At 56.7% G+C, this 57,671-nt stretch carries 48 protein-coding genes, 2 tRNA genes, 1 rRNA gene and 1 pseudogene (1 of these 52 running past the window's edge); 24 read left to right on the plus strand and 28 right to left on the minus strand.

Annotated features, from left to right (window positions below; all coding sequences use genetic code 11):
- The 3 genes from rrf to SK62_RS00015 all read left to right on the plus strand — a co-directional run.
- Positions 1-105 (plus strand): 5S ribosomal RNA (gene rrf / locus SK62_RS00005); the annotation flags it as partial.
- 55 nt (positions 106-160) lie between these two features.
- Positions 161-237: transfer RNA gene (locus SK62_RS00010), tRNA-Asp, on the plus strand.
- A 52-nt stretch (positions 238-289) separates the two neighbouring features.
- Positions 290-365 (plus strand) — tRNA-Trp (locus SK62_RS00015).
- A 99-nt stretch (positions 366-464) separates the two neighbouring features.
- Here SK62_RS00015 and hdfR read toward each other — a convergent pair.
- Positions 465-1,286: an HTH-type transcriptional regulator HdfR gene (hdfR, locus tag SK62_RS00020; protein ID WP_045339136.1), complete on the minus strand. Its 822-nt coding sequence runs from the start codon at positions 1,284-1,286 to the stop codon at positions 465-467.
- Between the two features lie 118 nt (positions 1,287-1,404).
- On the opposite strand from hdfR, the gene SK62_RS00025 reads away from it, so the two are divergent.
- Entirely contained in the window at positions 1,405-1,743 is a 339-nt protein-coding gene (locus SK62_RS00025; RefSeq protein WP_006808641.1) for a MaoP family protein, read from the plus strand.
- Positions 1,744-1,770: 27 nt separating this feature from the next.
- On the opposite strand, the gene SK62_RS00030 is transcribed toward SK62_RS00025, so the two are convergent.
- The gene (locus SK62_RS00030; protein ID WP_015572776.1) at positions 1,771-3,291 is read right to left on the minus strand and encodes a YifB family Mg chelatase-like AAA ATPase; all 1,521 of its coding nucleotides are present in this window, start codon (positions 3,289-3,291) and stop codon (positions 1,771-1,773) included.
- Between the two features lie 340 nt (positions 3,292-3,631).
- On the opposite strand from SK62_RS00030, the gene ilvL reads away from it, so the two are divergent.
- The 7 genes from ilvL (at position 3,632) to ilvA (ending at position 10,182) form a co-directional block, all read left to right on the plus strand.
- A complete protein-coding gene (ilvL, locus tag SK62_RS21840) occupies positions 3,632-3,730 on the plus strand; it encodes an ilv operon leader peptide (protein ID WP_001311244.1) in 99 nt (32 codons plus the stop codon).
- Positions 3,731-3,816: 86 nt separating this feature from the next.
- A complete protein-coding gene (gene ilvX / locus SK62_RS23075) occupies positions 3,817-3,867 on the plus strand; it encodes a peptide IlvX (RefSeq protein ID WP_166792073.1) in 51 nt (16 codons plus the stop codon).
- Between the two features lie 2 nt (positions 3,868-3,869).
- Positions 3,870-5,516, plus strand: a complete 1,647-nt coding sequence (gene ilvG, locus SK62_RS00035; RefSeq protein WP_045339874.1) for an acetolactate synthase 2 catalytic subunit — start codon at positions 3,870-3,872, stop codon at positions 5,514-5,516.
- Positions 5,513-5,776 (plus strand): acetolactate synthase 2 small subunit, encoded by a 264-nt coding sequence (gene ilvM / locus SK62_RS00040; RefSeq protein ID WP_003860184.1) that lies wholly within the window; start codon positions 5,513-5,515, stop codon positions 5,774-5,776. Before ilvG ends, ilvM begins: the two co-directional genes overlap by 4 nt.
- A gap of 18 nt (positions 5,777-5,794) precedes the next feature.
- Complete coding sequence (ilvE, locus tag SK62_RS00045) at positions 5,795-6,724, plus strand: branched-chain-amino-acid transaminase (RefSeq protein ID WP_003860182.1); 930 nt, start codon at positions 5,795-5,797, stop codon at positions 6,722-6,724.
- A 60-nt stretch (positions 6,725-6,784) separates the two neighbouring features.
- Positions 6,785-8,635 carry a dihydroxy-acid dehydratase gene (gene ilvD / locus SK62_RS00050; protein WP_008501574.1) on the plus strand — a complete coding sequence of 617 codons (1,851 nt, stop codon included), beginning with the start codon at positions 6,785-6,787 and terminating at the stop codon, positions 8,633-8,635.
- Positions 8,636-8,637: 2 nt separating this feature from the next.
- Positions 8,638-10,182, plus strand: a complete 1,545-nt coding sequence (gene ilvA / locus SK62_RS00055; RefSeq protein WP_026094330.1) for a threonine ammonia-lyase, biosynthetic — start codon at positions 8,638-8,640, stop codon at positions 10,180-10,182.
- A 97-nt stretch (positions 10,183-10,279) separates the two neighbouring features.
- Here ilvA and ilvY read toward each other — a convergent pair whose 3' ends face one another.
- Positions 10,280-11,170, minus strand: coding sequence for an HTH-type transcriptional activator IlvY (ilvY, locus tag SK62_RS00060; RefSeq protein ID WP_017693777.1), 891 nt, complete (start codon positions 11,168-11,170; stop codon positions 10,280-10,282).
- Between the two features lie 152 nt (positions 11,171-11,322).
- On the opposite strand from ilvY, the gene ilvC reads away from it, so the two are divergent.
- Positions 11,323-12,798 (plus strand): ketol-acid reductoisomerase, encoded by a 1,476-nt coding sequence (ilvC, locus tag SK62_RS00065; protein WP_006808634.1) that lies wholly within the window; start codon positions 11,323-11,325, stop codon positions 12,796-12,798.
- A 38-nt stretch (positions 12,799-12,836) separates the two neighbouring features.
- On the opposite strand, the gene trmL is transcribed toward ilvC, so the two are convergent.
- The 5 genes from trmL to lldP all read right to left on the minus strand — a co-directional run bounded on the left by trmL (position 12,837) and on the right by lldP (position 18,486).
- Complete coding sequence (trmL, locus tag SK62_RS00070; protein ID WP_039269488.1) at positions 12,837-13,310, minus strand: tRNA (uridine(34)/cytosine(34)/5-carboxymethylaminomethyluridine(34)-2'-O)-methyltransferase TrmL; 474 nt, start codon at positions 13,308-13,310, stop codon at positions 12,837-12,839.
- Between the two features lie 45 nt (positions 13,311-13,355).
- Positions 13,356-14,696: an MFS transporter gene (locus SK62_RS00075; RefSeq protein WP_047718912.1), complete on the minus strand. Its 1,341-nt coding sequence runs from the start codon at positions 14,694-14,696 to the stop codon at positions 13,356-13,358.
- 180 nt (positions 14,697-14,876) lie between these two features.
- Positions 14,877-16,064 carry an FMN-dependent L-lactate dehydrogenase LldD gene (gene lldD / locus SK62_RS00080; protein WP_015572772.1) on the minus strand — a complete coding sequence of 396 codons (1,188 nt, stop codon included), beginning with the start codon at positions 16,062-16,064 and terminating at the stop codon, positions 14,877-14,879.
- Positions 16,061-16,834, minus strand: coding sequence for a transcriptional regulator LldR (lldR, locus tag SK62_RS00085; RefSeq protein ID WP_006808630.1), 774 nt, complete (start codon positions 16,832-16,834; stop codon positions 16,061-16,063). Before lldR ends, lldD begins: the two co-directional genes overlap by 4 nt.
- Complete coding sequence (gene lldP / locus SK62_RS00090; protein ID WP_003860175.1) at positions 16,831-18,486, minus strand: L-lactate permease; 1,656 nt, start codon at positions 18,484-18,486, stop codon at positions 16,831-16,833. Before lldP ends, lldR begins: the two co-directional genes overlap by 4 nt.
- Positions 18,487-19,585: 1,099 nt before the next feature.
- On the opposite strand from lldP, the gene SK62_RS00095 reads away from it, so the two are divergent.
- From SK62_RS00095 to SK62_RS00110, 4 genes are read left to right on the plus strand one after another with little or no spacing between them, the layout of a single operon-like run.
- Positions 19,586-20,167 (plus strand): fimbrial protein, encoded by a 582-nt coding sequence (locus SK62_RS00095; protein ID WP_015572771.1) that lies wholly within the window; start codon positions 19,586-19,588, stop codon positions 20,165-20,167.
- A 30-nt stretch (positions 20,168-20,197) separates the two neighbouring features.
- On the plus strand, positions 20,198-20,872 hold the full coding sequence (locus SK62_RS00100) for a fimbrial biogenesis chaperone (protein WP_017693782.1): 675 nt from the start codon (positions 20,198-20,200) through the stop codon (positions 20,870-20,872).
- 4 nt (positions 20,873-20,876) lie between these two features.
- Positions 20,877-23,357, plus strand: a complete 2,481-nt coding sequence (locus SK62_RS00105; RefSeq protein WP_052948401.1) for a fimbria/pilus outer membrane usher protein — start codon at positions 20,877-20,879, stop codon at positions 23,355-23,357.
- A 9-nt stretch (positions 23,358-23,366) separates the two neighbouring features.
- A complete protein-coding gene (locus SK62_RS00110; protein WP_023304619.1) occupies positions 23,367-24,461 on the plus strand; it encodes a fimbrial protein in 1,095 nt (364 codons plus the stop codon).
- Positions 24,462-24,493: 32 nt separating this feature from the next.
- On the opposite strand, the gene SK62_RS00115 is transcribed toward SK62_RS00110, so the two are convergent.
- From SK62_RS00115 to SK62_RS00130, 4 genes are all read right to left on the minus strand, one after another.
- Positions 24,494-24,856, minus strand: a complete 363-nt coding sequence (locus tag SK62_RS00115; protein WP_015572767.1) for a YibL family ribosome-associated protein — start codon at positions 24,854-24,856, stop codon at positions 24,494-24,496.
- 58 nt (positions 24,857-24,914) lie between these two features.
- Positions 24,915-25,505 (minus strand): mannitol operon repressor MtlR, encoded by a 591-nt coding sequence (mtlR, locus tag SK62_RS00120; RefSeq protein ID WP_015572766.1) that lies wholly within the window; start codon positions 25,503-25,505, stop codon positions 24,915-24,917.
- Positions 25,502-26,650 (minus strand): mannitol-1-phosphate 5-dehydrogenase, encoded by a 1,149-nt coding sequence (gene mtlD, locus SK62_RS00125; RefSeq protein ID WP_023304617.1) that lies wholly within the window; start codon positions 26,648-26,650, stop codon positions 25,502-25,504. Before mtlD ends, mtlR begins: the two co-directional genes overlap by 4 nt.
- 101 nt (positions 26,651-26,751) lie before the next feature.
- Positions 26,752-28,659, minus strand: coding sequence for a PTS mannitol transporter subunit IICBA (locus SK62_RS00130; protein WP_015572764.1), 1,908 nt, complete (start codon positions 28,657-28,659; stop codon positions 26,752-26,754).
- Between the two features lie 436 nt (positions 28,660-29,095).
- On the opposite strand from SK62_RS00130, the gene SK62_RS00135 reads away from it, so the two are divergent.
- The 3 genes from SK62_RS00135 to selB all read left to right on the plus strand — a co-directional run bounded on the left by SK62_RS00135 (position 29,096) and on the right by selB (position 33,028).
- Positions 29,096-29,704: a glutathione S-transferase gene (locus tag SK62_RS00135; RefSeq protein ID WP_015572763.1), complete on the plus strand. Its 609-nt coding sequence runs from the start codon at positions 29,096-29,098 to the stop codon at positions 29,702-29,704.
- Between the two features lie 103 nt (positions 29,705-29,807).
- Positions 29,808-31,193 (plus strand): L-seryl-tRNA(Sec) selenium transferase, encoded by a 1,386-nt coding sequence (gene selA / locus SK62_RS00140; RefSeq protein WP_045339143.1) that lies wholly within the window; start codon positions 29,808-29,810, stop codon positions 31,191-31,193.
- On the plus strand, positions 31,190-33,028 hold the full coding sequence (gene selB / locus SK62_RS00145) for a selenocysteine-specific translation elongation factor (RefSeq protein ID WP_047718913.1): 1,839 nt from the start codon (positions 31,190-31,192) through the stop codon (positions 33,026-33,028). The genes selA and selB overlap by 4 nt, the downstream gene beginning before the upstream one ends.
- A 3-nt stretch (positions 33,029-33,031) precedes the next feature.
- Here selB and SK62_RS00150 read toward each other — a convergent pair whose 3' ends face one another.
- A complete protein-coding gene (locus SK62_RS00150; protein ID WP_015572761.1) occupies positions 33,032-33,916 on the minus strand; it encodes an ROK family protein in 885 nt (294 codons plus the stop codon).
- A 166-nt stretch (positions 33,917-34,082) separates the two neighbouring features.
- On the opposite strand from SK62_RS00150, the gene aldB reads away from it, so the two are divergent.
- A complete protein-coding gene (aldB, locus tag SK62_RS00155; RefSeq protein WP_047718914.1) occupies positions 34,083-35,621 on the plus strand; it encodes an aldehyde dehydrogenase AldB in 1,539 nt (512 codons plus the stop codon).
- 137 nt (positions 35,622-35,758) lie between these two features.
- Here aldB and SK62_RS00160 read toward each other — a convergent pair whose 3' ends face one another.
- On the minus strand, positions 35,759-37,708 hold the full coding sequence (locus tag SK62_RS00160; protein WP_047718916.1) for a glycoside hydrolase family 127 protein: 1,950 nt from the start codon (positions 37,706-37,708) through the stop codon (positions 35,759-35,761).
- A 10-nt stretch (positions 37,709-37,718) separates the two neighbouring features.
- Positions 37,719-39,119, minus strand: coding sequence for an MFS transporter (locus SK62_RS00165; protein WP_047718917.1), 1,401 nt, complete (start codon positions 39,117-39,119; stop codon positions 37,719-37,721).
- 225 nt (positions 39,120-39,344) lie between these two features.
- Here SK62_RS00165 and SK62_RS00170 point away from each other — a divergent pair, with 225 nt between their 5' ends.
- Positions 39,345-40,163, plus strand: a complete 819-nt coding sequence (locus SK62_RS00170) for an AraC family transcriptional regulator (protein ID WP_047718918.1) — start codon at positions 39,345-39,347, stop codon at positions 40,161-40,163.
- On the opposite strand, the gene araD is transcribed toward SK62_RS00170, so the two are convergent.
- The 8 genes and pseudogenes from araD to yiaK form a co-directional block, all read right to left on the minus strand.
- On the minus strand, positions 40,164-40,859 hold the full coding sequence (gene araD / locus SK62_RS00175) for an L-ribulose-5-phosphate 4-epimerase (protein WP_023304611.1): 696 nt from the start codon (positions 40,857-40,859) through the stop codon (positions 40,164-40,166). It lies immediately after the preceding gene.
- The gene (locus tag SK62_RS00180) at positions 40,853-41,713 is read right to left on the minus strand and encodes an L-ribulose-5-phosphate 3-epimerase (RefSeq protein ID WP_017693794.1); all 861 of its coding nucleotides are present in this window, start codon (positions 41,711-41,713) and stop codon (positions 40,853-40,855) included. The genes araD and SK62_RS00180 overlap by 7 nt, the downstream gene beginning before the upstream one ends.
- 2 nt (positions 41,714-41,715) lie before the next feature.
- Complete coding sequence (gene ulaD / locus SK62_RS00185) at positions 41,716-42,369, minus strand: 3-keto-L-gulonate-6-phosphate decarboxylase UlaD (protein ID WP_017693795.1); 654 nt, start codon at positions 42,367-42,369, stop codon at positions 41,716-41,718.
- The gene (locus tag SK62_RS00190; protein ID WP_015572756.1) at positions 42,366-43,871 is read right to left on the minus strand and encodes an FGGY-family carbohydrate kinase; all 1,506 of its coding nucleotides are present in this window, start codon (positions 43,869-43,871) and stop codon (positions 42,366-42,368) included. The genes ulaD and SK62_RS00190 overlap by 4 nt, the downstream gene beginning before the upstream one ends.
- 76 nt (positions 43,872-43,947) lie before the next feature.
- Positions 43,948-45,268: pseudogene (locus tag SK62_RS00195) on the minus strand (MFS transporter).
- A 45-nt stretch (positions 45,269-45,313) separates the two neighbouring features.
- The gene (locus tag SK62_RS00200; RefSeq protein WP_048249247.1) at positions 45,314-46,240 is read right to left on the minus strand and encodes a DUF4862 family protein; all 927 of its coding nucleotides are present in this window, start codon (positions 46,238-46,240) and stop codon (positions 45,314-45,316) included.
- A gap of 26 nt (positions 46,241-46,266) precedes the next feature.
- Positions 46,267-46,734, minus strand: a complete 468-nt coding sequence (locus SK62_RS00205) for a YhcH/YjgK/YiaL family protein (RefSeq protein WP_023304610.1) — start codon at positions 46,732-46,734, stop codon at positions 46,267-46,269.
- 10 nt (positions 46,735-46,744) lie between these two features.
- Positions 46,745-47,743 carry a 3-dehydro-L-gulonate 2-dehydrogenase gene (gene yiaK, locus SK62_RS00210; RefSeq protein WP_048249249.1) on the minus strand — a complete coding sequence of 333 codons (999 nt, stop codon included), beginning with the start codon at positions 47,741-47,743 and terminating at the stop codon, positions 46,745-46,747.
- Between the two features lie 224 nt (positions 47,744-47,967).
- Between yiaK and yiaJ the strand changes: the two genes are divergently transcribed.
- Positions 47,968-48,786: an IclR family transcriptional regulator YiaJ gene (yiaJ, locus tag SK62_RS00215; RefSeq protein ID WP_015572751.1), complete on the plus strand. Its 819-nt coding sequence runs from the start codon at positions 47,968-47,970 to the stop codon at positions 48,784-48,786.
- A gap of 3 nt (positions 48,787-48,789) precedes the next feature.
- The gene (locus tag SK62_RS00220) at positions 48,790-49,245 is read left to right on the plus strand and encodes a 4Fe-4S dicluster domain-containing protein (protein WP_017693797.1); all 456 of its coding nucleotides are present in this window, start codon (positions 48,790-48,792) and stop codon (positions 49,243-49,245) included.
- Between the two features lie 7 nt (positions 49,246-49,252).
- Here SK62_RS00220 and avtA read toward each other — a convergent pair whose 3' ends face one another.
- Together avtA and SK62_RS00230 are read right to left on the minus strand one after the other, a co-directional pair.
- Positions 49,253-50,506 (minus strand): valine--pyruvate transaminase, encoded by a 1,254-nt coding sequence (gene avtA / locus SK62_RS00225; RefSeq protein WP_015572749.1) that lies wholly within the window; start codon positions 50,504-50,506, stop codon positions 49,253-49,255.
- Positions 50,507-51,130: 624 nt separating this feature from the next.
- Positions 51,131-53,161 (minus strand): alpha-amylase, encoded by a 2,031-nt coding sequence (locus SK62_RS00230; protein ID WP_047718921.1) that lies wholly within the window; start codon positions 53,159-53,161, stop codon positions 51,131-51,133.
- Positions 53,162-53,475: 314 nt separating this feature from the next.
- Between SK62_RS00230 and SK62_RS00235 the strand changes: the two genes are divergently transcribed.
- The gene (locus SK62_RS00235; protein WP_071888809.1) at positions 53,476-54,300 is read left to right on the plus strand and encodes a protein bax; all 825 of its coding nucleotides are present in this window, start codon (positions 53,476-53,478) and stop codon (positions 54,298-54,300) included.
- 35 nt (positions 54,301-54,335) lie between these two features.
- Here the strand turns inward: SK62_RS00235 and xylR are convergent, their stop codons facing one another.
- The 3 genes in view from xylR to SK62_RS00250 are tightly spaced (at most 33 nt apart) and all read right to left on the minus strand, a layout consistent with a single transcriptional unit that may run on beyond the window.
- A complete protein-coding gene (gene xylR, locus SK62_RS00240) occupies positions 54,336-55,514 on the minus strand; it encodes a D-xylose utilization transcriptional activator XylR (RefSeq protein WP_003860152.1) in 1,179 nt (392 codons plus the stop codon).
- Between the two features lie 33 nt (positions 55,515-55,547).
- Positions 55,548-56,729 carry a xylose ABC transporter permease XylH gene (gene xylH / locus SK62_RS00245; RefSeq protein ID WP_003860151.1) on the minus strand — a complete coding sequence of 394 codons (1,182 nt, stop codon included), beginning with the start codon at positions 56,727-56,729 and terminating at the stop codon, positions 55,548-55,550.
- Positions 56,707-57,671, minus strand: the 3' portion of a protein-coding gene (locus tag SK62_RS00250) for a xylose ABC transporter ATP-binding protein (protein WP_047718922.1). 577 nt of this gene lie beyond the right edge of the window; only the last 965 of its 1,542 coding nucleotides appear in the window; its start codon lies beyond the right edge, outside the window — the gene reads right to left on this strand; the stop codon is at positions 56,707-56,709. The genes xylH and SK62_RS00250 overlap by 23 nt, the downstream gene beginning before the upstream one ends.

Consider the following 57,671-nt stretch of genomic DNA (forward strand, 5'->3'; position numbering starts at 1 on the left):
TAGCGCGGTGGTCCCACCTGACCCCATGCCGAACTCAGAAGTGAAACGCCGTAGCGCCGATGGTAGTGTGGGGTCTCCCCATGTGAGAGTAGGGAACTGCCAGGCATCAAATTAAGTAGTAAGCCGGTGCATTAATCCGGTGGTTACAGAAGTATTCGGTGGAGCGGTAGTTCAGTCGGTTAGAATACCTGCCTGTCACGCAGGGGGTCGCGGGTTCGAGTCCCGTCCGTTCCGCCACTTATTAAGACATTAAGCCTGCCCTTCCGGCAGGCTTAATGGCAAAAACTTTAGGGGCGTAGCTCAGTTGGTAGAGCACCGGTCTCCAAAACCGGGTGTCGCGAGTTCGAGTCTCTCCGCCCCTGCCATATAGAATCCTTTGCTTCGGCAAAGGATTTTTTTTGCCTGCAAAACAGCTCAACACCTTCCTGAAGAATAAGCAGCCTGCGTTTCCGCAGGCTTTTGCGTTAATCCAGTATGCTGGTTTTTAACAGATCTTTTATCTGCGACTGCTTATCGCTGTTTTGCAGCCAAATGGCATACAGCGGCCTGGAGAGCGTTGTCGAATCGGTGACAACATGGAGTGTAGGTTTATTATCCGCCCAGCGAACAGGTAACCAGGTACAGCCTTTCAATGCGGGAAGATGCTGGCATGCGATCTCCGCTGAGCTTGTCGTGAGCTGCGGGATATCATCGCTGGCAATTAACCCCGTCTCGTGTTGCTGAAAATCAGGCCCCCATTCCAGGCGTAAATAATTCAGGTCGGCCTTCATCATTGCAGGCTCCGATGCATAGAGCGCCAGGCTAAACTGTCCAACAATCTGGCTGCTAAATTCGTCCATCTTGGGGGCTTCTGTGGTGATCAGCAGATCAAGCTGCCGCTCGTGGAGTTGCTTAACCAGCGACTGACGTTGCGCAATCCTCGCCTCAAATTGCAGATGGTTGTGTGTGCGATATAGCCGCATAAGCCACTGGCTGAGCATGCATTCCCATAGTGAAGCGCTGGCACCGATCGAGAATTCATTATGCCGGGAGGTGTGCGCAACCTCCTTTCGCGCTGCCTGCCAGGTATTCATCAGGGTTTCTGCATAAGGCAACAGCTTTTCACCAGCCGGAGTTAAACGAATATTGTTGCGATGGCGGGTAAAAAGGTTCACACCCAGTTGATTTTCCAGCTGTCGAATACGAAAACTGACTGCTGACTGCGTCAGGTAGAGGGCTTCAGCTGCTCGCCCAAAGTGTCGCGTTCTGCTCACTTCGAGGAAAGTTTTTAGCAATTCCGTATCCACATCTTTCTCCACAAAATTATTTGTCGTTATGATTTAAATGTTTTGTTTTACACTCTGTCAAGCGTAACTAATACTCCGCGCCATAAATAGCTCGGCCAAAGAATTAGGAGCGTGTAGGATGGCGGAAAGCTTTACGACGACTAATCGTTTTTTCGACAATAAACATTACCCGCGCGGGTTCTCTCGTCACGGCGATTTCACTATCAAAGAAGCTCAACTTCTTGAGCGCCATGGTTATGCCTTTAACGAGCTGGATCTGGGTAAACGTGAACCGGCAACCGAAGATGAAAAACAGTTTGTCTCTGTTTGCCGTGGTGAGCGTGAGCCGCAGTCTGATGCAGAACGTGTATGGATCAAGTATATGGCTCGCATTAAGCGTCCTAAGCGTTTCCATACGCTGTCTGGCGGCAAGCCGCAGATGGAAGGTGCAGAAGACTACACCGAGTCTGACGATTAAGAAGAGAAGGGGCTACGGCCCCTTTTTTTACGCCAGCATTTTTTGCAGATGCAACAGCAGCCGATCGATCGCACGGTAACTTAATGCCTCCTGCAAATGCCGCCTCTCTATTCCGGAGCAGCCCTCCACGTCGGCGACCGTGCGCGCTACTTTCAACAAACGCTGCCACGCGCGAATGGATAGCCCAAACCGCGTCAGTGTCTCTTCCAGCCAGCCTGCATCTTCAGCGTTAAGAGAACAAAACTGTCGGATCCCGCTGTTATCCAGCCGGGCATTCAGCCTGTTCTGACGAGCATACTGCCGCGCCTGCGCCGCAATAACCCGTTCACGCACAGTTGCTGAGCTTTCGCCCCTAATACCGGTTTGCCTCAGCAGACCGGGCGGGGGCAGGGGGATCTCGAGAGATAAATCAAAACGGTCGAGGAAGGGGCCAGACAGCTTACTCAGATAGCGCAGCGTCTGCTCCGGCGTACAGCGGTTATGATTGCCCTGATAATGACCCGTAGGGCTAGGGTTCATCGCCGCGACTAGCTGAAACTGCGCAGGGTAGCTTATTTTGGCCCGTGTACGAGACAAATGGATTTCGCCGGATTCAATCGGCTCCCGCAATGCATCCAGCACGCGGCGTTCAAACTCTGGCAATTCATCCAGAAACAAAATGCCGTTGTGCGCCAGTGAGATTTCACCCGGTCCGGGGATCGAACCCCCGCCCACCATCGCGGTAAGAGACGCACTGTGGTGTGGAGAGCGGAAAGGACGGCGGCGCCACTGTTTATGCAGCGACGTAGAACTGACCAGGCTAAATATCGCGGCGCTTTCCAGTGCTTCATGATTATTGAGGGGTGGCAACAGGCCGCTCAATCTGCTCGCCAGCATCGTTTTCCCCGTGCCTGGCGGACCTATCAGTAACAGGTTATGCCCACCCGCGGCCGTTATCTCTAACGCCCGTTTACCCTGTTCCTGACCCATAATATCGCTGAGATCCTCGGGCGAAGCTGGCGCCACCTCGTCATTCTCCTGCGGCTCGGCAAGCTCGTGTCGGCCTTCCAGCCAGGCGCAAACCTCTTGCAAATGTCCCGCGACAAGACACCCCTTTTCGGCGATAAGGCTTACTTCAGAGGCATTTTCATTGGCCACAATGATTTGTCTTCCCGCGCGTATGGCTTCAAGCGCACCCGAGATTGCTCCGGGAACGCCTCTTAACGCGCCTGTAAGCGCTAATTCACCCACGAACTCACACGAGCTTAGCCCTGGCGTATTGAGCTGTTCAGAAGCCGCGAGAAGCGCTATAGCAATAGGTAAATCATATCGCCCTCCCTCCTTTGGCAAATCGGCGGGCGCAAGGTTAATGGTGATCTTCTTCGCCGGAAAAGCATAACCGCTATTAATAATTGCGCTGCGCACGCGATCCCTCGCCTCTTTAACGGTCGTTTCTGGTAAGCCGACCAGAGTCAGTCCGGGCAGTCCATTACTTAAATGAACCTCTACAGAAATAAGCGGTGCCTTCACGCCGATGGCCGCGCGTGTATAAACAACTGACAGTGACATAAGCCCTCCTTGGCGGTGACTATGCCAGCATCATTTTTTCCTGTTTAGCACTAATTCACTGAATTACGGCGCTCGTTCCAGCCTTTTAGCGGCAAAATGTAATCCTTACATGTCGGTGGAATCGGCCTCGCAGAAAAGAAATCATGCGCGCCTTGCCGGATGAAGCAGGACAAAAAAATGAAAAATCTTCATTTCTATTTTTTCCCTATATAAAACAACGATTTTGAAAGAAATAGTTCGCATGCTACAGATATAGGTCATAAAAAAATCTTGTGTCAGATGAAATATCTGTGGTAACTCTTTAGGTATTCCTTCGAACAAGATGCAAAAAGAACTGAAAATGACAGCCCTTCTACGAGTGATTAGCCTGGTCGTGATTAGCGTGGTGGTGATTATTATCCCACCGTGCGGGGCTGCACTTGGACGAGGAAAGGCTTAGAAATCAAGCCTTAACGAACTAAGACCCCCGCACCGAAAGGTCCGGGGGTTTTTTTATGACTAAAAAACTTAAATGAGGAGCAGAGAATGACGACTAGCACAAAATTCTGTTTCTCCAGATTTATGACGGGGAACTAACTATGAATGGGGCACAATGGGTAGTACATGCGTTGCGCGCGCAGGGAGTCGAAACCGTATTCGGTTATCCGGGTGGCGCAATTATGCCGATTTACGATGCACTGTATGACGGCGGCGTGGAACACCTGTTGTGCCGACACGAGCAGGGCGCAGCGATGGCCGCCATCGGTTATGCCCGTGCGACCGGTAAAACCGGCGTCTGTATGGCCACCTCAGGTCCCGGCGCAACGAACCTGATCACCGGCCTGGCTGACGCGCTGCTCGACTCCGTACCCGTGGTGGCGATCACCGGCCAGGTGGCCTCTCCGTTCATCGGCACCGATGCCTTCCAGGAAGTGGATGTGCTCGGTTTATCGCTGGCCTGCACCAAACACAGCTTCCTCGTTCAGTCTCTCGAAGAGCTGCCGCGGGTGATGGCCGAAGCGTTCGAGGTTGCCAGCTCTGGCCGTCCTGGCCCGGTTCTGGTTGATATCCCGAAAGATATCCAGGTTGCACTCGGCGATCTGGAGCCGCATTTCTCTACCGTGGAAAGCGATAATGCGTTCCCGCATGCAGAGGTGGAAGAGGCGCGTCAGATGATGGCGCAGGCCAAACAACCGATGCTGTACGTAGGCGGCGGCGTGGGCATGGCGCAGGCTGTTCCGGCGCTTCGCGCGTTCATTGCGACCACGCAAATGCCCGCCACCTGCACGCTGAAAGGTCTCGGTGCGGTAGAGGCAGATTACCCGTACTACCTCGGCATGCTGGGGATGCATGGTACCAAAGCGGCAAACCTGGCGGTGCAGGAATGCGACTTGCTTATCGCCGTCGGCGCCCGTTTTGACGACCGCGTTACCGGCAAACTGAATACCTTCGCGCCGAACGCCAAAGTGATCCATATGGACATCGACCCGGCGGAGATGAACAAACTGCGTCAGGCGCATGTCGCGTTGCAGGGCGATCTTAACGAGCTGTTACCGGCGCTGGAGCAGCCGCTGGATATCAACCCATGGCGTCAGCACACCGCTGATATGCGTACTGAACACGCGTGGCGTTACGATCACCCAGGCGACGCCATCTATGCGCCGCTGCTGTTGAAACAGCTGTCAGACCGTAAACCCGCAGACAGCGTGGTAACGACGGATGTCGGCCAGCATCAGATGTGGTCAGCCCAGCACATGACCTACACCCGCCCGGAGAACTTTATCACCTCGAGCGGGTTAGGGACGATGGGCTTCGGTCTGCCAGCAGCCGTTGGCGCGCAGGTTGCCCGCCCGAACGATACCGTTATCTGTATCTCCGGTGACGGCTCCTTCATGATGAACGTCCAGGAGCTCGGCACCGTGAAGCGTAAGCAGTTACCGCTGAAGATCGTCTTGCTCGATAACCAGCGTTTAGGCATGGTTCGCCAGTGGCAGCAGCTGTTCTTCCAGGAGCGTTACAGCGAAACGACCCTGACCGATAACCCCGATTTCCTCACCCTGGCCAGCGCCTTCGGCATTCCTGGCCAGCACATCACCCGTAAAGACCAGGTTGAAGCGGCACTCGACACCATGCTGTCAAGCGAAGGGCCATACCTGCTTCATGTCTCAATCGACGAGCTTGAGAACGTCTGGCCGTTGGTACCGCCCGGTGCCAGTAACTCACAAATGCTGGAGAAATTATCATGATGCAACATCAGGTCGCCGTGCAGGCTCGCTTCAACCCGGAAACGTTAGAACGCGTATTGCGCGTGGTTCGCCACCGTGGCTTTCAGATTTGCTCTATGAATATGGAGACGGCCACCGACGCGCAGAACATCAGTATCGAATTAACCGTTGCCAGCCCGCGGCCGGTCGACTTACTGTTTAGTCAGTTATCAAAACTGGTAGACGTTGCCCATGTTGCCATCTGCCAGAGCACAACCACATCACAACAAATCCGCGCTTAAGCGTGACAGGACGAAAAAATGACGACAAAAAAAGCTGATTACATTTGGTTCAATGGTGAGATGGTTCGCTGGGAAGACGCGAAAGTTCACGTGATGTCCCACGCGCTGCACTACGGCACCTCCGTGTTTGAAGGGATCCGTTGCTACGATTCTCACAAAGGACCAGTGGTGTTCCGCCATCGTGAACACATGCAGCGTCTGCATGACTCAGCCAAAATTTATCGTTTCCCGGTCTCCCAAAGCGTTGATGAGCTGATGGAAGCCTGCCGCGAGGTGATTCGCCAGAACAAACTGACCAGCGCCTATATTCGTCCGCTGGTCTTCGTGGGTGATGTCGGCATGGGCGTCAACCCGCCCGCTGGTTATAACACCGATGTGATCATTGCTGCGTTCCCGTGGGGCGCCTACCTGGGCGCGGAAGCGCTGGATCAGGGGATCGACGCAATGGTTTCTTCCTGGAACCGCGTGGCGCCAAACACTATCCCGACTGCGGCTAAAGCGGGCGGTAACTACCTTTCCTCACTGCTGGTCGGCAGCGAAGCGCGCCGTCACGGCTATCAGGAAGGTATCGCGCTGGATGTGAATGGCTACATCTCCGAAGGCGCGGGTGAAAACCTGTTTGAAGTGAAAGACGGCATTCTGTTCACCCCGCCGTTCACTTCGTCCGCGCTGCCGGGCATCACCCGCGACGCCATCATCAAGCTGGCAAAAGATCTGGGTATCGAAGTGCGCGAGCAGGTACTGTCCCGCGAATCCCTGTACCTGGCTGACGAAGTGTTCATGTCCGGTACCGCGGCTGAAATTACGCCGGTGCGTAGCGTCGATGGCATTCAGGTGGGCGAAGGCCGCTGTGGCCCGGTCACCAAACGCATTCAGCAAGCCTTCTTCGGCCTCTTCACCGGCGAAACAGAAGACAAATACGGCTGGTTGGATCAGGTTAATCACTAAATATAAATTTGGGACGGCACGCACCGTCCCATTAAATAGTCAGACGGGAGTAAATAAAGCATGCCTAAGTATCGTTCAGCCACCACCACCCACGGCCGTAATATGGCGGGTGCCCGCGCACTGTGGCGCGCCACCGGAATGACCGACGCCGATTTCGGCAAGCCAATTATCGCCGTGGTGAACTCCTTCACCCAGTTTGTGCCGGGCCACGTGCACCTGCGCGATCTCGGTAAGCTGGTTGCCGAGCAAATCGAAGCCTCCGGCGGCGTGGCGAAAGAGTTCAACACCATTGCGGTGGATGACGGTATCGCAATGGGCCACGGGGGAATGCTCTATTCACTGCCGTCGCGCGAGCTGATCGCCGACTCGGTGGAGTACATGGTTAATGCCCACTGCGCCGATGCGATGGTCTGTATCTCCAACTGCGACAAAATCACCCCGGGGATGCTGATGGCTTCCCTGCGCCTGAACATTCCGGTGATCTTCGTCTCTGGTGGCCCAATGGAAGCGGGGAAAACCAAGCTCTCCGACAAAATCATCAAGCTCGACCTGGTCGATGCGATGATCCAGGGCGCGGACCCGAAAGTCTCTGACGAGCAGAGCGACCAGGTGGAACGCTCCGCGTGCCCGACCTGCGGCTCCTGTTCCGGGATGTTCACCGCCAACTCCATGAACTGCCTGACCGAAGCGCTGGGCCTGTCTCAGCCGGGCAACGGCTCGCTGCTGGCGACCCACGCCGACCGCAAGCAGCTGTTCCTTAACGCGGGCAAGCGCATCGTTGAGCTGACCAAACGCTACTACGAGCAGGACGACGCCAGCGCGCTGCCGCGTAACATCGCCAGCAAAGCGGCGTTCGAAAACGCCATGACGCTGGATATCGCCATGGGCGGTTCCACCAACACCGTTCTGCACCTGCTGGCCGCCGCGCAGGAAGCTGAAATCGACTTCACCATGAGCGACATCGACAAGCTCTCCCGCAAAGTGCCGCAGCTGTGTAAAGTCGCGCCGAGTACCCAGAAGTACCACATGGAAGATGTCCACCGTGCGGGTGGCGTGATTGGTATTCTCGGCGAGCTGGATCGCGCCGGGCTGCTGAACCGCGACGTGAAAAACGTGCTCGGCCTGACGCTGCCGGAGTCGCTGGAGCAGTACGACGTGATGCTGACCAAAGACGACGCGGTGAAAAACATGTATCGCGCCGGTCCGGCGGGCATCCGTACCACCCAGGCGTTCTCGCAGGATTGCCGCTGGGACACGCTGGATGACGATCGCGCCGAAGGCTGCATTCGCTCGCTGGAACATGCCTACAGCAAAGACGGCGGTCTGGCCGTGCTGTACGGTAACTTCGCGGAAAATGGCTGCATTGTGAAAACCGCAGGCGTGGACGACAGCATCCTGAAATTTACCGGCCCGGCAAAAGTGTATGAAAGCCAGGACGAAGCGGTAGATGCTATCCTCGGCGGCAAAGTGGTGGAAGGCGACGTGGTGGTCATTCGCTACGAAGGGCCGAAAGGCGGCCCCGGCATGCAGGAGATGCTCTACCCGACCACCTTCCTGAAATCGATGGGCCTCGGCAAAGCCTGCGCGCTGATCACCGATGGTCGATTCTCTGGCGGCACGTCAGGCCTCTCCATTGGTCACGTCTCGCCAGAAGCGGCAAGCGGCGGCAATATCGCGATCATCGAAGATGGCGACCTGATCGAAATCGACATTCCGAATCGTGGTATTCAGCTGAAGCTGAGCGACCAGGAGATTGCGGCCCGTCGTGAAGCGCAGGAAGCGCGCGGCGACAAAGCCTGGACGCCGAAAGATCGTCAGCGTGAAGTCTCCTTCGCCCTGCGCGCCTATGCGAGCCTTGCCACCAGTGCAGATAAAGGCGCGGTGCGCGATAAATCTAAACTTGGGGGCTAATGATGGCCGAGTCACAACCCTTATCCGCCGCCCCGGAGGGGGCGGAATACCTGAGAGCGGTACTACGCGCGCCGGTCTATGAAGCGGTGCAGGTCACGCCCCTGCAAAAAATGGACAAACTCTCTTCGCGTCTCGACAACGTCATTCTGGTGAAGCGTGAAGACAGGCAGCCGGTGCACAGCTTCAAGCTGCGCGGCGCCTACGCGATGATGGCCGGGCTGACGGACGAGCAGAAAGCGCGCGGGGTGATTACCGCCTCGGCGGGCAATCACGCGCAGGGCGTGGCGTTCTCCTCGGCGCGTCTGGGGCTGAAGGCGCTGATCGTGATGCCGGTTGCCACTGCGGATATCAAGGTTGACGCGGTGCGCGGGTTCGGCGGAGAAGTGCTGCTTCACGGCGCTAACTTTGACGAAGCCAAAGCCAAAGCGATTGAGCTGGCGCAGCAGCAGGGCTTCACCTGGGTGCCGCCGTTCGATCACCCGATGGTGATTGCCGGGCAGGGTACGCTGGCGCTGGAACTGTTGCAGCAGGACGCCCATCTCGACCGCGTTTTCGTCCCGGTGGGCGGCGGTGGCTTAGCCGCAGGTGTGGCGGTGCTGATCAAACAGCTGATGCCGCAGATCAAAGTGATTGCGGTTGAAGCGGAAGACTCTGCCTGCCTGAAGGCGGCGCTGGACGCCGGACATCCGGTAGATCTGCCGCGCGTCGGGCTGTTTGCCGAGGGCGTGGCGGTGAAGCGCATTGGCGACGAAACGTTCCGCCTGTGCCAGGAGTATCTCGACGATATCGTCACCGTCGACAGCGACGCTATCTGCGCGGCGATGAAAGATCTCTTCGAGGATGTGCGTGCGGTGGCGGAACCATCCGGCGCGCTGGCGCTGGCGGGAATGAAAAAATACATCGCCCAGCACAATATTCGCGGCGAGCGTCTGGCGCACGTGCTTTCCGGTGCCAACGTGAACTTCCACGGTCTGCGCTACGTTTCCGAGCGCTGTGAGCTGGGTGAGCAGCGTGAAGCGCTGCTGGCGGTGACCATTCCGGAAGAGAAGGGCAGCTTCCTGAAGTTCTGTCAGCTGCTGGGCGGTCGTTCGGTAACGGAGTTCAACTACCGCTTTGCCGATGCCAAAGATGCGTGCATTTTTGTCGGCGTGCGTCTGAGCCGTGGCGTGGAGGAGCGCAAAGAGATCCTCAGCCTGCTGCATGACGGCGGTTACAGCGTGGTCGATCTCTCCGACGACGAGATGGCGAAGCTCCATGTGCGTTACATGGTCGGCGGCCGTCCATCCAAGCCGCTGAAGGAACGCCTGTTCAGCTTCGAGTTCCCGGAATCGCCGGGCGCGCTGCTCAAGTTCCTGCACACGTTGGGCACGCACTGGAACATCTCTCTGTTTCACTACCGCAGCCACGGCACCGACTATGGCCGCGTGCTGGCGGCGTTCGAGCTGGGCGAGCACGAGCCGGATTTCGAAACGCGCCTGAACGAGCTGGGCTATGAGTGCCATGACGAAACCCACAACCCGGCGTTCCGTTTCTTCCTGGCGGGTTAGGTTGTTCGGGAAAATGCCTGATGGCGCTGCGCTTATCAGGCCTACGTTCTAAGGGGTGAACTGCGTGTAGGCCGTGTAAGCGCAGCGCCACCCGGCTTTAGTGGTTCGGCAATATCGTCCAGAACGCATCAATAAGCGGCTCATGCAGCCGCTTTTTTTGTGCGCACACGCCTAGCTCGAACGGCGTTTTCTCATCGCTGCGTTCTAAAATCATCACGCGATTGCGCACCGGCTCCGGGCTGTTTTCCAGCACCACTTCCGGTAGCAGCGCTACGCCGCAGCCGAGCGCCACCATCGATACCATCGCCTCATGGCCGCCGACCGTGGCGTAAATCGACGGGTTACTGATCTTCTGGCGGCGGAACCACAGCTCAATGCGGCGGCGCACCGGCCCCTGATCGGCCATGATAAACGGCACCGTGGACCAGTCCGGTTTCTCCACCGAAACCTGGTTGCGCACCGGGCAGGGCAGCGCCGGGGCAATCAGCACTACCGCCAGATTCTCCAGCATCGAGAACGCCACCGCCCCCGGCAGCGTTTCAGGTTTTCCGGCAATCGCCAGATCCGCTTCGCCCGTAACCACTTTTTCCATCGCGTCGGCGGCATCGCCGGTGGTGAGCTTAATTTCAACCGACGGATGTTCCGCGCGGAAGCGGTCGAGAATGGGGGGAAGATGGCTGTAGGCAGCGGTCACGGAACAGAAAATATGCAGCTCGCCGGAAAGCGACGGCCCCTGCTGGTCGATGGTGTGCCGCAGCTGCTGATACTGTAATAACGTCTGCTGAGCAAAGATGCGCAGCTCTTCACCTGCTTCCGTGAGGGTGACGGTGCGGTTATCGCGCACGAACAGCGGCTGGCCGAGGTCTTCCTCAAGGCGCTGGATCTGGCGCGACAGCGTGGAGGGGCTGACGTGCATCGCCCGGGCGCTACGGCCAAAGTGACGGCTTTCCGCCAGGTGCAGGAACATTTTCAGATCGCGTAAATCCACCGATTCCACTCCCTCTTTTTACATTGCAAAAATTGCAATGTGACGTTGTGAATATATCAATTTCCGCAATAAATTTCCTGTTGTAATGTGGGTACATTCTCGCTGAAACGCGAACCGAACAATAAGACACACAACATCACGAGGTATCACCCATGGCTAACTACTTTAATACACTGAACTTGCGCCAGCAGCTGGCGCAGCTGGGCAAATGCCGCTTCATGGCGCGCGATGAATTTGCTGATGGCGCGAGCTATCTTCAGGGTAAAAAAGTGGTCATTGTCGGCTGTGGCGCACAGGGTCTGAACCAGGGCCTGAACATGCGTGACTCCGGGCTGGATATCTCCTACGCCCTGCGCAAAGAAGCGATTGCTGAAAAGCGCGCTTCCTGGCGTAAAGCGACCGAAAACGGCTTCAAAGTGGGCACCTACGAAGAGCTGATCCCGCAGGCGGATCTGGTGGTTAACCTGACGCCGGACAAGCAGCACTCTGACGTTGTGCGTTCCGTACAGCCGCTGATGAAAGACGGCGCCGCGCTGGGTTACTCCCACGGCTTCAACATCGTTGAAGTGGGCGAGCAGATCCGTAAAGACATCACCGTAGTGATGGTGGCACCGAAGTGTCCGGGCACCGAAGTGCGCGAAGAGTACAAACGTGGCTTCGGCGTACCGACGCTGATCGCCGTTCACCCGGAAAACGATCCGAAAGGCGAAGGCATGGCGATTGCCAAAGCCTGGGCAGCGGCCACTGGCGGCCATCGTGCGGGCGTGCTGGAATCTTCCTTCGTTGCGGAAGTGAAATCTGACCTGATGGGCGAGCAGACCATCCTGTGCGGCATGCTCCAGGCCGGCTCTCTGCTGTGCTTCGACAAGCTGGTGGAAGAAGGCACCGATCCGGCATACGCGGAAAAACTGATTCAGTTCGGCTGGGAAACCATCACCGAAGCGCTGAAGCAGGGCGGCATTACGCTGATGATGGACCGACTGTCCAACCCGGCAAAACTGCGCGCGTTCGCACTCTCTGAACAGCTGAAAACCATCATGGCGCCGCTGTTCCAGAAACACATGGACGACATCATCTCCGGCGAGTTCTCTTCCGGCATGATGGCGGACTGGGCGAATGACGATAAGAAACTGCTGACCTGGCGCGAAGAGACCGGTAAAACCGCGTTCGAAACCGCACCACAGTATGACGGCAAGATCACCGAGCAGGAGTACTTCGATAAAGGCGTCCTGATGATCGCGATGGTGAAAGCGGGCGTTGAGCTGGCGTTCGAAACCATGGTGGATTCGGGCATCATTGAAGAATCTGCGTACTACGAATCGCTGCACGAGCTGCCGCTGATCGCAAACACCATCGCCCGTAAACGTCTGTATGAGATGAACGTGGTGATCTCCGATACTGCCGAGTACGGTAACTACCTGTTCTCTTACGCCTGCGTACCGCTGCTGAAAGAGTTCATGACCACCCTGCAAGCGGGCGATCTGGGCCAGGCGATTGCGGAAGGAGCGGTTGATAACGCGCAGCTGCGTGACGTCAACGAAGCGATTCGCAGCCACGAAATCGAGAAAGTGGGCCAGAAACTGCGTGGCTACATGACCGATATGAAACGTATCGCGGTAGCAGGCTAAACACGACGAATCGGGTGGCGTAAGCCACCCGAACTGTTTTAGCTACGCAATATCGCGCCGGGATAACCCAGCTGGCGCCACGCCTCATACACCACCACCGACACCGCATTCGACAGGTTCATGCTGCGGCTGTCCGGCATCATCGGAATACGAATTTTCTGCTCAGCGGGCATGGCATCCAGAATGGTGGCCGGCAGGCCGCGGGTTTCCGGACCAAACATCAGATAATCCCCGTCCTGATAGCTTACGGCGCTGTGCGCTGGCGTACCTTTGGTGGTCAGGGCGAACATGCGCTGTGGTTTTTCGGATCCCAGAAACGCGGCGTAATCGTGATGACGAACGACGGCGGTAAACTCATGGTAGTCCAGCCCCGCGCGGCGCAGACGTTTGTCGTCCCACGTAAAGCCCATCGGCTCAATAATGTGCAGACGAAAACCGGTGTTGGCGCACAGGCGGATAATATTGCCGGTGTTCGGCGGAATTTCTGGTTCGAATAAGACGATGTTAAGCATGCTGCCCCCTTAATTGCGGGGGCAGAATAGCAGAAAAGAGAGGGACTAGGCGACGCCCGGCTCCTGCGCGCGGCTATACAGCATTTTGTAGACGGTTGCCGCCGCAGCCACGAGAGCAGGTACGCTGAGGATCATTAAAATACTGTCCGCCTGCCACTGCATGGAAAGAAGCTGGGCGCTGGTCATGGTGCCCGCCACGCCGCCGAAGCGGCCGATCCCCTGCATCCAGGCGATACCCGTCGCACGGCACTCGGTAGGGTAAAAGGTGGCGGCCAGGGTCTGCATGCCCGACTGCGCGCCGTTCATCGCGATCCCCATCAGGAAAATTAACCCGCCAAACAGGGCGATATGGTTATGCTCAATGCCGAGTAAAAGAATCAGGCCCATCGTCAGCACGAAACCACACGCGACCACCTTGTGCGCTTCCCAGCGATCCATCATCCAGCCCGCGAGCAAAATGCCAGCGGTGCCGCCGAAGGTGAACAGCGAGGTAAGCCAGGCGGATTCCGTCAGCGCATATCCCATCCCCTGCATCAGCGTTGGCATCCAGCTCAGCAGGACGTAATAAATCACCAGCCCCATAAAATAGGTGACCCACAGCATCAGGGTGCCGGGCAGCCAGGGCATGGAAAACAGCTGCGACACGCTGCCTTTTTTCGACGCGACTTTCTCCTCCGCGAGGAAAAAGCCCGTGACGCTATCCAGCGTGCTGCGGGCGAACCGGCTGGCGATGCGGCGAACCTGGGCGACGTCTTTCCCGCGCTGCACCAGAAACTTCACCGACTCCGGCAACAGCAGCGCCAGCAGCACCGTTAAAATCAGCGGCGCAATCGCGCCGGTCAGCAGCACGCTTCGCCAGCCGTGGTGAGGGATAAGCCAGGACGAGATCGCCCCGCCGCCCGCCGCACCCAGCGGAAAGCCGCAGTACATGGTGTTAATTACCATGGCGCGGCAGCGCTGGGGGGCAAACTCGGAGATCAGCGTGATGGCGTTAGGCATGGCAGCGCCGAGGCCGAGGCCTGTCAGAAATCGCCATAGCGTCAGGGTATTCAGACTTTGCGCCCAGGCCGTGCCCAGGCTCGCCAGGCCGAAGAACAGGCATGAAAAGACCAGTACGCGCTTGCGTCCCATCCGGTCCGATACCGGACCTGCAATCAGGGCTCCCAGCGACAGCCCCAGCAGCGCCGCACTCAGCACCGGCCCCAGATCCTGTTTATGTATTCCCCACTCTGTCGACAGCGTAGGCGCAATGTAACCCATCGCTGCGGTATCAAACCCATCAATCGCCAGCACCAGAAAGCCCAGCACAATAAGAAGCCAGTGAAACCCTGAAAAAGGACTTTCATCGATCACCTGCTGAATATCCACCCGACCTGAATACGTCATACGTTCCCCTCCGATGTGATGTTGTTTTTGTGTTCTTGTATTTGCTTGTCTATACAATTGCGGAGAGGCGGGGTGTGTCAAATTTTCTTATCCAGAATGTTACGCAGGTGTTATTTTCAACAAAAAAAGCGCCCGAGGGGGAAGTCGGGCGCGGAAGAAGGGAAGGCTAACCGGGGGAGATCAGGCCGCGTTTCCCTGAGAAAGAGGGGCCAGCGCCGCAGGCAGCTTACTGAGCTCCTGCACCAGAGAGTCTTTGCTGATTTCACCGATTGTTTTCGCACCGGTCAGCGTCATCGCCACCTTCATCTCTTTCTCGATCAGGTTCAGCAGATTCGCCACGCCCGCCTGGCCGCTGGTGGCCAGCGCGTACAGGTAAGCACGGCCCAGCAGCACGCTGTCCGCGCCCAGGGCGATCATGCGCACCACGTCCAGCCCGTTACGGATGCCGCTGTCGGCCAGGATCGCAATATCGCCTTTCACCGCATCGGCAATGGCCGGCAGGGCGCGGGCGGAGGAGAGCACCCCGTCAAGCTGGCGGCCACCATGGTTAGAGACCACGATCCCATCGGCGCCAAAACGTACCGCGTCGCGGGCATCTTCCGGGTCGAGGATCCCTTTGATCACCATCGGGCCGTCCCAGAATTCGCGGATCCACTCCAGGTCTTTCCATGAGATAGATGGATCGAAATTGTTCGCCAGCCAGCCGATGTAATCTTCCAGCCCGGTCGGTTTACCCAGGTAGGCCGAAATATTGCCCAGATCGTGCGGACGGCCGTTCACGCCCACATCCCACGCCCACTGCGGGTGCGTCACCGCCTGCCAGTAACGGCGCAGGGCCGCGTTAGGGCCGCTCATGCCGGAGTGGGCGTCGCGGTAGCGCGCGCCGGGGGTCGGCATGTCGACGGTAAAGACCAGCGTTGAGCAGCCCGCCGCTTTGGCGCGCTCCAGTGCGTTGCGCATAAAACCGCGATCGCGCAGGACGTACAGCTGGAACCACATTGGGCGCTTGATAGTCGGGGCGACTTCTTCAATCGGGCAGACGGACACGGTGGAAAGGGTAAACGGAATGCCTTTGGCATCTGCGGCGGCGGCGGCCTGCACTTCACCGCGACGGGCATACATGCCGCATAAACCGACAGGTGCGAGCGCTACCGGCATGGAGAGCGTTTCGTTAAACAGCTTCGTCTCAAGGCTCAGGTCAGACATATTCTTCAGCACGCGCTGGCGCAGGGCCACCTCCGACAGGTCTTCCACGTTGCGGCGCAGGGTGTATTCGGCATACGCCCCGCCGTCAATGTAGTGGAACAGGAACGGGGGCAAAATGCGCTGCGCCGCGGCGCGATAATCACTTGCTGCTGAAATAATCATGCTTTGTTCTCCCTGGAAATATCACTCTCGCCAGGCAGACGGGTAATACGCGCCTGTCGGGCCTGATCTTCATCGAATCGTTTAATGGTGGTATGCACGAAGCCGAGATGCGCCATCATCGCCTTGCGCGCGGCCTCGGCATCACCGGCCAGAATGGCGTTGAGCACCGCCTCGTGCTGTTCGGTCAGCTGAGCAAACACCGGCGGGACCAGATACATGCGCTGGCGGCTCTGCTTCACGGAGGATTGCAGCAGGTCGAAGAACCCGCGCATGGTTTGCAGCAGTACCACGTTGTGCGAGGCCTCGGCAATCGCCAGATGGAACCGCACGTCCGCCTGGGAGGCGATGTCCGGGTCGCTGCTTTGCGTGGCCTCAAAACAGGCTTTGAGCTTCTCTTTGTCGGCGTCGGTTGCCCGCATCGCCGCGTGCCACGCGGTGCTGGTTTCGATGGCGTGACGCGCTTCGAGGATGTCGAAGCTGTAGTCCGGGTCGTTTTCCATCAGCGTCTTCAGCGGCTGCACGATGTTTTGTTCGGACCAGTCGTCATGCTGCCAGCGCACGAAGGTGCCGCCACCGCGACGGCTCAGCAGCACCCCTTCGCTGACCAGCGTCGCCAGCGCTTCGCGCAGTGAATTGCGCGACACGCCAAGCTGAGCGGCAAGCTGACGCTCGGCGGGCAATCTCATGCCCGCTTCCAGCTGTTGTTCTTCTATCAGCGCCCGTACGCGAGTGGCAATCTCGTCGGACAGGCGTCTGGGCATCACTATCATGGAATCATCCAGGTTAAGACATAGGCCTGCAATGTGGTGATCACGCCCACCATGCAGGTAAATATCAGGCTGTGTTTCACGGTAAAGCGGAACAGATCCGACTCTTTGCCTACCAGCCCCACCGCGGCACAGGCAATGGCGATGGACTGCGGCGAGATCATCTTCCCGGTCACGCCGCCGGTGGTGTTCGCGGCGACCAGCAGCACGTCCGAGACGCCAATCTGCTGCGCAGCCGTGGCCTGTAGGGCGGCAAACAGGGCGTTAGATGACGTATCTGAACCGGTCAGGAACACCCCCAGCCAGCCGAGGAACGGCGAGAAGAAGGTAAACGCGTGGCCGGTATGCGCCAGCGCTAACGCCAGCGTCGACGACAGGCCGGAGTAGTTCGAAATAAACGCGAACGCCAGCACCATGCCGATGGAGTAAATCGGCAGCATCAGCTCTTTAATCGTCGCCGCAAAGGTCTGCACCGCGGCGGCAGGCTTCATGCGCAGCCACACTACGGAAAGGATAGCGGCAAACAGGATGGCCGTGCCGGTGGCTGAGAACCAGTCGAACTTAAACACTGCCGCATATGGCGTGGCGTCGTGCACCACCGGCGGCATACGGGCGACCATTTTGTCGAGGAACGGCACGGAGATATTAATCACCATGTCGTACAGCGCGCCGCCCGGGGCGAACAGTGCTTTAAACGGCGGAATGCTCCACAGCGTCACGGTGGCGGTCAGGAACAGGAACGGTGACCATGCGCGCACAATCTGTCCGGCGGTATAGCCGGTGCGCGCCAGCGTCTGATCCACATGTGAGGCACCCATATCGGCAAAGCGGAAGATGCGCACCGGCTGCCAGCGTTTCAGGAACAGCGTCAGACAGACCAGCGACACCAGGGAAGAGATGATGTCCGGCAGTTCCGGGCCGAGGAAGTTGGAGCTGAGATACTGGGCAATGGCGAACGAACCGCCCGCTACCATCACCGCAGGCCAGGTCTCCTTCACGCCGCGCCAGCCGTCCATAATCGCCATGATCCAGAACAGCACGATAATGGTCAGGAACGGCAGCTGGCGACCTACCATCTGGCCGATCTCGAAGCTGTCCAGCCCGGTCACCTGGCCCGCCACCAGAATCGGAATGCCCATCGCGCCAAACGCCACCGGGGCGGTGTTCACAATCAGGCACAGGCCAGCGGCATACAGCGGGTTAAAGCCCAGCCCGACCAGCAGAGCGGCGGTGATCGCCACCGGCGCGCCAAATCCTGCCGCCCCTTCAAGGAACGCCCCGAAGGAGAAACCGACAATCAGCATCTGTAAACGCTGGTCCGGTGTAATAGAGAGAATCGACGAGCGAATAATGTCGAACTGCCCGGTTTTGACCGAGATTTTGTAGACAAAGACGGCGGCGATGATGATCCACGCAATCGGCCACAGGCCGTAGAAGAAACCATACACCACGGAGGCCAGCGCGCGATCGACCGGCATTTTATAGAAGAACAGCGCCACCAGCAGGGCGATGGCAACGGTGTACGTTGCGGCAAGGTAGCCCTTCAGCTTGAGCTTAATTAGCGCAAAGAAGAAAAACAGGATCGGTAGCGATGCGATCAGGCTCGACAGCCAGATATTCCCGGCCGGATCGTAGTTTTGTTGCCAGAGGCTCATGCAGGTCTCCTGAGGACCACACAGGTGTTCGTCGGGTGAGTCTCTGCTCATCTCAGCGTCACACTTAGTGTAAAAGTGGTCCATCCAATATTGTGATGTAGGGTTAATGGCAATAAATGGTTAACCAAGTGTTGCTATTCGGCAATGGTTTTGTGAAGTGGAGCATCAAAACTGTGAACGATGGATAGCTTTGCGCATGATTGGTAGGACCAAACCCGCAAAATTAACTCACCGTGTGCGTTGGGAGCGGTAGTCAGGTGGAGAGCATTACATTCGTTTTTGAGCAGATACGACGCGTAAAAGATGTTGAATAAAATGGGGAGGTGATAATATTACGTGAATTGAATGAGGTTTGTTTGCTTTATTTGTGTTTTTGAAAAGCTGTATATATGTGAGCAGAGTGATTTATTTCCTATAAATAAAATTTTTTTTGGTTAAAAATGCGAAATCTAAGCTGTAGCAAAAAAATTTTAATTAAGGTAAATTTCACATATAGATTTTAACAGTGTATTACAAACGATCAATTGCTGATCGATAAAGAAATATCCTGTTTAACCGTGATTTTTCAGGATAAAGGGCAAGAATTTTTTGCTGAAGTGACATTTTTTGGCTAATAATATTCTGAAATAAATTGATCAAACAATGATCAGTTGGCTCTCTTGTAATTTAGTTACGGTATTAAAAGCAAATTAATAATTATCAGAGCAATCGAAAGGGGTTAAATTTGTTAGCTGAGTGTTAATTCCAGAGTGTTTACAGACGCGGCGTACTGCTTTTCAATACGTAGACGCTAAAAGGCATATGATTTACTATTTATTCAGAAGCAACGTTACAGAAGACATTAAATTTATTACTAACCACAACGTATTCAGTGTTATTTTCGGCCAGAAGTCATTTCCTCAGTTGCAGGATATCTGTGTATGGCCTTCTGAAAATATACGGATTATCACCATGGGATGGACCCTGCTTTATTCTATAAGGTCGCGTCACCCATTCTGCTAAAACCCTTTTGGTGGCGTTTTTAAATCCTTATAGCGGTTATTGTACCTGGTACAACAAGTCTATATCTGTTTAATTTACAGAGGGGAAAGTGTTCCAAATGAAAATCAAAAATGTGGCGCTGGCGATTGCCGCGGCGGGGCTGCTGTTATCTTCTCAATCAGTACTGGCAAGCAGTGATTCTGGCGTTAATGCTTCCCTGGATACAGGCGCTGGCTCGCAGAGCACAGGCGGCGTGATCAACTTTACCGGGAAAATCACCCTTATTTCCTGTGATATTACCCCTGCGTCAAAAAGCAAAACGGTAGACCTCGGCGCGTGGGCGAAAAGCTACTTCGACGATCACAGCGAAACGACGCCGCGTGAGTTCAAAATCAACGTAGAGAACTGCCCGGAGACGGTTGAATCGGTTGCGGTACTTTTTGACGGAACCAAAGATACGGTGAATGACACACTGCTACAGGTTACGCCAGGCGAAGGTATGGCGACGGGCGTCGGCGTGAAGCTTTATAACAGCGATCGCAGCACCGCGATTAAACCGGGTACGGTATCTGAAACAACCGCACCGGATGCTGAAGGCAATGCTGAATTAACGTTTTATGCCTCTCTCGACAAAGACGGGTCGGAAATTAACGCGGGCGACGTCAATGCCGTTTCCAACTTCCTGATGGTTTATAACTGATTTCACTCTCAGCCACCTCCAGAGATAATAATGATGAAACGTTTATCGTATATTATGCTCACTGCATTAATGGTTAGTTCTGCGTCAGTTTCCGCTGGCGTTGTAATGGGGGGAACACGGATCGTATACCCACAACACAGCAAGGAGGTGGCATTTTCTGTTTCTAATATGGAAAGTGCGGTTCCCTATCTTATTCAGTCGTGGGTTGAAGGTGATGGGCAGGATAAAAATAACGCTGCGCCATTTATTGTTACACCACCTCTGTTCAGACTTGATCCGGAGCAGACCAACACGCTGCGTATTCAATATACCGGCGCTCCGCTGCCCACAGATCGTGAATCTGTATTCTGGCTCGATATTAAAGCGATTGCGCCAAAGCCAAAAGAGAGCAGCAACGAATTACAAGTTAACGTTAAATCGAAATTTAAAATTTTCTACCGCCCGGACAACCTTAAAGGGGACGCTGCCACTGCCTGGCAGAAAATAACGTTTTCGCGGACGGGAAAAGGGCTTAAGGCCGCCAACCCGACGCCATACTACGTCTCTTTTTATCGACTGTCCGTTGGCGGGCATAAAATTGAGCAGCCGGGCATGATCGGTCCAGGGGAAACCCGTGAATGGCCTGTGTCCGCCTCCGGGGGCGTAAGCTGGTCGGCTATTAATGATTTTGGTGCCATCACCGCCACCCACACCCAGCCTCTTTAAGACCATGTCTTTTCGCCTGTTTCGTTACGCGCCGCTTTCGGTGTTGCTGCTTAGCTTCAGCCGCGCGGGGATGGCCGAGGATTACTTTGATCCCGCCGCGCTGGAGCTTTCCTCTACCGAACAGAAAACGGCGGAACTGCACTATTTCTCTGAAAAGGGCGGGCAGATGCCAGGCACCTGGCTCGTGACGCTGGAGATTAACGGACGCGAGGAGCGGCATCAGGAGATCACCTTCGTCAATGAGAAAGGCAGCCTGCAACCCGTTTTAAGCGTATCGCTGCTGGAAGCGCTTGGGGTGAATGTCAGGGCCATTCCTGCATTCTCACGGTTGCGGGAGGGAGAAACGTTCACGCACCTCGCGGATTTCATTCCGGCAGCGCGAACCTCCTATGATTTCAACCAGCAGCGTCTCTTTCTCAGCCTGCCGCAGGCGGCGATGAAACACCGCAGCCGTGGCTACGTGCCGCAGTCGCAGTGGGACGATGGTATCCCGGCGGCATTTACTGATTACAGTCTTTCGGGCGGCCAGGCACATCATCAGCGTGGCATCACGACATCCAGCTATCTGAGCCTGCGTAACGGTATCAATCTGGGGGCGTGGCGGTTGCGCAACACCTCCGCCTGGAGCCACAGCGACGCGGGCGGCGACCATTTTCAGTCGCAAAGTAGCTGGCTGACCCGGGATATTCGCCGTCTTAACAGCCAGCTACGGATCGGCGATGCCTGGACCGCAGGCGACGTCTTCGATAGCGTGGCGTTTCGCGGGGTACAGCTCACATCAAGCGAAAGCATGTTGCCCGACAGCCAGCGCGGCTTCGCACCAACCATCCGCGGCGTCGCACACAGCTTCGCTAAAGTCTCCGTTTCGCAAAATGGCTATGTGATCTATGAAACCTGGGTGGCCGCCGGGCCATTTATCATTAACGATCTGTTCCCCGGCGCACAAAGTGGCGATCTACAGGTGACGGTCACGGAAAGTGACGGCTCAACGCGCGTCTTTACCCAACCCTATTCTGCGGTGCCGTTTATGCGACGCCTGGGCAGCCTGAAATACAGCCTCAACGCCGGACGATTTCACTCCGGCTCCGGCGATGCGCGTTCACCTGAGTTTGTTGAAGGCGCTTTCTTCTACGGCCTGCTCTCGAGGATGACGGTGTATGGCGGCTTTCGTACGGCGAGCAACTATCAGGCCGGTGCAATTGGCGTAGGCAGAGGGTTTGGCGCATTTGGCTCGCTGGGCATTGACGATACGCTGGCAAAAAGCCGTTTACCCAATGGCAAAAGCGCGATGGGGCAGGCGTGGCGCATTCAGTATCAGAAAGATTTCAGCGCTACCGGCACCGCCTTCAACCTGGCGAGTTATCGCTATGCCTCGCGCAATTACTATGAATTCAGTGAACTGAATCAGTCTGACAGCCAACAGCTGCAACTCAATAATCGCCGTAGCCGCTCGCAGGTCACCTTCTCACAGACGCTGGGTCAGTTCGGCAGCCTCAGCGTCTCGGCATGGATGCAGGATTACTGGCATACGTCCGGGCAGGATAAAACCATCCACATTGGCTGGTACACCAGCTGGCGAGGCATTACCTGGGGCGCGGGGTATGACTACACCGACTCAGCGCTTGAGCAGCATCCCGATCGTACCGTGTCGTTTAACGTCAATGTTCCGCTTGGTCACTGGTTACCGGACAGCTCGGTCAGTTACTTCATCAACCACAACAATCGTGGGATGACCACTCAGCAGGTGTCACTCAACGGCAGTGCGCTGGCGAATCGCAACCTTAATTACAGCGTTCAGCAGAGTAAGGCCAGCGAGGGACAAGCCGACAGTACCAGCCTGGCGCTGCAATACAACGGTGGCTACGGCAACGTCAGCCTCGGTTATGACCACAGCCGAAGCGGTAGCAACGCGAGCCTCGGACTCGCCGGAGGCGTTATCGCCACGCAGTATGGCGTCACGCTTAGCCAGCCGCTGGGCGATACCGTCGCCCTGCTACGCGTGCCCGGCGCGGCGAACGTTGAGCCGGAGGGCTACAACGGGATCCATACCGACAGCCGCGGCTATGCGGTCATGCCAACGCTCTCGGCGTATCGCAAAAATACCGTCAGCCTTGATACGGCGACGCTGGGTGAGAACGTCGACGTTGAGCAGAGCGGTCTGACGCTCATTCCCACCAGCGGCGCGGTGGTGCTGGCCAATTACAAAACCCACATTGGTTATCGCGTTCTGTTTTCCCTGCGCTACCACGGCGAACCGTTGCCGTTTGGCGCGCAGGCTGAAGTGGTGGAGCAGAACCGCCATTCTGCAAACCGAAGCATGGTCGCTGACGGCGGTCAGGCCTACCTGAGCGGGGTACCAGAGCGCGGCACCCTGCGCGTCAGCTGGTATCAGGACGGGGAGCAGCAGCAATGCCAGACACCTTTCAGACTGGGGAAAGCTCATATGGCCCCCGGTATCGCCACGCTATCCGTTGAGTGCCATTAGAGGAATATCATGCGTCGTTTTATTCACTGGTTTTTCTATCTGAGCCTTCTTTCGCTTTTTGGCATGCTGAGTTTTCATGCCCATGCTCAGACCTCATCTTGCCGCACCACGCGCGATCAGTGGGTCGTTCAGGTGCCCTACGCCATAGGGTATGCGCCCGGCACGGCGGACTGGACGCCGATATCTGCGCCGATACAATCTACCGGGGCGGATTTCTACAGCTGTGATGGCGGGAATGATGCCTGGCGTAGTATCGGCTTTGTCGACATGGATAACCCCGTCGGCACCGTGGTTGGTGAAGACGGCGCGTCACGTCACGTCTATAAAACTCAGATCGACGGCATCGGCTACGCGCTGGGGTTCCGGGAACAGCAGTACTGCGGCGCCGATGCGGTACGCTACATTGACGGCACAAGTCAGGTGAATGGCAATGAGTCCCGGCGCATTTGCGACGCATCGCAAAACCCCGCCTTTGCCAGCGCCTCAATGTATAAAATGCAGTTCTGGGTGGTGTTTTACAAAATTCCAACGACCAGCGCCATGCCTGACGATAACGCCAATTCCCAGGAGCAAAATGTCGGATCGCTGATATTGCAGGCGGGAGAAAATCAAGCCAGCGCCACCAACGTGGCGACACCGGTACAGATCCATCTCGCCAGCTTCACCGTCAGGCGTACCAGCTGTTCAGTGGGCTCTCGCAGCATTCTTGTTCCCATGGGGAGCGTGAGCCAGCGTGAATTTCATGGCATAGGCTCCCGCGCCGGAGGCGGACGCTTCAGCATTCCGGTGACCTGCGAAAATAACACGGCGGTGAAGATGGGTTTCTTTGGCGATACCACGCCGGGCAACGATCGGGCGCTGGCATTGACGAAGCAGGAGGATAGCGCCAGCGGTGTCGGGATCGAACTGCTTTACGGTGACAATACCGGTTCGGTTCAGGGGCAGGTGGTACCGTGGAACACCCCACAGGTGTCAGCATTTGGGCAAGTGGGGGATAACCAGACGCAAACCTTCTGGTTTGATGCGCATTACCTTCAGACGGAAGAGAACGTGACGGCGGGAAAAGCGGATGCGATGGCGACGTTTAACCTGATTTACAACTGAGTTTCCCCTGCCGCAGCGGCAGGGGAGGACGATTAGAACGCGGTCTTACAAAAACCCGTCATCTCTTTCAGGCCCATTTCGCGACCAAGCTCAGTCATCGGGTGCACCACCACCAGGCCACGGACGCTTTTCTTCAGCTTGCCCATGTCGGCCTGCTCTTTTTTGGTGATCGCGCGGCGATGCGGCATGTTCATCAGCTTCTGCGCTTCTTTACTCAGCTTCTGGCCTTTCACTTCGCGCAGGCGTTCAATTTCCGCCTCCAGCTTCACGGACTCTTTTTCCAGCTCGGCATATTTCTCGGCAGAATCGACCAGGGAGAGGCCAGCCATCTGATGGCGGATCAGATCCAGACGGTCGCTCAGGCGTTTAATTTCGTTCTTTTCGACTTCTTTCATGACAAATAACTCTGAAAACGGGGAATTTACAGGGAAGGATACACCAATGTGTGCGGGCTTACTTCTGAAACGCTTTTTTTAAGCTGATTTTAGAAATCAGCTCAGTCAGGGAAAGCACCATGGTGGAGCGCACAACCTGTTGATAACGCAGCTTTTGCATCGCGTACAGCTCAGGGTCGCTGTTATCAAACTGAGGTGCGGGAGGGAGCGCGGATACGCAGTGCAGTTCGCCGAAGGGCCCCAGTATCTCATCATCGGTAAAGGTGTACTCATTACCGTCATGATTGAGCTCTTCGCGCAGCGCCATTAACAGCTCGGCGTCTTCATACTCCTGGCGGTTCAGCACACCAAGACCGTAAATCAGCTTCAGCCGTACCGATAAATCGCCCAGCGGTCCGTCTCCGTCCAGTAACGGTTCTACAGCATACTTTACCGCGTAGTCGTCTTTGCGAAACACCTGAAGCACCAGAATGTTCACCGCCTCGGTTAACAGCTCGACGGCGGCAATCAGGAAACTCCGTACGGTTTTGCCAGCATTCAGACGCTCAAGCACACGATTTTCAAAGGCCTGGGTTTGTTCCATTATTGCCTGCATATCTGACAATCTGTTATTCGGGCGCAGGCTAACCTGCGCCGGACTCTGCATCATTTGGTTGCGTTGTATGCGCTGACCGCCTCCGCAACTACGTCACTGTTGGCATCCAGACCGGAGATCTGCGCCAGCGCAGCCTGCGCGCCTTTGTCATCAATCAGCTGAGCCAGCTCAATCGCCTGCGGGTCCTGCTCGCTGCGGTAGTGCATGGCGGCAGCGATGCCCTTCACCAGGTTAGCGTGCGGCAGGCCGTATTCCAGCGTGCCCAGCAGCGGTTTAATCAGGCGGTCGCCCGCGCTTAGTTTACGCAGCGGCTGACGACCCACGCGCTCAACGTCATCTTTCAGATACGGGTTTTCAAAACGACCGAGGATTTTCTGGATGTATGCCGCGTGTTTATCAGCATCAAAACCGTAGCGTTTGATCAGCACCGCGCCGCTCTCTTCCATTGCCCCTTTGACCACCGCACGGATGTTCTCATCGAGGATCGCGTCACGAATCGTCTGATGACCGGCCAATTTTCCGAGGTACGCGGTTATAGCATGCCCGGTGTTCAGCGTGAAGAGTTTACGTTCGACAAATGCCATCAGGTTATCGGTTAATTCCATTCCCGGAATGGTCGGCAGCGCACCCTTAAACTGGGTTTTATCAACGATCCACTCGCTGAAGGTTTCCACGGTCACTTCCAGCGGATCGTTGGTGGCGGATGCTGAAGGCGGAACGATGCGATCCACGGCGGAATCCACAAAACCTACGTGCGCTTCAACCCAGGCTTTATCTTCGTCTGCGACGGTCGCAAGAACGTGGCCTTTCAGCTGCGTGGTGCCGCGCACCATGTTTTCACAGGCGATGATGTTCAGCGGTGTTTCAACGCCCTGTGCTTTACGCTTCGCCAGGCCTTTCGCGACCGCCGGGGCGATACGCTCAAGCACCACCGGACCCACGGCGGTGGTGACCAGATCAACGCTCGCGATGAGGTCAATCACGTCGTCGCCAATGCTGCTTACCGCGTTGACGCCAGAGACCGTTTCAACCTGTTCGTTTTCACCCACCACGTGAACCTGATAGCTATGACGGGCATTCAGGGCATCCAGAACCACCTGATTCACATCGGCGAATGTCAGGGTAATGCCCGCGTCTGCCAGCAGTTTACCGATAAAGCCACGACCGATATTACCTGCGCCAAAATGTAATGCTTTCATAGTGTTAACCTTCATCAATGTTTTTACCCGAGAGGGCTGGGGTGAGGAACGTTTTCCCCTCACCCTAGCCCTCTCCCCGGGGGGAGAGGGAAGAGGCGCTGTTACTTGTTCAGCAGGGCCAGAACTTCTTCAACGCTGGTGGTGTTGGCCAGACGCTCAATAACCGTTTCGTCATCCAGCGCATTGGTCAGGCTGGTAATCACCTGGATATGCTCGTTGTTGCGAGCGGCGATACCAATCACCAGACGGGCGATGTCGTCCTCTTCTTCACCGAAGCGCACGCCATCAGGATACTGACAGAACACCACGCCGGTTTTCAGCACGCGGTCTTTGGCTTCCACCGTACCGTGCGGAACCGCGATGGATTCACCCAGGTAGGTTGGGGTCAGCTTTTCGCGTTCCAGCATCGCCTCAACGTACTCAGGCTGAACGTAGCCGCCTTTCACCAGCTGCTCACCGGCGAAGCGAATGGCCTCTTCTTTATTGGTCGCCGTGCGGCCAAGGAAGATGTTTTCAGCGCCCAGTTTGAACAGATGCGCGTTGCTCTCGTCGAAGCTGTCTTGCAGGCTGGTACGCACTTTCACTTCGTTATCTTCATGGCGCTGCGCCGCCACCAGGCGTTCGGTCAGGCTGGCGTACAGGCCGCTGTCGAGGAAGTTGGTCAGGGAAATGTGCTGCGCCTGCGGTACCTGACGCATAGCGCGTTCGGTCAGATCGCGGTGCGTGATCACCAGGTCAACGTCCGGCGGCAGGCTGTTAATCGCGCTGTTGGTGACGGAGATGTTGGTCAGACCCGCATCCTGCACTTTCTTCCGCAGTACGCCCGCACCCATTGCGCTGGAGCCCATACCGGCATCACAGGCCACGATGATTTTACGCACGTGGCTCAGGTCGTTAGAGACATCACCCGCCGCCAGCGGCGTTGCGCCTTTGGATTCGGCTTTCATGTCATGCATACGACGGGTTGCCGCTTCGATATCGTCGTCTTCTTTCACCTTGCTGGTTTTCAGCAGGATAGCGGAGGCCACGAAGGAGACCGCCATGGCCGCACAGATCGCCGCGATGTTCGCGAAGTAGGCGCCTTTCGGGGTCATCGCCAGCACCGCCAGGATAGAGCCTGGAGAAGCAGGAGACACCAGACCACCGCCCAGTACGCTCAGGGTGAACACGCCGGTCATACCGCCAAGGATAACGGCCAGGATCAGACGTGGGTTCATCAGCACATACGGGAAGTAAATTTCGTGAATACCGCCCAGGAAGTGAATGATCGCCGCGCCGCCAGCAGACTGTTTCGCGCTGCCGCGACCAAAGAACATGTACGCCAGCAGAACGCCCATACCTGGACCCGGGTTCGCTTCAATCAGGAAGAAGATGGACTTGCCGAGATCGTGTGACTGCTGAATACCCAGCGGTGAGAAGATACCGTGGTTGATGGCGTTGTTCAGGAACAGGATTTTCGCTGGTTCAACAAAGATAGACGCCAGCGGCAGCATGTCGTGCGCCACCATGAAGTTAACGCCCGCCGCCAGCAGCTTGGACAGCACTTCAACCGCCGGGCCAATGCCGAGGAATGCCAGAATGGCGAGGATCATCCCGATGATGCCCGCAGAGAAGTTGTTCACCAGCATTTCGAAGCCGGATTTGATCTTGCCATCAACCCAGACGTCGAATTTCTTGATTGCCCAGCCGCCCAGAGGACCGGCAATCATCGCACCGAGGAACATCGGCATATCCGCACCGACGATCACCCCCATGGTTGTGATGGCACCCACGACGCCACCGCGGTCACCGCCCACCAGACGACCACCGGTATAACCGATGAGCAGTGGCAGGAGATAGGTAATCATTGGGCCAACAAGTTTTGCCAGCGTTTCGTTAGGCAACCACCCTGTCGGAATAAATAATGCGGTGATAATACCCCACGCGATAAACGCGCCGATATTTGGCATCACCATGTTGCTGAGGAAACGACCAAAGCTTTGCACTTTGATCTTGAAATCGGATGACATAAAACACCCCTTCTTATGTTTACGCTTAGGCTTGTGGCCCGAGGTTTATCGTTAATGTGCGGCGGCAGAGGTAGCCGGGCCCTGTTCTGATGCTGTGAAATCTGGCACTGAATCGTTCAACTGTCCAGACAGTGAAATTTTGTGTGATCTGAATCACATGAATGTAGGGGGTGAGGACATTAATGAAGTGATCGCGATCACATAACGAGTGTGTAAAAAAAATACATCGCTCAGAATTACGCCAAAATGGGCGGTGTTTTGTGATTTGCATCACAATGTTAAGTTGGTTGTTTGTTTCCAGATTGTGATTTGATTCACAAAATATTTTTATGCAGATTTCTCCCGTATCCCCTCATGGCAGGAATGCGATACGCGCACCTGCCTTTTTCCACGGCTTGATCCATACTGACCTCTTTGTGGGCATTAAGGATAAGCAATGAAACTCATCGGCAGTTATACCAGTCCTTTCGTGCGTAAGATTTCGATTCTCCTGCTGGAGAAAGGGATTGAATTTGAATTCGTAAATGAACAGCCCTACAACGCAGAGAACGGCGTTGCGCAGTACAACCCGCTGGGGAAAGTCCCGGCGCTGGTAACGGACGAGGGCGATTACTGGTTTGATTCCCCGATCATTGCGGAGTACATCGAACTGCTTGGCGTTGCGCCAGCCATGCTGCCGGCGGATCCAAAAGCAGCGCTGGCGATGAAGCAAATTGAAGCCCTGGCGGATGGCATTATGGATGCGGCATTGACGTCCGTACGCGAGCAGGCAAGGCCCGCCGCCCAGCAGTCAGAAAATGAGCTGCTGCGCCAGCGCGAAAAAATCAGCCGCAGCCTGGATATGTGCGAACAGCTGATCCGCGACGGGAAAATTCAGAGCGATAGCCTGAATCTGGCGACGATCGCCATCGCCTGCGCCATTGGCTACCTCAATTTCCGCCGCGTCTCGCCGGGCTGGTGCGTGGATCGTCCGCTGCTGGTCAAACTGGCGGAGACGCTCTTCCAGCGCGAAAGTTTTGCCCGGACTGAACCGCCAAAGGCTTGATGCGGGTTATAACACTTCCTGGCGGGAGGCGGTACAATCCCCCCACATGTTAACTCCCTCTCCCGTCGGGAGGGGGGAAGATATTTACTCGCCAGGCGCATTCATGACTACTCATCATTCCCTCTACAGCCAGATCCCCGCTACCGATCGACTGCTTCGTGACCCGCGCATCACTGCGGTGCTGGAGCAGTTTGGCCATACTGCAACGGTCGACATGCTACGCCAGCTTCAGGACGATGCGCGTCGCCATATTCAGGCTGAGAACGCGCTACCCGGCTGGTGCGTGGCGTGGGCGCAGGAAGTTGAACGCAGGCTGAGCAAGCACGGGCAAAGCGCGTTGCGCCCGGTTATTAACCTGACAGGCACGGTTCTGCACACCAATCTGGGCCGGGCACAGCAGGCCGAAGAGGCAACAGAGGCCGTCACCCGTGCCATGCGCTCGCCGGTGACGCTGGAGTACGATCTGGACGGCGCCGGGCGTGGGCATCGCGATCGCGCACTGGCGGATCTTCTCTGCCAGATCACCGGCGCGGAAGATGCCTGCATTGTGAATAACAACGCGGCGGCGGTGCTGTTAATGCTGGCGGCCACCGCGAGCGGAAAAGAGGTTGTCGTCTCTCGCGGCGAGCTGGTGGAGATCGGCGGGGCGTTTCGTATTCCGGACGTCATGCGCCAGGCGGGCTGCACGCTGCATGAAGTGGGCACAACCAACCGTACCCATGCAAAAGATTATCGCGCGGCGATGAATGAAAACACCGCCCTGCTGATGAAAGTGCATACCAGCAATTACCACATTGAGGGTTTCACCAAAACGGTGGAAGAGGCCGAACTGGCCGCCATTGGGCGCGAGCTAAACGTGCCGGTGATTGCCGATCTCGGCAGCGGGTCGCTGGTGGATATGCGCCAGTACGGTCTGCCGAAAGAGCCCATGGTGCAGGAAATGGTTGCCGCGGGCGTAAGCCTGGTCAGTTTCTCCGGTGATAAATTGCTGGGCGGGCCGCAGGCGGGGATTATCGTCGGCAGGCGCGAGCTGATTGCGCAGCTACAGCAGCACCCGCTTAAGCGCGCCCTGCGTGCCGATAAAATGACGCTGGCCGCGCTGGAAGCCACGCTGCGGCTCTATCTCCACCCGGAGAAACTGGCTGACCGCCTGCCCACGTTGCGTTTGCTGAGCCGTGATGCGGCCTCCATTCGCGCGCAGGCGGAAGCGCTACTGCCGCAGGTTGCTCCTCATTACCCTGAGTTTGACGTTCGTATCGAGCCTTGCCTGTCGCAAATTGGCAGCGGCTCGCTGCCGGTGGACAGGTTACCGAGCGAAGCGCTGACGTTCACCCCGCGCGACGGACGCGGAAGCCAGCTTGAGGCGCTGTCGGCGCGCTGGCGCGCATTACCGACGCCGGTGATTGGCCGGATCGGTGACAGGCGCATGTGGCTGGATTTACGCTGTCTGGAAGATGAAGTGCGGTTTCTGGAGATGATGTTGAAATGATTATTGCCACCGCCGGTCACGTTGACCACGGCAAAACCACGTTATTGCAGGCCATTACGGGCGTGAATGCCGATCGCCTGCCGGAAGAGAAAAAGCGCGGCATGACCATTGACCTGGGTTACGCCTACTGGCCGCAGCCCGACGGTCGCGTGCTGGGCTTTATCGACGTGCCCGGCCACGAGAAGTTTCTTTCCAATATGCTCGCGGGCGTGGGCGGGATCGATCACGCCCTGCTGGTGGTCGCGTGCGATGACGGGGTGATGGCGCAAACGCGCGAGCATCTGGCGATCCTCCAGCTGACGGGAAACCCGCAGTTGACCGTCGCCCTCACCAAAGCGGACCGTGTGGATGAGGCGCGTATCGACGAGGTGCGTGAAGAGGTGCTGGCGGCGCTGAGTGAGTACGGTTTTAGGGATGCCGCACTGTTTGTCACCGTGGCGACAGAAGGCCGCGGTATCGACGCTCTTCGCGACCATTTGCAGCAGATCCCGTCTCGTGTACAGGCCAGCCATCACCGCTTCCGTCTGGCGATCGACAGGGCGTTTACCGTGAAAGGGGCTGGGCTGGTGGTGACCGGTACCGCGCTGAGCGGCGAAGTGAACGTGGGCGATACCCTGTGGCTGACGGGCGTGAACAAACCGATGCGCGTGCGCGGGCTGCACGCGCAAAACCAGCCGGTGGAACAGGCCCACGCCGGGCAGCGTATCGCGCTGAATATTGCCGGTGATGCCGAAAAAGACCAGCTTAACCGCGGCGACTGGCTGCTGGCCGACGCGCCGCCGGAGCCTTCTGAACGGATCATCGTTTCTCTCCAGACCCATACCCCGCTGACCCAGTGGCAGCCGCTGCATATCCACCACGCGGCCAGCCACATCACCGGACGCGTGTCGCTGCTGGAAAACGATCTCGCCGAACTGGTGTTCGACTCCCCGCTCTGGCTGGCGGATAACGACCGCCTGGTTCTGCGCGATATTTCGGCGCGGGAAACGCTGGCGGGCGCGCGCGTGGTCATGCTGGATCCGCCCCGTCGCGGCAAGCGTAAGCCCGAGTATTTACAGTGGCTGGCCGCACTGGCCCAGGCCCGCGATGATAAGTCTGCGTTAGATATCCACCTTGAGCGTGGTGCGGTGGATCTGGCGGCGTTCGCCTGGGCGCGCCAGCTCAGCGGCGAAGGATTGCGTCTTCTGACGCAGGAGCCAGGTTTTATTCAGGCCGGGAACAGCCTGCTGAACGCGCCGGTGGCGGCGCGCTGGCAGCGCAAAGTGCTGAGCACGCTGGCGACCTACCATGAACAGCATCAGGATGAGCCCGGCCCGGGCCGTGAACGTCTGCGGCGCATGGCGTTGCCCATGGAAGACGACGCGCTGGTGCTGTTGCTGATTGAAAACATGCGTGAAAGCGGCGTGATTGCAAGTCATCACGGCTGGCTGCACCTGCCGGAGCACAAGGCCGGTTTTACCGCTGAGCAGGACGCGGTCTGGCAAAAAGTGGCGGCGCTGTTTGGCGATGAACCGTGGTGGGTGCGCGATCTGGCGCGTGAAACCAATACCGATGAGCAGCTGATGCGTCAGGTACTGCGCCATGCGGCGCAGCAGGGGATGATTGTGGCGATCGTGAAAGATCGTTATTACCGCAACGATCGGATCGTGGCGTTTGCGAACCTGATCCGGGAGCTGGATCAGGCGCGCGGATCAACCTGCGCCGCAGACTTCCGCGATCGGCTGAACGTGGGACGCAAACTGGCGATTCAGATCCTGGAGTATTTCAACCGCATCGGGTTTACGCGTCGTCGTGGCAATGACCATGTGCTACGCGACGCGCAGTTATTTCCCTAAGCGTTAAGCGCTGCGCGCCTGCTTCTGCTTAGCCAGCCAGACCGCGCCCAGCCTTCCCGCCTGGTTACCCAGCTCGCAGGGAAGGATGGGCACCCGGAGCGCTTCCCACTCCTCGAATCGCTGTAGGTATTTATCCAGCAGGAGATAGATTTTCTCCTGCTCGCTAATGCCGCCGCCAATCAGCACCGCCTGCGGATCAAACATGGAGATCACGCTGTAGATGCCCCGCGAGAGGAAATGCGCCCACTCTTCTATGGCCTCACGCAGATGCACGTCGCTGTCCATGCGTCTAAACAGCTCCTCACCATCAGGCATCTCATCTTCCGACACGGCCAGCGCGCGGCGGCAGGCTTTCATCAGGCCGCTGGCGGACGCCACTTCGTGCATCGGCTCGCCGTTGTTGCCAACGGGCAGCACGCCAAACTCACCCGCCCGGTAGTGCGACCCACGGTAGAGATCGCCCTCCATGACGATACCGCCGCCGATGCCGGTGCCGATGGTGATGCAGACAAAATGCTCATAGTCCTTACCGGCGCCCTGCCAGCGTTCGCCCAGCGCCGCGCAGTTGGCGTCATTTTCGGTTGTTACGGGGAGATCGGTCAGCTGTGCGAAAAGCTCGCACAGGTTTTCACCGTCAAGGTAATCCAGCGCCCCGGCCTTGGCCGCTTCGCCGGTATGGTGATTGATGTGGCCCGGAAAACTCACGCCGATGCCGACGATCTCATGCTCCTGGCGGTACTTATCCACCACCGCTTTCCACTTCTGTTTGAAGGTGCTTTCATCGTCAGGCGTATCATATTCATCGGATGTCAGTTCTTCGCCGTTTTCGTTGATCACGCCGTGTTTGATGTGGGTTCCGCCCACGTCAAAGCCGATAAATAGCTGCATTGCATCGTTCCTCATGACCCTCTGAGCTATTAAGTATGGCTCCGGCGGCAGAAACGAAACGTAAAGTACGGTAATCCGTGATACGGCTCGTAAACCCGTTACCGACTGGCGAGAAAATCACCAGCCGGAACTACCCTTGTTGTACACCTACTGCAAGGAGACGGTCATGACAAACAATCCTCCCTCATCGCGTATCCAGCCAGGCGAGTATGGTTTTCCTCTTAAGCTGAAGCCCCGCTATGACAACTTTATCGGCGGCGACTGGGTGGCGCCCGTCGACGGCGGATACTATTCCAACCTGACGCCCGTTACCGGCCAGCCGCTGTGTGAAATTGCCAGTTCGGGCAAGCGGGATATCGATTTAGCGCTGGATGCGGCGCATAAGGCGAAAGATAAGTGGGGACAAACGTCCGTTCAGGACAGAGCGGCCATTTTGTTCAAAATCGCCGATCGGATGGAGCAGAATCTGGAGCTGCTGGCGACCGCGGAAACGTGGGACAACGGCAAGCCGATCCGGGAAACCATGGCGGCGGACGTGCCGCTGGCGATTGACCATTTCCGCTATTTTGCGTCCTGCATTCGTGCCCAGGAGGGGGGAATAAGTGAAGTTGACAAAGATACCGTGGCGTATCACTTCCACGAGCCGCTCGGCGTGGTGGGGCAAATTATTCCGTGGAACTTCCCGCTGCTGATGGCGAGCTGGAAAATGGCGCCCGCGCTGGCGGCGGGTAACTGCGTGGTGCTGAAACCTGCACGCTTAACGCCGCTTTCGGTACTGCTGCTGATGGAGGTGATTGGCGACCTGTTGCCGCCGGGGGTCATTAACGTGGTCAACGGGGCCGGGGGAGAGATCGGCGAATATCTGGCTACTTCAAAGCGTATTGCCAAAGTGGCGTTTACCGGCTCAACGGAAGTGGGTCAGCAGATCATGCAGTACGCGACCCAGAACATCATTCCGGTCACCCTGGAGCTGGGCGGGAAATCGCCGAACATCTTCTTTGCCGACGTGATGGATGAAGAGGACGCCTTCTTCGACAAAGCGCTGGAAGGGTTTGCGCTGTTCGCGTTCAACCAGGGTGAAGTCTGCACCTGTCCGAGCCGCGCGCTGGTGCAGGAATCCATTTATGAGCGCTTTATGGAGCGGGCGATCCGGCGCGTGGAGTCGATTCGCAGCGGTAATCCGCTGGATAACGTCACCCAGATGGGAGCGCAGGTATCGCATGGCCAGCTGGAAACCATCCTCAACTATATTGATATCGGTAAAAAAGAGGGGGCCGATGTGTTGACCGGCGGTCGTCGTAAGGTGCTGGGCGGCGATTTGCAGGAGGGTTACTACCTTGAGCCGACCATCCTGTTCGGTAAGAACAACATGCGCGTTTTCCAGGAGGAAATTTTTGGACCGGTGCTGGCCGTCACCACGTTTAAAACCATGGACGAGGCGCTGGAGCTCGCCAACGACACGCAGTATGGCCTGGGGGCGGGCGTCTGGAGTCGTAACGGTAATCTGGCCTATAAAATGGGCCGCGGCATTCAGGCCGGACGCGTATGGACAAACTGCTATCACGCCTATCCGGCTCATGCGGCGTTTGGCGGCTACAAGCAGTCGGGCATCGGGCGTGAAACCCATAAGATGATGCTGGAGCACTACCAGCAAACGAAATGTCTGTTAGTCAGCTACTCCGATAAACCGCTGGGGCTGTTTTAATCTCCGGGCTCAGGCCGTTCCGGGTGGGGTGACCTGAGCCGGGTTAAAGCCGGGTGGCGGCTTCGCCTTACCCGGCCTACTTTTTACTCCCTCTCCCGTGGGAGAGGGCTGGGGTGAGGGCAACAGGCCGCAGTTATTCAGCTTTCATCCACCCATATCCGCATTTCCCCTTCTCCCCGGTTTGCCCAGCTGAACCACGGAATAAAGGTCAGCGTCCGGGGCTGACGTTCTACCGGCGAGTGGTCGTACTGCCACAGGGCATCAGTGTCCTTCGCCTGACACCCGATCCCTTCCGCCTGTATCAGCATCTTGTGCGCGAAAATGCCTTTGCCTTCAAATACCCGAAACGCGCTGTCCTGGGGCAAAGAAAGGTTATGCAGATTTGCGCCGTTATCGGCTTCTTCCAGGCAGTAAACCAGCGGTCCACGCTGCAATGCGACTTTCCCAGCCTGCTGGCGCACCTGCGGGTTGCCGTACACGCGGCGGACCGGCATCGGTAACGTCAGCGTCAGCGTGTCGCCTTCCTGCCAGCTTCGGTTGAGGTATAAGTATCCACGGGAGACCTCGCCTGTAATGGCCTGACCATTGAGCGAAACAGCCGGTTCCGCACACCAGTCCGGCAGCCTCAGGGCCAGCGTGTGAGTCACCGGAACTGGTGAGGTAATCTCGATTTTCACCTGCTCATGCCACGGATAGTTCCCGCTAATCCGCAGCTGGAGGATGTTATCCCCAACCGGAATGGCGACGTCGTTCCCCACGTACAGGTTGATCAACAGCGCGTCCGGGCGAACGGTATAAATGTAGTGCCCCAGCGAGGTCAGCACGCGCGCAATATTCGGCGGGCAACAGGCGCAGCCGAACCAGCGCTGGCGCACCGGTTTGACGTGGTCATAGATATGGTTAAAGGCCAGGGTTTTCGGGTGCACTTCCAGCGGATTCACATAAAAGAAATGCTTACCATCCAGCGCCATGCCGCCCAGCACCGTGTTGTACAGCGCGCGCTCCATCACGTCGGCGTAGTGGCCGTCCGCCTCCATCTCCAGCATCCGGCGGGCAAACATCATCAGGCCGATGGAGGCGCAGCTTTCGGCGTAGACCGTATCGTTGGGCAGATCGTAATCGCTGCTGAACGCCTCGCCGCTGCTTTGGGAGCCAATCCCGCCGGTGATGTACAGCTGGCGCTGTGCCATGTTGTTCCACAGCCGCAGGCAATCCTGACGTTTCCCCTCGTCGCTGCTCAGGCGCGCCAGATGTGCCATGCCCGCCATCAGATAGACAAAACGCACGGCGTGGCCTATGGCCGTTTGTTGTTCCGCAAGGGGCAGATGCGCCTGGCTGTAGGCTTTGTCCTTGACCATCCACGCCGGGCCATAGGTGTTCCAGTATGACGTTCTGCCGCGCTTCTCGTATTCGATATCGTAGAAGTGAGGCTGCGCGCCGCGTTCCTCAATAAAGTATTTCACCAGATTGAGATAGCGTTGCTCCTGCGTGACGTCGTACAGCCGCATCAGCGCCAGCTCGATTTCCGGGTGGCCAGGGTAACCGTGCAGCTGGTTTTCGCCCGGGCCAAACACCCTGTCGATATGATCCGCCAGCCTGCACACCACGTCCAGCAGGCGGCGCTTTCCGGTTCCCTGGAAATACGCCACGCCCGCTTCAATCATATGTCCGGCGCAGTACAGTTCGTGGCATTCGGCCAGATTGGTCCAGCGCTCGGCCGGTGCTTTCACCGTGAAATAGGTATTGAGATAGCCATCTTCGCACTGCGCCGCTGCGACCAGCTCGATCACCTCGTCGGCGGTTTTTTCCAGTTCAGCATCCGGCTTCTGGCACAGCGACCACGCCACGGCTTCGAGCCATTTCGCCACGTCGCTGTCCTGAAAGACCATCCCGTAGAACTCCCCCTGTTCCAGACCGGCCGCAATGCGGAAGTTGGCGATGGCGTGGCTGGGTTCGGCCTCCGCCACGCGATCGTTAAGCGCATCCCACTGGTAGGGGATCACCACATCGCGGACCAGCCGTTGGTACTGACCAAGAAACGGGTCGTTGATTTTCAGCTGATGCAGGTCGGCTTCCATTATGGTCATATCGTTCTCCTCAGGACTGTACATGACGCTGGCGCAAATCGGTGGCAATGCGCGACATCACGGGATTGTTAAGCCTGCACCAGCGGATAGCGACCGCCAGCAGCAGGTGGAAAAGGGCAGGAAGCAGCGTCTCCATGGCGGTGATGCCCTGCAATGAGGCGGGTGTCTGGTTACCTGCGCCTGGCTGATAGGCCACGGCAATAAACACCAGGCTGATGATCCCGGCGCTGGATGCCCACGCGAGCTTGATGAAAAACAGATTGAAGGCGAAGTTCATCCCCGATGAGCGCACGCCGGTTTTCCATTCGCCGTAGTCATCGGCAAAGGCCATCAGCGAGAAGTGCAGCGGCAGGGTGAAGCCCAGGATCACGCCGTTACTTAAAATCACGATCAACCAGAGCGTCTGGTGCGCCGGGCCACCCGGCAGGAACCACATTCCCACCGCAAGCGCAGCGAGTATCAGGTTGGTGTAGTAGTAGAGTTTGACGGTATCAATCCGCCGCGACAGCGGACTGACGATCACCGCGCCCAGAATAGCGGCAAAGGTCACCATGGTGAAAAACAGCGAGGTGTACGCCGTGCTGCCCTGAAGCACGTAGGTGATGAAGTACATGTATCCGCCGCCGCGAATGTTGAAGACGTTGATCAGCAGAAACGACATCACCAGCATCAGCAGCAGCTGATCGTTTTTCCGCAGGCCCGTCAGGTGCTCGCGCAGGGTGAATTTACCCATCAGCGCAAGCGGGACGCGCTCGCGCACCCAGAAGAAGCAGCACAAAAACATCACCACGGCGATGGCGCACAGCACGCCGACGCCCAGCTGATAACCCCGGGCGGCATTGCCCTGTCCCAGCTCTGATACCAGCCACGGCAGGCCAACGGAGACCAGAAAGCCCGCCACGCCGCACAGTACGAAGCGCCAGGACTGGCAGGATATAACCTCGTTGTGACGGGTGGTCATGGTGTTGATCAGCGCGCAATATGGCACGTTGATGGCGGTATAGCCCACTGAAAGCAACAGATAGGTGCCGAACGCCCAGGCGATTTTCACGCCCATGCTGGCGTCCGGGACGGTGAAGGTCAGTACGCCGACGATCCCGATGGGAAGCGCGACCCACAGTTGCCAGGGACGAAAACGCCCCCAGCGGCTCTGCGTGCGGTCGGCAATCACGCCCATCACCGGATCGGAAATCGCGTCAAATACCCGAAGGGCAATAAACAGCGTGCCCACCAGCGCAGGCGTCAGGCCAAATACATCGGTATAGAAAAAGGTCAGAAAGTTCATGATCAGGCAGGTAATTACCGTGCCGCCCGCGTCGCCCAGGCCGTAGCCAATTTTCTCGCGGACTGACAGCTGGTCATCGGCTGCCTGTTTTGCAACTTCTGCGTCTGTAATCGGTGTGGAAGTCATGGGGTAACTCCTCGATAAACGATTTTTTATCGTATTTGTGCAAGGTACCCCATTTATTCTGCATTCAACGGGCAGACCAACAAGGGAAGGGAAAAGTATAAAAAGGTGACGATTCCGACCTGATGGTAAAACTGTGAGTTTGATCGAACCGTTCTGCTGATATTTATTAATAATCAAGGGATAAAGACAATATTAGCCACCAAAAAAGCGGAAAAATGAATATCCATGCTTGAATTATCCATAGCACTTCCGATTAGAGTTCAAAATGGCGGGTTATTTATCTCCCGGGGCGTGAGCCGTCATCCCGCACGAAAATTATCTTCGTGGGAGATAATTTTTGTCGAAAAAGGGACATTAACGATCCAGGAGGAAAATACGCTGTTTGAGGTAAACGCTGGCGAGAGTTTATTACTTTGGCCGAAGCGGCGGCATGTCGGCGTGGAAGATTTTCCGGGCGATCTCAAATTTTACTGGCTGCATTTTGAGGTGGATGAACGCTTGCCGGTGTTACCAGGCGCGACGCCGCTGTCGATTGAGCAACACTGTAGCGTGCGGGATCCGCAATATGTTATTGCGTTATTCCGTCAGTTTTTAAGCGAGCAGGAAAAATTACAGCGTAGCCAGGCGCTGGAGATAATTTTGCTGTTAATTTTGCAGCAGATATCGCTCTCGCCGGGATATGAAGATAAAGCGGATGATGCGGGCGCGGCAATGGCGTGGAAGGCCAAGCAGCTTATCCGCACGCACTTTCATTTGCCCCTGTCCACTTCGCAGCTGGCGAAAGAACTGCACTGCAACGCAGATTACCTGGGGCGGGTATTTCGTCGGACGTTTCATTTAACCCTGACGGAGGCAATTCACCGCCAGCGCGTCAGGGCCGCTGAAAAACTGCTGCTGAACGATGCGGCCTCATTAACTGAAGTGGCCGCCCGGTGCGGTTTTAATGACGTGGGTTATTTCCGGCAAATATTCTCAAAACATACCGGGTTAACGCCCGCCGTCTGGAAACGGCGGTACTGTAAAGAGCATATTAATTCCGGATGATCACTGGCCGTAATAGGCATTTGCGCCATGCTTGCGCAGATAATGCTTATCCAGCAATTCCTGCTGCATAACCGGAAGCTGAGGTGCAAGCTGGCGCGAGAAAAGCCCCATATAGGCGCACTCTTCCAGCACCACGGCATTGTGTACCGCATCGGCAGCGTCTTTGCCCCAGGCAAACGGGCCGTGAGAATGAACCAGCACCGCCGGGACCTGCATCGGGCTTATGTCGCGCTCCTCGAAGGTTTTGATAATGACTTCCCCCGTCTGGTATTCATATTCACCCGCGATTTCAGCCGGGGTCATCAGCCGCGTGCAGGGGATCGCACCGTAAAAATAGTCCGCGTGCGTCGTTCCCCACGCGGGTAAATCCTGCCCCGCCTGCGACCAGATGGTGGCGTGGCGGGAATGGGTATGCACAATGCCGCCAATTTCCGGGTAACGACGATACAGCGCGAGATGGGTCGGGGTGTCGGAGGAGGGCTTTTTACTCCCCTCGACCACTTTACCCGTGGCGATATTTACCACCACCATATCTTCTGCGGTCATCACGTCGTACTCCACGCCGGATGGTTTGATCACCATCATGCCGCTGGCACGGTCAACCGCGCTGACGTTGCCCCAGGTGAACGTCACCAGCTGGTGGGCGGGCAGGGCAAGGTTTGCCGCCAGCACCTCGGCTTTGAGTTGTTCTAACATGTCATGCCTCCTTCCTGCATTCGGGCTTCAATCCAGCGGCGCGCCTGGATGATCTCCAGCACCGGCTCTTTGGCTTTCTCGGTCCACATTTCAATCAGAAATGCGCCGCGATAGTTAAGTTGATTCAGCGTGTTAAACACGCCCACGAAATCGACGCAGCCCTCGCCAAACGGCACATCGCGGAACTGTCCGGGGCTTTGCTCGGTTACGGGCCGGGTATCTTTCAGGTGGATAGCGGCGATGCGGTCAATGCCCAGAGTCAGCTCGGCGGTGACGTCGTTGCCCCACGCGCTCAGGTTGCCGACGTCCGGGTAAACGCTGAACCATGGCGAGGCGAGCATGTCGTCCCACTTTTTCCACTTGCTGATGGAGTTCATAAACGCAGTGTCCATGATCTCTACCGCCAGCATTACCTGCGCGGCGGCAGCCTGCTCTACGGCCCACGCCAGCCCTTCGGCAAAGCGCTGTTGCGTGCCCTCATCGTGCTCCTCGTAATACACGTCATAACCCGCAAGCTGGATGGTGCGAATACCCAAATCACGGGCCAGCCGGATGGCTTTGGTCATGATCTCGCGGGCGCGTTCGCGCACGATTTCATCGCGGCTGCCAAACGGGAAGCGACGATGGGCAGACAAGCACATCGACGGGATGGCCACGCCGGTCTCCAGCATCGCTTCCACAAGAGAGGCGCGCTGCGTGGTACTCCATTCAAGGCGCGATAAACGCTCGTCGGTCTCATCCACCGACATCTCCACAAAATCGAAGCCGCAGCTTTTTGCCAGAACCAGGCGCTCCGGCCAGGAGAGATCTTTTGGCAGCGCTTTTTCGTAAATGCCTAACGGATGCTGACGCATGGTTACTCTCCCCAGATGTCGCGGATTTGCGAATGGAATGCTTGTGCCACCTGCGGCGGATTATCGGCGCCTGCCAGCGCGCGCCCGGCAATGAAGGCTTTGACGTTGATCTGCTTAAACAGCGACAGGTCAGCGGGGGTGATACCGCCAGTTATAGAAAGCTGCAAACCGATATCGGACAGCGCCTTCATTTTGCTAAGATCCGCCTCGCCCCACTGCTGGCCGCTGGCCTGTGCGTCGCGCCCGCGGTGGTAAATCGCCTGCTTCACCCCGATGCGATGCCACGCGCGTGCGTCGTCCAGCGTCCAGTTGCCAAACAGCTCCATCTGGATCTCGCCGCCGCCGCGCAGTGCGACCTCGTGGCCACGTTCAACGGTGGCCAGCGGGGCGGCACAGATGATGGTCATCCAGTTTGCGCCTGCGCCAAACGCCTGCTCAGCCAGCGTTTCTCCGGCATCGGCGACTTTCCAGTCCGCCACGATAATTTTATCCGGACACTGCGCACGCAGGGCGCGAACGGCGTTTAGCCCTTCGGTCAGGCATAGAATGGTGCCGGCTTCGACGATGTCGACGTGATCGGAAAGCGTCGCGACATCGCGCTGCGCGGCCTGAAGCGAGGTGTGGTCGAGCGCCAGCTGCAATAATGGTCGGCTCATAGGTCGTACTCCTTAACACGGGCGTGATAGCCCTGTAATGCTGAAATCAGTAGCTGGTAACGGTGATATTTGCGCTGGTAGGCGGCATGGGCACGCATGTCAGGTTCAATCATCCGGATGTCATGCCTGAGGGCGCGCTGAGCGGCGTAAAAATCGGGATAGAGGCCTGTACCGACGAGCGCGGCCAGCGCCGCACCGGAACAGCCGGTCTCTTCCACCTGCGGGAGTTCAATCGCCAGGCCGCTGACGTCCGCGAGCATCTGCATCCACACGTCCGAATGGGTTGGGCCGCCCGTCACACGCAAGGCCTGCACGTGGGGAAAGCGTTCGAGCATACGGTTGAGGTGGGTCATGTGGCTGAATACCACCCCTTCATAAACCGCCTGGAGGAGGTGCGCGCGGGTATGCAGCGCCTGCAAGCCATAGAAGCCGCTGGTCATCTCCAGCCCGGCGTTGCTGCCGTAGAGGAAAGGCAGGAAGAACACATCGCTTTCAGCTTTTGGCAGGCTGGCCACGGCGTGGTTAATCTCATCGAATGACATATCGCCCCATTGGGCCGTCAGCCATTCCAGGTTGCCGGACGACGTGGGGCTGGCTTCATGAACGATGAACTGCTGCGGATGGACGTAGCGGCCATAGACGTAGGGGAAAGGCTCGTTGTCGCGGATGCCGTGGGCAATCCCACTGGTTACGGCCCAGGTCCCCATTACGGCATTCAGCGTATGTTCGTCATGCAGCCCGGCGCAGATCGCGGTGGAAACCACATCAAACAGTCCACCAACGACGGGAGTACCCGCCGTGAGACCGGTCAGTGCGGCTGCCTGAGCGGTGATTTCCCCGCAAATTTCTGCTGAACCGATAATAGGCGGCAGGGCACCGTCAATGTCGCTGATGCCGAGCCAGCGCGTGAGCTGCGGATCGTACTGCCCGGTATTCATGTTGTAGAGATTGGATTCCGAGATGTTGCTCTCTTCGCAGCCTTTGACCCCGGTCAGACACCAGCGCAGGTAATCGTGCGCCATCATCACGCTGCCAATTTGCTGATACCGCTGCGGCTCGTTCTCTTTAACCCAGCGCAGGAGTGAGGCCGGATGCCCCGTCCACAGCGTCTGGCGAGTATGCGGATAGAGCTTTTCGGGTATACCGTCCTGCTGCCAGCGTTGTACGATCTCCAGCGCACGGCGATCGGAGGAGAGAATGGCGTTACCCAGGGGGCGATCCTGTTTATCGAGCAGAAACAGCCCCTTGCCCTGGGCTGAAATGCCAACGCCTTTGATCTGACCGCCGTCAGCGCCTGAATTTTTGAGCAGCAGGGCGACAGTTTTGTGGCAGTGCTGCCAGAGCTGGTGCATATCCCGCTCGGCGTAGCCGGCGCGGGGGCTGAGCGTGGCCACTGAGCGGCGTTCAATACAGACTTCTTTGCCCTGGCTGTTGTATAAACCGGCTTTCAGATAAGTACCGCCACAATCGATACCCAGCCAGAAGGGCTCTTTTTCACTCATCTTCTTCTCGCTTAATTGCCGGGTGGCGCTTCGCTTACCCGGCCTACGGTTTGGTTTAGTGGGTCAGGTGAGGGCCTCAGGCCGCACGTTTATGTGGAGTCACCGTGGGGTTGGGCTCTGCTCCGGCATCGCATTTCGCCGGTAACAGCAGGGCCAGCAGCGATGCCAGCGCCAGCGAAACTGCCAGGCAGTAAACGCCTGCGTCTTTGCTGTACAGGGTGATCAGTACGCCTACCGCATAAGGACCGCAGAACCCGCCGAGGTTGCCCAGGGCATTGATCACGCCGCGAGCGCCACCCGCCATCTCAGCGCTGAACAGACGCGCCGGGATGGTCCAGAACACGCCCGCTGCGGATTGCAGGAAGAAGCCACAGCCCACCAGTGCGGCATAGGCCAGCCAGGTGTGCTCTTTCAGCGCCACGGAGAGGAACATGCAGAGCGCAAAGCCAATCAATGGCAGGGAGACAAACAGCTTGCGCTTGCCGGTGCGGTCAGAGAGCGTAGAGAACAGGAACATGCCAGCAATGGCGCCGATGTAAGGCAGAATGGCGAGCATTCCCACCTGGCCGATGCTGGTGTGTGTCAGCTCCTTCAGAATGGTGGGCAGCCAGAGGGTGTAACCGTAAATGCCGGTCTGGTAGAAGAAGTTGAGGGCGATCAGCTGCCACATGGTTTTGTCAGACAGCACCGCGCTGAGCGAGGCGTTTTTCACCTCTTTACCCGCAATGGCCTGCTGCTCTGCCGCCAGGGTTTGTACCAGGTAGTTTTTCTCGGCCTCAGAGATCCAGCGTGCTTCCTGCGGTCGGTCGTAGACGGTGAACGCCCACAGCACCAGCACAACAACGGACATCAGACCTTCAATAATGAACAGCCAGCGCCAGTCGAGAGCGGTAATAATCCAGCCCGACAGCGGGGCGGTGATGATCCCGGCGATGGGCACGAACATGATCACAATCGCGTTGGCGCGGCCGCGCTCGGCATCCGGGAACCAGTTACTGATCATCGTGAGCACAACGGGCAGCATCCCACCTTCCGCCACGCCGAGTAAGAAGCGCAGTACCAGCAGCTGATACTGGTTGGTCACAAGCCCGGTCAGAACCGAGATCACCGCCCAGGCAACCAGCGACCAGCCGATAAACTTCTTACCGCTGCCGTGCACGGCAATTTTGCCGCCGGGAACTTGCAGGAACAAATAGCCGATAAAAAAGATCCCCCCCCGCCAGGCCCGCCATCGTGGCGGAAATGCCCAGCTCTTCATCCATACCGCCGGGCATCGCAAAAGCTATATTTACGCGGTCCATATAGGAAATAATGCAGGCGATAAGAATAGGGGGAATGATCCTTAGCCAGCGCTGGCGCGGAATGTCCGCGTGTAGAGCATTAGAAGAAATATTCATAGTTAATATCTCATTGAAGGTAACCGGAAAATGTATTCTTTATTTTTATTGTGACGCTTTATTCATAGCGCTAATGCCGTCGCGCAAAATAGCGATGCGATGGCTGACGTCAGCATTAGCATTTATTTCCAGTAATTTAATACCGGAGAATTTCAATGTTGCGGCGCTCGCCGCAGTAAACAGCGTTTTTACATGTTCAGTGGACATGAGACTGTCGGCGCAGAACGAAGAAAACGGCGCGTGCAGATCCTGCCATTCTCCATACTCACCGTGAGGGGTCGTGCCCGAAAACATCAGCGCCCCCAGCTTCCCGGCAGCGAGTGCCGCCTGAACATGTTCCAGCGGAAGGGCGGTGTTGCGACCTTCGATGGCCGAACGTGCCCAGTTGATACAGACGCTGATATCGGTCTCTTTCACTACCTCCAGCACCTGCTCTAAGGGCAAGAACCCTTTACGCGGCGCCGGGCCATTCATCGCATCACAGTGTTCCAGCACCAGATCGCAGCCCCAGTCCCAGCTCGCGATTTCCGGTACCGAGCGGGAGAATGCTTCTGTCGCTTGCTCGACAGAATCATTACCCGCGTGCGGTGCGGCCTGCATTTCCAGAGCGATCACTTTCCCGGGAAAGCGGGTGTTAACGGCATCAATCTTTTGATGCAGATGGCGGTAATATTCAATGCACGCTTTACGCTGTTCTTCGTCCGCGGACGCCAGGCCAAACGCGCCGTTGCTGCCGCGGCGGCGCATGGTTTCCATAACGGCTGTGACAACGATCTGCCAGTCGCCCGGCGTATGACGAAACAGCCATTCATCACCAAACGGATGGAGATTTTCAAGGCAAGGTTGTTCCAGCCCGCGAATATTTGGCGTGTCGGAAAGTTCCCGCCAGAAGGCGTATTCTTCCTGCTCCCCTTTCTGGTGAAATGAGGGTGCACAGGGGTACGCACCAATAATAAAACCGGTGTTGGTCATTTCGCATTCCTGTATTTATCAGAAAATTAATCTAATTCGCTGATGGCCACTTTCACCACAATTTTACGAATTGCGGATCCCTTGTTTTTAATACAGGCAGGACGGTGAACATCCTGCGGGAAAAATATGGCGTAACTGCCAGGTATCATTTCGATAAATGACTCATGTTCGCTGTCGTGATAAAAAATAATATCCCGTTGCTCCAGCAATGATTCGCTGATTTTGTTATTCCCGGTATCAATAGCAATACCGATTTTTTCTTCGCCCCAGGCCAGAAACTGGATATCCAGATAGCGGCGATGGACTTCAGGGCGGTTCTCGTGTTGTTCCCTTGTGGTGAGGTCGAGAACCTGGGCAAAAATGTTGCGGCCTTCAATTTCGATCACGCCCGGCGCCAGGGTGGTGAAATCCGTGGTACGCAGAAAATTAAGCGCCTTTTCTATCGCCAGCGGCAGGCGACATGGATTTGGCTGTGCAATATGTCCGAATATCATGACCCACTCCTTACAGAGACTGGATTTTCGCCCACACGCTGTCGTCAACCGTGATGCCGTTGCGGCGATTCTCCTCCAGCAGGCGTGTGAACTCATGGCCTGGCAGACGGACGGCGACATTTTCATCAGCGCGTTCTGCGGTGGTGATGAAGTCCATGATGCGCTGTAGTTTGGCATCGCGGGTTGGACCGTCGATCAGGCGATCCACTTCGATGGCGATAAAGATCTGCGATACGCCGTATTCGTCGCTGTTGTCCTGGGTCACTTCCGCGACGGACGCGCCGTCAGAGAGCAGGGTGGCGATCATGTCGAGCACAATCGACAAGCCGGAACCTTTCCAGTAGCCCATGGGCAGAATGCGACGGTTTTTCTCAATCACGCCCGGCTCTCTGGTCAGATTGCCTTCATCGTCAAAGCCGCCGTCGACCGGTAATTCGCGTCCGGCCAGGCGATTCACCTCCAGCATGCCGTAGGAGAACATCGACATCGACATATCGACCATGGTGATTGGATTCGACGGGATAGCGACGATCAGCGGGTTTGTGCCGATGCAGCATTCTTTTGATCCCCACGCGGGCATCACGGCAATAGAGTTAGTCCAGCAGATGCCGATATAGCCTTTCTCCGCCGCCTGCCAGCCGTAGCTGCCGCCGCGCATCCAGTGGTTAGCGTTACGCAGCGCCACCAGGCCGATCCCGTGATCGGACGCCAGCTCGGTAGCACGGTCCATCATCTTCTTCGCCGTCAGGTTGCCGATGGAACGCTGGGCATCCCACTGTTCGATGACGCCTAATGTCGTTACGCGTTTCGGCTGGGCGTCAGGGATGATGTCGCCTGCGTCAAGCTGCTGAATAAATCGCGGGAAGCGGTTGACGCCGTGTGAATAAACGCCGGACTCCGTGGTGCGGGCGAACATCTCGGCGCAGGCGTCAGCGGTATCCGCTTTTACACCGCGATCGAGCAGAACCCGATTGAACGCCGCTTTCAACTCTTCGAAGGTCACTTTCATCCCTGTTCTCCTGTTTTTTTAGGGGCAAGTGCGAGTGCTTTTTTATCGCTAAATTTCACTATACGAAATCTGATTTCAAATATAACGATCAAATTTTGTCAGATCAACGACATTCACGTTTTTCAAAATCGATTAAAATCAAATGGTTGTGTTTTTTCTGTTGAGATCGTGAACTAAACCACACTTTGCGCTACCATCAGGGCGCGATAAACAGGAGCCATTTGATGAGCATAAAAGAGAGCGAAATGACGCAAGAAAAAGAGAGGCCAGCAGGTAGCCAGAGCTTGTTTCGCGGCCTGATGCTGATTGAAATCCTCAGTAACTATCCGAACGGGTGTCCGCTTGCGCATTTATCAGAACTGGCGGGGCTGAATAAAAGCACCGTGCACCGGTTATTGCAGGGGTTGCAGTCGTGCGGGTACGTGACGCCGGCGCCGGCGGCAGGGAGCTATCGTCTGACCACCAAATTTATCGCCGTCGGGCAAAAGGCGCTTTCATCGCTCAATATTATTCACGTGGCGGCGCCGCACCTCGAGGCGCTGAACATTGCCACCGGTGAAACGGTCAACTTCTCCAGCCGTGAAGATGATCACGCGATCCTGATTTATAAGCTGGAGCCAACAACCGGTATGCTGCGCACGCGCGCATATATCGGCCAGCATATGCCGCTCTATTGCTCTGCGATGGGCAAAATCTACATGGCGTTTGGTCATCAGGATTACGTAGCGAGCTACTGGGAGAGCCACCAGGAACAGATCCAACCTTTGACCCGCAACACCATCACCGAACTGAGCGCGATGTATGATGAGCTGGCGGAAATTCGCGATCACAGCATGGCGATGGACAAAGAAGAGAACGAGCTGGGTGTGTCATGTATCGCCGTGCCGGTCTTTGATATTCACGGGCGCGTGCCCTATGCCATCTCCATTTCACTGTCGACGTCGCGCATGAAGCAGGTGGGCGAGAAAAACTTGCTAAAACCGCTGCGTGACACGGCGGAAGCTATCTCGAAAGAACTGGGGTTTAACGTGCGCGAGGCGTAACTGATGAACCAATTTATCCTGGCGGTTCCTGAAAAATGTATCGGGTGCCGCACCTGTGAGGTGGCGTGCATGATGTCGCATCAAAGTAGCGCCACGCCAGCAGCGTTTACGTCACGGATCCGCGTGGTTAAGGGGGCAACCTTCACCACGGCCGTGGGTTGCCACCAGTGTGAAGATGCGCCCTGCGCGAATGTCTGCCCGACGGGGGCCATTCACCGCGCTGCGGGAGCCTGGCTCGTTGAGCAGGCCCGCTGTATCGGCTGCAAAAGCTGTATGGTGGCGTGCCCGTTCGGGGCAATGCAGGTTCGGGTTGTGGAAGATCGCGTTCAGGCGCTGAAATGTGATTTGTGCGCGCATCGCGAGGGCGGTCCCGCCTGCGTCGAAGCCTGTCCCACCCACGCGCTGCGCTGCATAGACCCCGCCAGATTACGCGCGGAACGGCTGCGTAATCTGGCCTGAGGTTTTATTAACCGGCCTCGCGCCAGGCGTTCTCAATCTCCTCGGCGAGAATTTTCACACCCGCTTCGATTTTTTCCGGGTCCGGGACGTAGTTCATGCGCATGCACTGGTGCGTGTGCGGCCACGGCTTATCCAGCCCCGGGAAGAAGTAATCCCCTGGCACCATCAGTACGCCACGTTTTTTCAGACGCTGATAAAGCAGCTCTGTCGTAATGGGCAGATCCTTAAACCACAGCCACAGGAAAATTGCCCCTTCCGGTTTATGGATCAGGCAGCGTTCTTCCGGTAAGTAGCGGCGAAGGATGGCGATGGTTTCCTGAACGCGCTGAGAGTAAAACGGCTTGATCACCTCATTCGACAGGCGCAGCAGGTCGTTACGCCTGATCATCTCGCACATCATCGCCGGGCCGATGCCGCCAGGGGAAAGGCTGATAATGCCGTTCATGTTGGTAATGGCGGTGATGATTTTCTCGTTAGCAATGATAATGCCGCAGCGGCTGCCCGGCAGGCCCAGCTTGGAGAGGCTCATGCAGAGGATGATGTTCGGGTTCCACAGCGGACGCGCTTCGCTGAAGATGATCCCCGGGAACGGTACGCCATAGGCGTTATCGATCACCAGCGGGATACCGTGCTGATTCGCCAGCGCATCCAGCTTCATCAGCTCGTCGTCGGTGATCACGTTGCCCGTCGGGTTGGTGGGACGTGATACGCAGATCATGCCCGTCTCTTCACCGATATGCAGATGTTCAAAATCGACGTGATATTTGAACTGGCCCTCTGGCAGCAACTCGATATTCGGACGTGCGGAAACAAACAGGTCTTCTTCGAGGCCGGCATCGGCATAGCCGATATACTCCGGTGCCAGCGGGAACAGCACTTTTTTCGTGGTGCCGTCGGCGCGGCGTCCGGCGAACAGATTGAATAAGTAGAAAAACGCGCTCTGACTGCCGTTTGTCAGTGCAATATTCTGTGGTTCGATATCCCAACCCAGCGCTTCCCGCAGCATTGCCGCCAGAAGCGTCAGTAGTTCTGTTTTACCCTGAGGGCCGTCGTAATTACATAGCGCATCGGTTGCTTTACCGTTTTCCAGCATCTCTGCCAGCAGCGTCTGGAAGTAGGTGTTCATCTCCGGAATTTGAGCCGGGTTTCCGCCGCCAAGCATGATAGCGCCTGGGGTGCGCAGCCCGTCGTTGAGGTCCTCCATCAGGCGGGTAATGCCTGAATGGCGGGTAAATTTGTCGCCGAATAGTGAAAACGTCATAGCAGGTGATCTGTCGGGCTTAATATGAAAGGCAGTAACCATAACGCCAGCACCGTGTTGGTGCAAATCGGCGAAAGTGGTCGGATTTGTTGTTTTATGTGGTAGGTTTGTATTTGTGTGGTGAATTGTTCTGGTGAATGCCCCTCTCCCCGGCCCTCTCCCCCTGAGGCTGAGAGTTCCCCACAAAATAATGCCTGCACAGACGGCCCCCTCTCCCTTGAGAGAGAGGGCTGGGGTGAGGGGGAACATACGGCTCTGGTGGTCATTCCGTTCACGTTATGTTCCTTGCTACTCTGTCACGACATAACCGGTGAACGTGCCATGGTGGCTCAGTCGCCACCACCCTGGCGACCCGGGCTTCCGGCGGTAAATCGCCGCTTCGCGGTGCCTTCGGCTTATTCCTTCCGGCTTATCGGGGACGGGCGGAGGTAACATCCCTGTAAAGCCCGCCCTCTCGGCGCATCCCTGCGCCTCGCCCCGGCCTACAGGAAACGCCTCAGCGATTTACAGCCGGACCGAGGCATCGCTGAAAGCCCTCAGTTATTCTGAGGCAACGTTATAGCTTTTGCTTTCAAATTACTGGGGATCCCTCAGCCCCTGGGGAGAGGGTTAGGGTGAGGGGGTCTATTGATTACCCGCCCACACCACCATCACCTTATCGCCCTTGTGCTCGCGCACAAAGCCGTAGCCTTCTTTCAGTGACAGCGTGGTTTGCTTGCCTTCACCCACCGCCGGATGACGGGCGCGGAACTGCCCCAGAAGCTGCCAGTGAGCGACAGTTAACGCCTGTTTACCCGTGACGTCCTGCCAGTTCATATCCGAACGGGTTCCCTGTAGCGGATCGGAGCCCGTCGGGCCGAATGGACGCTCTGATTCATCGCCGTAATAGATCTGCACGCTTCCCGGTGCCAGCAGCAGTAACTCAGCGGCGCGCTGGCCCCCTTCACGGAACAGACGCGTATCATGGGAGGAGAGATAGCTCAGCACATTAAAACTTTGCAGCTTTTCTGCCATTTGCTGCCAGGTCAAATTCATATCGGCCAGACAGTCCACCGCTTTCGCCGCCTGCTCCTGATAGTCAAAGTTGATCATCGCATCGAAACCGTGGCGGTAATAATCGCTCTGCATCACGCCGTGGCCCCAGGATTCACCGGTCATCCAGAATGGCGCATTGTCGAGTTTTTTGTCCGGGTTGGCGGCTTTCCACGCGGCCAGCGCCTGGCTGGCCTGGTTTTTCAGTTGCTGCCAGGCTTCAGGCTCAACGTGCTTAGCGGTATCGACCCGGAAGCCGTCGATGCCGTAGTCACGTACCCACTGGCTGAGCCAGTGGGTCAGGTAATCTCGCGGCGTGAAATTCGTCATCACTTTCGCGTTGGTGTCGGGCTTGTGTTGATAAAAGTTCGGCAAACCTGACGGGATCTTAGATTCCGTTTTCAGATCCGGCAGGAAGGCCAGCGACATGGTCAGATCGTCAAAGCCCGGGTTGTCATAATCACCGATATCGGTACGGATCCATTTTTTACCCCACCATTTTTCCCATGCGGCTTTGTCACTGAAGTTGATGTAATCGTTGAAGCTGTGCCAGCTTTGACCGGCGCCTGGCTTCCAGTCAGTCCAGCGCTCGCCGAGGGTTTTTTTCAGCTCATCGCCCTGCAAATAGAGCGCGCCAAACTGATACTCCTGCATATCTGCAAGCGTCGCATAACCCGCGTGGTTCATGACAATGTCAAACAGGACGCGGATACCGCGCCTGTGCGCGTCGTCGACAAGCTGGCGTAAATCATCTTCGCTGCCCATGTTGGCGTCGAGTTTCGTCCAGTCCTGAGTGTAATAGCCGTGATAGGCGTAGTGGGGGAAATCCCCTTTGGTGCCGCCGCCAACCCAGCCGTGGATTTGCTCCAGCGGTGAGCTTATCCAGAGCGCATTCACGCCCAGTTGCTGAAGGTAATCCAGTTTGCTGGTAAGCCCTTTCAGATCGCCGCCGTGGAAAGTACCAATCTCCTGCATACCGTCTTTATGGCGGCCATAGCTGTTGTCGTTGGTGGGGTCGCCATTTACGAAGCGATCGGTCAGCACGAAATAGACGGTGGCGTTTTGCCAGCTGAATGGCGCGGGTTTGTCCGTCTCGGCGCGCTCAAGCAGCAGCAGGCCATTGCTGTTGGCGGCTGGCTGAAGAATTACTTTGCCGTTTTGAACGGTCGCGGTCTGTTTGCTGTAAAAATCACGCACCACCGTGCCTTCCGGAAAGGTGTTAACGACATCGATCGTGAGCGGTTTGCCGTCCCACTTCGGGCACTGGCGGGTAACGTTTGCGACAGGCTGTGGCGCCGCACTTTGTACCGTCAACATCAGCGTCGGCGTTCCCGAGCGCGTATCAATACGCATCTGATAAACGCCGTCACGGAATAACCGCCACTGCGGTGGGGTCCCTTCGCAGGGTTTGAGCGACAGCATCTCGTTGAGTTTAATGGCACCTGTCGGCTGCCAGCACGCGTTATCAAGACTCAACGTCAGCGGGCGGGTACCCTTCGCAAGCGTTGCCTGGCTGGTAAAGACGCCGGTACCTTCAGCGCTAAACGCGTTAAATTCCGGCGATGACCAGTCGGCATGCGCGAATGCGGGTAACATCAGAACAGCTAATGCAGTGCGTTTCATTCCATTTTCCTGTCGCGGCATTTTTGACCAGTGTGCCACTCGGCTCAGGGGAAAAACTCCTCCTCTGAGGCTTTCTGCCAGGAGGACGCGAAGGGATGAGTGATCCCGCGCAAAATTAGGCAGTTATCTGCGATATCGCGCACATTTTTCCAGTGCTGGTGATTTAATGAGCATGTTCCGGATGACATAGTTTCGGAATTGGACTATTTGTATACGTGCTCTTGAGGACTATTTTTGGTATGATTTGAGATTCCGCTCTCAAATTTTTGAAGAAAATAAGGTGTTGGAATGTTTATATCCGACCAGGAGACCTAATGATATCGACTCCCATTCGACGATATGGGGCCGCGATACTCATGTTACTCACCATGGCATTTTCAGGTGAGGTGCTTGCAAAGACGCACGCGGATACAACGAGTAAGAAAGCCCACGTAATAAAGACGACAAGCAGTAAGGTTAGCAGTAAACAAGAGTATTCTCGCAATAGTGCAAAGAGTAGTTCACTTCCTGATTTGCGAAAATACCCTTCCGGGACACCAAGGAAAAAAGCGTTTCTCCGGACGGTAATGCCTTACATTAAAAGTCAAAATGCCGCGATTACTGCGGATCGTAACTGGCTGATCTCCAAACAGTACGATAGCCGCTGGTCGCCGTCTGAGCGCACTCGCCTGAAAGACATCGCCAAACGCTATAAAGTGAAGTGGAGCGGGAACACGCGTCGCGTGCCGTGGAACTCACTGTTAGAGCGTGTGGACATTATTCCAGGCAGTATGGTCGCGACAATGGCCGCCGCCGAAAGCGGTTGGGGCACCTCGAAGCTGGCGCGCAACAACAACAATCTGTTTGGCATGAAATGCGCAAAAGGTCGTTGTACTAATGCACCCGGCAAGGTGAAGGGCTATTCACAGTTTGAATCGGTGAAAGATTCCGTGAATGCCTATGTGGTGAACCTGAACACCCATCCGGCCTACTCCTCGTTCCGTAAGTCACGCGCTCAGCTGCGTAAGGCGGATCAGGAAGTAACGGCTACGGCGATGATCCACAAGCTGAAAGGTTATTCCACTCAGGGACAGCGTTATAACAATTACCTGTTCTCCATGTACCAGGATAACCAGCGTCTGATTGCCGCACATATGTAATGAAAAACGCCTTCCACTGGAAGGCGTTCTTTTTTCTAGAGCAGGACTTCACTGTACCGTTCCCGGTACTCCTTCGGCGTGGTGTCATACTCTTTTCTGAACACCGAATAGAAATACTGAAGCGACGGATAGCCGCACATCTGTGAAATCTCGTTGATCGACAGCGAGGTGGAGATCAGCAGACTGCGCGCTTTCTCCAGCTTTTCCGCATGGATCACGGCGTGAATCGTCTCACCGACTTCCTCTTTGAACCGCTTCTCCAGATTCGAACGTGAAATGCCGACCGAATCGAGCACCTGATCGACCTTAATCCCTTTGCAGGCATGATTGCGAATGTAGTGCATCGCCTGAATCACGGCCGGATCGTTTAAGGAGCGGTAGTCAGTTGAGCGACGCTCGACCACGCGAACGGGCGGAACCAGCAGACGCTGGAGCGGCAGGGATTCGTTGTCTAACAGTCTGTGCAGCAGCTTTGCGGCCTGATAGCCCATCTGACGGGTACCCTGAGCCACGGATGAGAGCGCCACGCGCGACAGATAGCGCGTAAGCTCTTCGTTATCAATACCAATCACGCACAGCTTTTCAGGCACCGGAATATGCAAATGTTCGCACACCTGTAATACGTGGCGGGCGCGGGCGTCCGTCACGGCGATAATCCCTGTCTGGGGTGGCAGAGTTTGCAGCCAGTCAGCCAGGCGATTTTGTGCGTGCTGCCAGTTTTCTGGCGCGGTTTCCAGCCCCTGATAAACGACGCCGCGATACTTCTCCTGGGCAACCAGCTGGCAGAAGGCATATTCACGCTCCATCGCCCAGCGCTTTCCGCTGGTGGCGGGCAATCCGTAAAACGCAAAACGATGTACGCCTTTCTCCTTTAAATGGAGGAAGGCGGTCTCGACCAGAGCATGGTTATCCGTGGCGATGTAGTGAACGGGGGGGTAATGTTCCGGTGTATGGTAAGAGCCGCCAACGCCCACGATAGGCACGTCGACGCCACTCAGCAACTGTTCAATCACGGGGTCGTCAAAGTCAGCGATGACCCCGTCTCCCAGCCAGTCTTTGATGTTCTCCAGACGGGTACGAAAATCTTCTTCGATGAAAATATCCCATTCGGATTGCGACGCCTGCAAATATTCGCCAACCCCTTCAACCACCTGCCGGTCATAGGCTTTATTGGCATTGAATAACAACGTAATGCGGTGACGCTTTTCAAACATGGCTCATTTCCCAAATTAGTCACGATAGTGTTATCAGGCGCGCCGCTTGGTGGCAGAGTCCATCCAGACTGCCAGCAAAAGAATGGCACCCTTGACGATATACTGCCAAAACGTCGGCACGTCCATCATACTCATCCCGTTATCCAGCGAAGCCATAATAAATGCGCCCATCACCGCCCCCGCCACGCTGCCAATGCCCCCGGCGAGGCTGGTCCCGCCAATCACGCAGGCGGCGATGGCGTCCAGCTCGGCAATATTACCCGCAGACGGGGAGCCCGCCCCCAGTCGCGAACTGAGGATCAGCCCCGCGATGGCCACCATCAGGCCGTTGATGGCAAAGACGGCGAGTTTGGTGCGTTCTACGTTGATACCAGATAAACGCGCGGCTTCCAGATTGCCGCCGATGGCATAAATACGGCGACCGAATGCGGTACGTGTGGCCATAAACATTCCACCTAACAGCAACAGCGCCAGCAGCAGAACGGGCGTTGGGACGCCGCGATAATCGTTTAACAGCCAGATGGCGCCCAGCACAATCACCGCAGTAAGCGCCTGACGGCCGACAACCGAGGTTGAGGCAGGCGAGGCCAGCCCCAGCGCCTGGCGACGCATGCGTCCTCGCCATTGCCACGCGACAAACGCCATCAGCCCAACCACGCCGATCGTAAAACCGACGCCATCAGAGAGGTAGCTTTGGCCAATCTGGGACATCGAGGCGCTGGTCGGGGAGACGGTGGTGCCGTTGGTGATCCCAATCAGAATGCCGCGGAAGGCCAGCATCCCCGCTAAGGTGACGATAAACGACGGGACTTTACGGTAGGCCACCCACCAGCCATTCCACGCCCCCAGCAGCAGACCCAGCACCAGCGTGACCGCAATCGTCAGCGGCAGCGGCCAGCCTAGCCAGACGTCAAAAATTGCCGCCACGCCGCCGAGCAGACCCATCATCGACCCTACCGACAGGTCAATTTCCGCTGAGATAATCACAAAGACCATCCCCACCGCCAGGATCCCGGTGATGGCGGTCTGACGCAGCAGGTTAGAGACGTTACGTGCGCTCAAATAGGAGCCATCGGTCATCCAGGTAAAGAACAACATGATCACGATAATGGCGGCAATCATTACAAAAACTTGCAGATTCAGCGATTTAAGTCCTGCGAACGCACCGGGCGTCGGAACAGCGACTTTGATATCAGACGGGTTGCTTTTCGACATGGCGTTCGCTCCTTAAGGCAGCTTCCATCACCTGCTCTTGCGTCAGGTTCTGGTTGTTCAGGTTGGCTTTGAGTTTCCCTTCATGCATGACCAGCACGCGGTCGCTCAGCCCCAGCACTTCAGGCAATTCGGACGAGATAACAATGACGGCAATCCCTTGCTGCACAAGCTGGTTGATCAGCTTGTAGATTTCATACTTCGCGCCGATATCGATCCCGCGGGTGGGTTCGTCCAGAATTAAAATGCGCGGATTAAGCAGCAGGCAGCGCGCCAGAATCGCTTTCTGCTGGTTGCCGCCGCTCAGGCGTCCTATCGCCAGCTCCGGCGAGGAGGTTTTCACCTTAAGCCGGGCAAGCGACTGGAGAATACACTGCTGTTCTGCGGCATCATCCAGGCTGCCCAGCGCGCCGGAAAACTGGCTGAGCGCCGCCAGCGTGATATTTTTTCCCACCGCCATTACCGGCACGATGCCGTCTTTTTTGCGGTCTTCTGGCACCATGGCAATGCCCTTAGCAATAGCCTGCTGGCAGTTGTCGATTTTTACCGGCTGACCGTCGATATAAATTTTGCCTTCCCAGCGCCCCGGCCAGACGCCAAAGAGACACTGCACGGCCTCGGTTCTTCCCGCACCCACTAAACCCGCAATGCCGAGAATTTCGCCGCGGTGCAGCGAGAAGGAGAGGTTATCCACGCGCTTGATATGGCGGTTAACGGGATGCCACGCCGTCAGGTTTTCCACGCGCAGGAGCTCTTCGCCGATGGTGTGCGGTTCGTTGGGATACAGCGCGGTGAGTTCGCGACCCACCATCATGGTGATGATGTCATCCTCGCTCATGCCTTCTGCTTCACGCGTGCCGATGTGCTGCCCGTCGCGGATGACGCAGATGGTGTCGGAAATGGCTTTCACCTCATTGAGCTTGTGCGAAATATAGATGCAGGCGA

Source organism: Enterobacter sp. BIDMC109, assembly GCF_001037885.1.
GTDB classification, from domain to species: domain Bacteria; phylum Pseudomonadota; class Gammaproteobacteria; order Enterobacterales; family Enterobacteriaceae; genus Enterobacter; species Enterobacter hormaechei_C.

Coding starts and splice junctions, on each gene's coding strand:
- yiaJ (WP_015572751.1), top strand. CDS start 47,968: ATGAGCATAAAAGAGAGCGAAATGACGCAAGAAAAAGAGAGGCCAGCA.
- xylH (WP_003860151.1), bottom strand. CDS start 56,729: ATGTCGAAAAGCAACCCGTCTGATATCAAAGTCGCTGTTCCGACGCCC.
- SK62_RS00170 (WP_047718918.1), top strand. CDS start 39,345: ATGCTTGAATTATCCATAGCACTTCCGATTAGAGTTCAAAATGGCGGG.
- SK62_RS00180 (WP_017693794.1), bottom strand. CDS start 41,713: ATGCGTCAGCATCCGTTAGGCATTTACGAAAAAGCGCTGCCAAAAGAT.
- lldP (WP_003860175.1), bottom strand. CDS start 18,486: ATGAGCCTCTGGCAACAAAACTACGATCCGGCCGGGAATATCTGGCTG.
- SK62_RS00110 (WP_023304619.1), top strand. CDS start 23,367: ATGCGTCGTTTTATTCACTGGTTTTTCTATCTGAGCCTTCTTTCGCTT.
- selA (WP_045339143.1), top strand. CDS start 29,808: ATGACTACTCATCATTCCCTCTACAGCCAGATCCCCGCTACCGATCGA.
- SK62_RS00130 (WP_015572764.1), bottom strand. CDS start 28,659: ATGTCATCCGATTTCAAGATCAAAGTGCAAAGCTTTGGTCGTTTCCTC.
- ilvC (WP_006808634.1), top strand. CDS start 11,323: ATGGCTAACTACTTTAATACACTGAACTTGCGCCAGCAGCTGGCGCAG.
- ilvD (WP_008501574.1), top strand. CDS start 6,785: ATGCCTAAGTATCGTTCAGCCACCACCACCCACGGCCGTAATATGGCG.
- ilvM (WP_003860184.1), top strand. CDS start 5,513: ATGATGCAACATCAGGTCGCCGTGCAGGCTCGCTTCAACCCGGAAACG.
- SK62_RS00095 (WP_015572771.1), top strand. CDS start 19,586: ATGAAAATCAAAAATGTGGCGCTGGCGATTGCCGCGGCGGGGCTGCTG.
- selB (WP_047718913.1), top strand. CDS start 31,190: ATGATTATTGCCACCGCCGGTCACGTTGACCACGGCAAAACCACGTTA.
- SK62_RS00165 (WP_047718917.1), bottom strand. CDS start 39,119: ATGACTTCCACACCGATTACAGACGCAGAAGTTGCAAAACAGGCAGCC.
- ilvG (WP_045339874.1), top strand. CDS start 3,870: ATGAATGGGGCACAATGGGTAGTACATGCGTTGCGCGCGCAGGGAGTC.
- yiaK (WP_048249249.1), bottom strand. CDS start 47,743: ATGAAAGTGACCTTCGAAGAGTTGAAAGCGGCGTTCAATCGGGTTCTG.
- ilvE (WP_003860182.1), top strand. CDS start 5,795: ATGACGACAAAAAAAGCTGATTACATTTGGTTCAATGGTGAGATGGTT.
- SK62_RS00025 (WP_006808641.1), top strand. CDS start 1,405: ATGGCGGAAAGCTTTACGACGACTAATCGTTTTTTCGACAATAAACAT.
- lldD (WP_015572772.1), bottom strand. CDS start 16,064: ATGATTATTTCAGCAGCAAGTGATTATCGCGCCGCGGCGCAGCGCATT.
- SK62_RS00100 (WP_017693782.1), top strand. CDS start 20,198: ATGATGAAACGTTTATCGTATATTATGCTCACTGCATTAATGGTTAGT.
- SK62_RS00160 (WP_047718916.1), bottom strand. CDS start 37,708: ATGACCATAATGGAAGCCGACCTGCATCAGCTGAAAATCAACGACCCG.
- SK62_RS00205 (WP_023304610.1), bottom strand. CDS start 46,734: ATGATATTCGGACATATTGCACAGCCAAATCCATGTCGCCTGCCGCTG.
- SK62_RS00220 (WP_017693797.1), top strand. CDS start 48,790: ATGAACCAATTTATCCTGGCGGTTCCTGAAAAATGTATCGGGTGCCGC.
- SK62_RS00200 (WP_048249247.1), bottom strand. CDS start 46,240: ATGACCAACACCGGTTTTATTATTGGTGCGTACCCCTGTGCACCCTCA.
- SK62_RS00235 (WP_071888809.1), top strand. CDS start 53,476: ATGATATCGACTCCCATTCGACGATATGGGGCCGCGATACTCATGTTA.
- ilvL (WP_001311244.1), top strand. CDS start 3,632: ATGACAGCCCTTCTACGAGTGATTAGCCTGGTCGTGATTAGCGTGGTG.
- ulaD (WP_017693795.1), bottom strand. CDS start 42,369: ATGAGCCGACCATTATTGCAGCTGGCGCTCGACCACACCTCGCTTCAG.
- SK62_RS00150 (WP_015572761.1), bottom strand. CDS start 33,916: ATGCAGCTATTTATCGGCTTTGACGTGGGCGGAACCCACATCAAACAC.
- mtlD (WP_023304617.1), bottom strand. CDS start 26,650: ATGAAAGCATTACATTTTGGCGCAGGTAATATCGGTCGTGGCTTTATC.
- avtA (WP_015572749.1), bottom strand. CDS start 50,506: ATGACGTTTTCACTATTCGGCGACAAATTTACCCGCCATTCAGGCATT.
- trmL (WP_039269488.1), bottom strand. CDS start 13,310: ATGCTTAACATCGTCTTATTCGAACCAGAAATTCCGCCGAACACCGGC.
- ilvA (WP_026094330.1), top strand. CDS start 8,638: ATGGCCGAGTCACAACCCTTATCCGCCGCCCCGGAGGGGGCGGAATAC.
- SK62_RS00075 (WP_047718912.1), bottom strand. CDS start 14,696: ATGACGTATTCAGGTCGGGTGGATATTCAGCAGGTGATCGATGAAAGT.
- SK62_RS00230 (WP_047718921.1), bottom strand. CDS start 53,161: ATGAAACGCACTGCATTAGCTGTTCTGATGTTACCCGCATTCGCGCAT.
- SK62_RS00105 (WP_052948401.1), top strand. CDS start 20,877: ATGTCTTTTCGCCTGTTTCGTTACGCGCCGCTTTCGGTGTTGCTGCTT.
- SK62_RS00030 (WP_015572776.1), bottom strand. CDS start 3,291: ATGTCACTGTCAGTTGTTTATACACGCGCGGCCATCGGCGTGAAGGCA.
- SK62_RS00115 (WP_015572767.1), bottom strand. CDS start 24,856: ATGAAAGAAGTCGAAAAGAACGAAATTAAACGCCTGAGCGACCGTCTG.
- SK62_RS00135 (WP_015572763.1), top strand. CDS start 29,096: ATGAAACTCATCGGCAGTTATACCAGTCCTTTCGTGCGTAAGATTTCG.
- SK62_RS00190 (WP_015572756.1), bottom strand. CDS start 43,871: ATGAGTGAAAAAGAGCCCTTCTGGCTGGGTATCGATTGTGGCGGTACT.
- araD (WP_023304611.1), bottom strand. CDS start 40,859: ATGTTAGAACAACTCAAAGCCGAGGTGCTGGCGGCAAACCTTGCCCTG.
- xylR (WP_003860152.1), bottom strand. CDS start 55,514: ATGTTTGAAAAGCGTCACCGCATTACGTTGTTATTCAATGCCAATAAA.
- mtlR (WP_015572766.1), bottom strand. CDS start 25,505: ATGATGCAGAGTCCGGCGCAGGTTAGCCTGCGCCCGAATAACAGATTG.
- aldB (WP_047718914.1), top strand. CDS start 34,083: ATGACAAACAATCCTCCCTCATCGCGTATCCAGCCAGGCGAGTATGGT.
- lldR (WP_006808630.1), bottom strand. CDS start 16,834: ATGATAGTGATGCCCAGACGCCTGTCCGACGAGATTGCCACTCGCGTA.